At 42.0% G+C, this 57,671-nt stretch carries 56 protein-coding genes and 1 tRNA gene (2 of these 57 running past the window's edge); 28 read left to right on the forward strand and 29 right to left on the reverse strand.

Annotation, left to right across the window (positions count from 1 at the left end):
• On the reverse strand, positions 1-296 hold the 5' portion of the coding sequence (locus ACFQ3Q_RS12160) for a fasciclin domain-containing protein (RefSeq protein WP_380746225.1). The gene continues 277 nt to the left of window position 1, outside the view; the window shows 296 of its 573 coding nt (coding positions 1-296); its start codon is at positions 294-296; its stop codon lies beyond the left edge, outside the window.
• Between the two features lie 6 nt (positions 297-302).
• Complete coding sequence (locus tag ACFQ3Q_RS12165; protein ID WP_380746227.1) at positions 303-800, reverse strand: c-type cytochrome; 498 nt, start codon at positions 798-800, stop codon at positions 303-305.
• A gap of 222 nt (positions 801-1,022) precedes the next feature.
• Between ACFQ3Q_RS12165 and ACFQ3Q_RS12170 the strand changes: the two genes are divergently transcribed.
• The 3 genes from ACFQ3Q_RS12170 to ACFQ3Q_RS12180 all read left to right on the forward strand — a co-directional run bounded on the left by ACFQ3Q_RS12170 (position 1,023) and on the right by ACFQ3Q_RS12180 (position 3,674).
• Positions 1,023-1,274 (forward strand): hypothetical protein, encoded by a 252-nt coding sequence (locus ACFQ3Q_RS12170; RefSeq protein ID WP_380746229.1) that lies wholly within the window; start codon positions 1,023-1,025, stop codon positions 1,272-1,274.
• A gap of 322 nt (positions 1,275-1,596) precedes the next feature.
• The gene (locus ACFQ3Q_RS12175) at positions 1,597-2,967 is read left to right on the forward strand and encodes a short-chain fatty acid transporter (protein WP_380746231.1); all 1,371 of its coding nucleotides are present in this window, start codon (positions 1,597-1,599) and stop codon (positions 2,965-2,967) included.
• A gap of 89 nt (positions 2,968-3,056) precedes the next feature.
• Positions 3,057-3,674 carry an SOS response-associated peptidase gene (locus ACFQ3Q_RS12180; RefSeq protein ID WP_380746233.1) on the forward strand — a complete coding sequence of 206 codons (618 nt, stop codon included), beginning with the start codon at positions 3,057-3,059 and terminating at the stop codon, positions 3,672-3,674.
• A 168-nt stretch (positions 3,675-3,842) separates the two neighbouring features.
• On the opposite strand, the gene ACFQ3Q_RS12185 is transcribed toward ACFQ3Q_RS12180, so the two are convergent.
• Both ACFQ3Q_RS12185 and ACFQ3Q_RS12190 read right to left on the reverse strand, forming a co-directional pair.
• Positions 3,843-4,817: a hypothetical protein gene (locus ACFQ3Q_RS12185; protein ID WP_380746235.1), complete on the reverse strand. Its 975-nt coding sequence runs from the start codon at positions 4,815-4,817 to the stop codon at positions 3,843-3,845.
• A 364-nt stretch (positions 4,818-5,181) separates the two neighbouring features.
• Positions 5,182-5,266 (reverse strand) — tRNA-Ser (locus ACFQ3Q_RS12190).
• A gap of 190 nt (positions 5,267-5,456) precedes the next feature.
• Here ACFQ3Q_RS12190 and ACFQ3Q_RS12195 point away from each other — a divergent pair.
• Entirely contained in the window at positions 5,457-6,161 is a 705-nt protein-coding gene (locus ACFQ3Q_RS12195; RefSeq protein WP_380746237.1) for an SGNH/GDSL hydrolase family protein, read from the forward strand.
• Between the two features lie 60 nt (positions 6,162-6,221).
• Positions 6,222-7,226 carry a M28 family metallopeptidase gene (locus ACFQ3Q_RS12200; RefSeq protein WP_380746239.1) on the forward strand — a complete coding sequence of 335 codons (1,005 nt, stop codon included), beginning with the start codon at positions 6,222-6,224 and terminating at the stop codon, positions 7,224-7,226.
• A 69-nt stretch (positions 7,227-7,295) separates the two neighbouring features.
• On the opposite strand, the gene ACFQ3Q_RS12205 is transcribed toward ACFQ3Q_RS12200, so the two are convergent.
• Positions 7,296-7,937: a protein-L-isoaspartate(D-aspartate) O-methyltransferase gene (locus ACFQ3Q_RS12205; RefSeq protein WP_380746241.1), complete on the reverse strand. Its 642-nt coding sequence runs from the start codon at positions 7,935-7,937 to the stop codon at positions 7,296-7,298.
• A gap of 134 nt (positions 7,938-8,071) precedes the next feature.
• Between ACFQ3Q_RS12205 and ACFQ3Q_RS12210 the strand changes: the two genes are divergently transcribed.
• Genes ACFQ3Q_RS12210 through miaA form a run of 8 tightly spaced genes read left to right on the forward strand, consistent with a single transcriptional unit; the run spans position 8,072 to position 17,080 of the window.
• Positions 8,072-9,037, forward strand: coding sequence for a Gfo/Idh/MocA family protein (locus tag ACFQ3Q_RS12210; protein ID WP_380746243.1), 966 nt, complete (start codon positions 8,072-8,074; stop codon positions 9,035-9,037).
• 16 nt (positions 9,038-9,053) lie between these two features.
• Complete coding sequence (locus ACFQ3Q_RS12215; RefSeq protein WP_380746245.1) at positions 9,054-9,944, forward strand: 3-hydroxyacyl-CoA dehydrogenase family protein; 891 nt, start codon at positions 9,054-9,056, stop codon at positions 9,942-9,944.
• 59 nt (positions 9,945-10,003) lie between these two features.
• A complete protein-coding gene (locus ACFQ3Q_RS12220) occupies positions 10,004-11,239 on the forward strand; it encodes a DUF1015 domain-containing protein (protein WP_380746247.1) in 1,236 nt (411 codons plus the stop codon).
• Between the two features lie 60 nt (positions 11,240-11,299).
• Positions 11,300-11,959 (forward strand): YggS family pyridoxal phosphate-dependent enzyme, encoded by a 660-nt coding sequence (locus ACFQ3Q_RS12225; RefSeq protein ID WP_380746249.1) that lies wholly within the window; start codon positions 11,300-11,302, stop codon positions 11,957-11,959.
• Between the two features lie 14 nt (positions 11,960-11,973).
• A complete protein-coding gene (locus tag ACFQ3Q_RS12230) occupies positions 11,974-13,347 on the forward strand; it encodes an exonuclease domain-containing protein (protein WP_380746251.1) in 1,374 nt (457 codons plus the stop codon).
• Positions 13,340-15,313, forward strand: a complete 1,974-nt coding sequence (locus ACFQ3Q_RS12235) for a hypothetical protein (RefSeq protein ID WP_380746253.1) — start codon at positions 13,340-13,342, stop codon at positions 15,311-15,313. Before ACFQ3Q_RS12230 ends, ACFQ3Q_RS12235 begins: the two co-directional genes overlap by 8 nt.
• 26 nt (positions 15,314-15,339) lie before the next feature.
• On the forward strand, positions 15,340-16,173 hold the full coding sequence (locus tag ACFQ3Q_RS12240; protein ID WP_380746254.1) for an ion transporter: 834 nt from the start codon (positions 15,340-15,342) through the stop codon (positions 16,171-16,173).
• Positions 16,166-17,080, forward strand: coding sequence for a tRNA (adenosine(37)-N6)-dimethylallyltransferase MiaA (gene miaA / locus ACFQ3Q_RS12245; protein ID WP_380746255.1), 915 nt, complete (start codon positions 16,166-16,168; stop codon positions 17,078-17,080). Before ACFQ3Q_RS12240 ends, miaA begins: the two co-directional genes overlap by 8 nt.
• On the opposite strand, the gene ACFQ3Q_RS12250 is transcribed toward miaA, so the two are convergent.
• From ACFQ3Q_RS12250 to ACFQ3Q_RS12315, 14 genes are all read right to left on the reverse strand, one after another.
• Positions 17,070-20,981, reverse strand: a complete 3,912-nt coding sequence (locus ACFQ3Q_RS12250; protein ID WP_380746256.1) for an Ig-like domain-containing protein — start codon at positions 20,979-20,981, stop codon at positions 17,070-17,072. The genes miaA and ACFQ3Q_RS12250 overlap by 11 nt on opposite strands.
• Positions 20,982-21,259: 278 nt before the next feature.
• A complete protein-coding gene (locus tag ACFQ3Q_RS12255) occupies positions 21,260-21,982 on the reverse strand; it encodes a response regulator transcription factor (protein WP_380746257.1) in 723 nt (240 codons plus the stop codon).
• A gap of 3 nt (positions 21,983-21,985) precedes the next feature.
• Positions 21,986-23,557, reverse strand: coding sequence for a sensor histidine kinase (locus ACFQ3Q_RS12260; RefSeq protein WP_380746258.1), 1,572 nt, complete (start codon positions 23,555-23,557; stop codon positions 21,986-21,988).
• 64 nt (positions 23,558-23,621) lie between these two features.
• Entirely contained in the window at positions 23,622-24,212 is a 591-nt protein-coding gene (gene coaE / locus ACFQ3Q_RS12265) for a dephospho-CoA kinase (RefSeq protein ID WP_380746347.1), read from the reverse strand.
• Complete coding sequence (locus ACFQ3Q_RS12270) at positions 24,212-25,171, reverse strand: CdaR family protein (protein WP_380746260.1); 960 nt, start codon at positions 25,169-25,171, stop codon at positions 24,212-24,214. The genes coaE and ACFQ3Q_RS12270 overlap by 1 nt, the downstream gene beginning before the upstream one ends.
• A complete protein-coding gene (locus tag ACFQ3Q_RS12275; RefSeq protein ID WP_380746262.1) occupies positions 25,168-26,172 on the reverse strand; it encodes a glycosyltransferase in 1,005 nt (334 codons plus the stop codon). Before ACFQ3Q_RS12275 ends, ACFQ3Q_RS12270 begins: the two co-directional genes overlap by 4 nt.
• Before the next feature lie 96 nt (positions 26,173-26,268).
• Positions 26,269-27,090: an enoyl-ACP reductase FabI gene (locus ACFQ3Q_RS12280; protein WP_380746264.1), complete on the reverse strand. Its 822-nt coding sequence runs from the start codon at positions 27,088-27,090 to the stop codon at positions 26,269-26,271.
• A 72-nt stretch (positions 27,091-27,162) separates the two neighbouring features.
• Positions 27,163-28,815 (reverse strand): DNA repair protein RecN, encoded by a 1,653-nt coding sequence (gene recN / locus ACFQ3Q_RS12285; protein ID WP_380746266.1) that lies wholly within the window; start codon positions 28,813-28,815, stop codon positions 27,163-27,165.
• Positions 28,816-28,878: 63 nt separating this feature from the next.
• A complete protein-coding gene (porD, locus tag ACFQ3Q_RS12290) occupies positions 28,879-29,766 on the reverse strand; it encodes a type IX secretion system protein PorD (protein ID WP_380746268.1) in 888 nt (295 codons plus the stop codon).
• Positions 29,759-30,970, reverse strand: a complete 1,212-nt coding sequence (coaBC, locus tag ACFQ3Q_RS12295) for a bifunctional phosphopantothenoylcysteine decarboxylase/phosphopantothenate--cysteine ligase CoaBC (RefSeq protein ID WP_380746270.1) — start codon at positions 30,968-30,970, stop codon at positions 29,759-29,761. The genes porD and coaBC overlap by 8 nt, the downstream gene beginning before the upstream one ends.
• Before the next feature lie 11 nt (positions 30,971-30,981).
• Positions 30,982-31,308: a DNA-directed RNA polymerase subunit omega gene (locus tag ACFQ3Q_RS12300; protein WP_380746272.1), complete on the reverse strand. Its 327-nt coding sequence runs from the start codon at positions 31,306-31,308 to the stop codon at positions 30,982-30,984.
• A 16-nt stretch (positions 31,309-31,324) separates the two neighbouring features.
• Positions 31,325-32,149, reverse strand: a complete 825-nt coding sequence (locus tag ACFQ3Q_RS12305; protein ID WP_380746274.1) for an outer membrane protein assembly factor BamD — start codon at positions 32,147-32,149, stop codon at positions 31,325-31,327.
• Positions 32,150-32,314: 165 nt separating this feature from the next.
• Entirely contained in the window at positions 32,315-33,190 is an 876-nt protein-coding gene (gene dapA / locus ACFQ3Q_RS12310; protein ID WP_380746276.1) for a 4-hydroxy-tetrahydrodipicolinate synthase, read from the reverse strand.
• A gap of 218 nt (positions 33,191-33,408) precedes the next feature.
• A complete protein-coding gene (locus ACFQ3Q_RS12315) occupies positions 33,409-34,107 on the reverse strand; it encodes a hypothetical protein (protein WP_380746278.1) in 699 nt (232 codons plus the stop codon).
• 186 nt (positions 34,108-34,293) lie between these two features.
• Here ACFQ3Q_RS12315 and ACFQ3Q_RS12320 point away from each other — a divergent pair, with 186 nt between their 5' ends.
• Positions 34,294-35,061 (forward strand): 5'-nucleotidase C-terminal domain-containing protein, encoded by a 768-nt coding sequence (locus tag ACFQ3Q_RS12320; RefSeq protein WP_380746280.1) that lies wholly within the window; start codon positions 34,294-34,296, stop codon positions 35,059-35,061.
• A 3-nt stretch (positions 35,062-35,064) separates the two neighbouring features.
• A complete protein-coding gene (locus ACFQ3Q_RS12325) occupies positions 35,065-35,973 on the forward strand; it encodes a bifunctional metallophosphatase/5'-nucleotidase (protein ID WP_380746282.1) in 909 nt (302 codons plus the stop codon).
• On the opposite strand, the gene ligA is transcribed toward ACFQ3Q_RS12325, so the two are convergent.
• From ligA to ACFQ3Q_RS12350, 5 genes are read right to left on the reverse strand one after another with little or no spacing between them, the layout of a single operon-like run.
• Positions 35,974-37,968, reverse strand: coding sequence for an NAD-dependent DNA ligase LigA (ligA, locus tag ACFQ3Q_RS12330; protein WP_380746284.1), 1,995 nt, complete (start codon positions 37,966-37,968; stop codon positions 35,974-35,976).
• Between the two features lie 21 nt (positions 37,969-37,989).
• Positions 37,990-38,661, reverse strand: coding sequence for a VOC family protein (locus tag ACFQ3Q_RS12335; RefSeq protein ID WP_380746286.1), 672 nt, complete (start codon positions 38,659-38,661; stop codon positions 37,990-37,992).
• A 19-nt stretch (positions 38,662-38,680) separates the two neighbouring features.
• Positions 38,681-39,262: an LOG family protein gene (locus ACFQ3Q_RS12340; protein WP_380746288.1), complete on the reverse strand. Its 582-nt coding sequence runs from the start codon at positions 39,260-39,262 to the stop codon at positions 38,681-38,683.
• 17 nt (positions 39,263-39,279) lie between these two features.
• A complete protein-coding gene (gene prmC / locus ACFQ3Q_RS12345; protein ID WP_380746290.1) occupies positions 39,280-40,125 on the reverse strand; it encodes a peptide chain release factor N(5)-glutamine methyltransferase in 846 nt (281 codons plus the stop codon).
• 23 nt (positions 40,126-40,148) lie between these two features.
• Positions 40,149-40,634, reverse strand: coding sequence for a GNAT family N-acetyltransferase (locus ACFQ3Q_RS12350; RefSeq protein ID WP_380746292.1), 486 nt, complete (start codon positions 40,632-40,634; stop codon positions 40,149-40,151).
• A 28-nt stretch (positions 40,635-40,662) separates the two neighbouring features.
• On the opposite strand from ACFQ3Q_RS12350, the gene ribD reads away from it, so the two are divergent.
• The 4 genes from ribD to ACFQ3Q_RS12370 are packed head-to-tail and all read left to right on the forward strand — an operon-like array spanning position 40,663 to position 43,808.
• Complete coding sequence (ribD, locus tag ACFQ3Q_RS12355; RefSeq protein WP_380746294.1) at positions 40,663-41,703, forward strand: bifunctional diaminohydroxyphosphoribosylaminopyrimidine deaminase/5-amino-6-(5-phosphoribosylamino)uracil reductase RibD; 1,041 nt, start codon at positions 40,663-40,665, stop codon at positions 41,701-41,703.
• Complete coding sequence (locus ACFQ3Q_RS12360; RefSeq protein ID WP_380746296.1) at positions 41,696-42,304, forward strand: HAD family hydrolase; 609 nt, start codon at positions 41,696-41,698, stop codon at positions 42,302-42,304. Before ribD ends, ACFQ3Q_RS12360 begins: the two co-directional genes overlap by 8 nt.
• Positions 42,301-43,167, forward strand: coding sequence for an EamA family transporter (locus ACFQ3Q_RS12365; protein WP_380746298.1), 867 nt, complete (start codon positions 42,301-42,303; stop codon positions 43,165-43,167). Before ACFQ3Q_RS12360 ends, ACFQ3Q_RS12365 begins: the two co-directional genes overlap by 4 nt.
• 32 nt (positions 43,168-43,199) lie before the next feature.
• A complete protein-coding gene (locus ACFQ3Q_RS12370) occupies positions 43,200-43,808 on the forward strand; it encodes an IMPACT family protein (RefSeq protein ID WP_380746300.1) in 609 nt (202 codons plus the stop codon).
• Here the strand turns inward: ACFQ3Q_RS12370 and ACFQ3Q_RS12375 are convergent.
• Entirely contained in the window at positions 43,805-44,203 is a 399-nt protein-coding gene (locus ACFQ3Q_RS12375; protein ID WP_380746302.1) for an acyl-CoA thioesterase, read from the reverse strand. The two genes, ACFQ3Q_RS12370 and ACFQ3Q_RS12375, sit on opposite strands and share 4 nt — an antisense overlap.
• Before the next feature lie 206 nt (positions 44,204-44,409).
• Between ACFQ3Q_RS12375 and dnaA the strand changes: the two genes are divergently transcribed.
• From dnaA to ACFQ3Q_RS12390, 3 genes are read left to right on the forward strand one after another with little or no spacing between them, the layout of a single operon-like run.
• Entirely contained in the window at positions 44,410-45,837 is a 1,428-nt protein-coding gene (gene dnaA, locus ACFQ3Q_RS12380; RefSeq protein ID WP_380746304.1) for a chromosomal replication initiator protein DnaA, read from the forward strand.
• 10 nt (positions 45,838-45,847) lie between these two features.
• The gene (locus ACFQ3Q_RS12385; RefSeq protein WP_380746306.1) at positions 45,848-46,309 is read left to right on the forward strand and encodes a low molecular weight protein-tyrosine-phosphatase; all 462 of its coding nucleotides are present in this window, start codon (positions 45,848-45,850) and stop codon (positions 46,307-46,309) included.
• A gap of 7 nt (positions 46,310-46,316) precedes the next feature.
• Positions 46,317-47,048, forward strand: a complete 732-nt coding sequence (locus ACFQ3Q_RS12390; protein ID WP_380746308.1) for an SAM-dependent methyltransferase — start codon at positions 46,317-46,319, stop codon at positions 47,046-47,048.
• 1 nt (position 47,049) lies between these two features.
• Here ACFQ3Q_RS12390 and ACFQ3Q_RS12395 read toward each other — a convergent pair whose 3' ends face one another.
• The 4 genes from ACFQ3Q_RS12395 to dapF form a co-directional block, all read right to left on the reverse strand.
• A complete protein-coding gene (locus tag ACFQ3Q_RS12395) occupies positions 47,050-47,700 on the reverse strand; it encodes a peptidoglycan-binding protein LysM (protein ID WP_380746310.1) in 651 nt (216 codons plus the stop codon).
• A 212-nt stretch (positions 47,701-47,912) separates the two neighbouring features.
• A complete protein-coding gene (gene mltG / locus ACFQ3Q_RS12400) occupies positions 47,913-48,956 on the reverse strand; it encodes an endolytic transglycosylase MltG (protein WP_380746312.1) in 1,044 nt (347 codons plus the stop codon).
• Positions 48,946-49,476 (reverse strand): GNAT family N-acetyltransferase, encoded by a 531-nt coding sequence (locus tag ACFQ3Q_RS12405; protein WP_380746314.1) that lies wholly within the window; start codon positions 49,474-49,476, stop codon positions 48,946-48,948. The genes mltG and ACFQ3Q_RS12405 overlap by 11 nt, the downstream gene beginning before the upstream one ends.
• Positions 49,470-50,258 (reverse strand): diaminopimelate epimerase, encoded by a 789-nt coding sequence (gene dapF, locus ACFQ3Q_RS12410; RefSeq protein ID WP_380746317.1) that lies wholly within the window; start codon positions 50,256-50,258, stop codon positions 49,470-49,472. The genes ACFQ3Q_RS12405 and dapF overlap by 7 nt, the downstream gene beginning before the upstream one ends.
• A 134-nt stretch (positions 50,259-50,392) precedes the next feature.
• Here dapF and ACFQ3Q_RS12415 point away from each other — a divergent pair, with 134 nt between their 5' ends.
• The 6 genes from ACFQ3Q_RS12415 to ACFQ3Q_RS12440 all read left to right on the forward strand — a co-directional run.
• Positions 50,393-51,793, forward strand: a complete 1,401-nt coding sequence (locus ACFQ3Q_RS12415; protein WP_380746319.1) for a S1C family serine protease — start codon at positions 50,393-50,395, stop codon at positions 51,791-51,793.
• 127 nt (positions 51,794-51,920) lie between these two features.
• Complete coding sequence (locus ACFQ3Q_RS12420; RefSeq protein ID WP_380746321.1) at positions 51,921-53,369, forward strand: glyceraldehyde-3-phosphate dehydrogenase; 1,449 nt, start codon at positions 51,921-51,923, stop codon at positions 53,367-53,369.
• Between the two features lie 186 nt (positions 53,370-53,555).
• The gene (locus ACFQ3Q_RS12425; RefSeq protein ID WP_380746323.1) at positions 53,556-54,137 is read left to right on the forward strand and encodes a hypothetical protein; all 582 of its coding nucleotides are present in this window, start codon (positions 53,556-53,558) and stop codon (positions 54,135-54,137) included.
• Positions 54,138-54,189: 52 nt separating this feature from the next.
• Positions 54,190-54,876, forward strand: coding sequence for a tRNA (guanosine(37)-N1)-methyltransferase TrmD (gene trmD / locus ACFQ3Q_RS12430; protein WP_380746325.1), 687 nt, complete (start codon positions 54,190-54,192; stop codon positions 54,874-54,876).
• Between the two features lie 109 nt (positions 54,877-54,985).
• The gene (gene rplS, locus ACFQ3Q_RS12435) at positions 54,986-55,336 is read left to right on the forward strand and encodes a 50S ribosomal protein L19 (protein WP_380746327.1); all 351 of its coding nucleotides are present in this window, start codon (positions 54,986-54,988) and stop codon (positions 55,334-55,336) included.
• Between the two features lie 555 nt (positions 55,337-55,891).
• Positions 55,892-57,671 carry the 5' portion of an NADP-dependent isocitrate dehydrogenase gene (locus ACFQ3Q_RS12440; protein WP_380746329.1) on the forward strand. 440 nt of this gene lie beyond the right edge of the window, so 1,780 of the gene's 2,220 nt are visible here — the first part of the coding sequence; its start codon is at positions 55,892-55,894; its stop codon lies beyond the right edge, outside the window.

Consider the following 57,671-nt stretch of genomic DNA (forward strand, 5'->3'; position numbering starts at 1 on the left):
GCCTCGTTTGTAGGTGCAAAGACCATCAGCGGGCCTGCATTCACCAAAGCATTCTCAAGCTCGGCAGCCTGTACTGCAGCTACAAGAGTGGTATGATCTTCCGAGCCAATAGCAATATCGAGAACCGTTGGCCTTGACTCATCATCTTTTATAAAAGCCTGTCCCTGTCTTTCGGTATTAACAGCAGTACCGGTATTTTCTGTAATTGAAGTTTTCTCATTACCCTGGTCTGATTTGCAGGAAGAAAGAACCAGCATAGCGCAAAAAACGAGTAGTAAATAGATTCTTGTTTTCATATTTGGTTAGTTTAAAGTTCTAAAGTATTCGAGCACAGCCCTGGCCTCTTCTTCGGTAAGATTTTGATTGGCCATCACCGCCATATTAGATTCTATTACAAGCTGTTTGGCAATAGGGTCTTTGGCTATCATCTCTTCAGGATTAAGGATCATATTCATAATCCATTCCGGTGAACGTCTCTCGGTTACGCCTTCTATCGCAGGGCCTATAAACTTTTTATCGGTTTTATGACAGGCAGAACACATATTATTGAAAATACTTTTTCCTCTTGCAGCCATATCCTGGTCTACATCATTTGCCAGGTCAATAGATTTAACCGGACCAATCCCTGTATTAGACAGGTCTTTTGTTGCTGCCTTGCTTTCTCCTTCAGCTGCCTTTGATGGTTCTGAAGAATAATCTCCCAGTTTCATTTCTTCTTTCTCTTTCTTCTCAGAGTCACCGCAGGCCACTACGCCCAGAAAAATTACTCCTAAAACAAGGGTCTTTATTAAATTATTCATTGTTTTCAGATTAAAAGTTAGTCAGGATCAAAATTAACCTATCACTTCTTCCCGGTTTATGACCGAAGTCATAAGAATGAAAATTTATGAAGCAGTTTTTCTGCAAAATTGAGGTAAAACTTAACAAACAGGTAAACTTATTGAGGCAGTCTTAATCTCCTATTAACCTGAATACCAAGCCCTGCTCTTAAATTTGCACCCGAATTATAATCTAAAAATGATATGAATTCAGCAGAAAAATTAAAATTGGCGATGGAGACCATAGAGTTTCCTGTGTATTATGACAGTGACGGGCAAAGCGTTCGTGACGCCAATGGAATGATGGTATGTGACATCAGGGGCTGGAGCAAGATCCAGTTTATGACCCAGAGCGAAGACCGCCAGGATGCCATTGGAGCATTGATAGCGAACTTGCTCAACCAATCTGGCCGTAATTTTAACGGAAGTGAGGTATTGAAGTCTATTGCTTCATAAATAAAGGGATCGGGACTTCAAAAAATTCTGTTTCGGTATTTCGGTACAGAATTAACTATTAAAACAAACAACAACTATATTAAAACCGGCCATTGCCGGTTTTTTTTCTTTCCGAAACGCGAACACTGAAATAAAATTATCTGCCGGTTCAAATTCTTGCCGACCCCAAATATGAAAAGCATCATTTTATATTTTTGGTAACCTGAAAGGTCTTTTATATTTAATTCTTTAATATTGTGAAACCTCACCCGCTTCATCTTCAAAGAATCAGGATGATACGGATTGGGGATTCAGGTTTTATAAAAAGAATTATACCGATCATATGAAAGCCTCCCGGTTCATAGAACTTACTTTCAAGAGACTCATCCCCGCCCCTTTTACCCTGGCGGTTTTGCTTACATTTTTAACAATGCTTATCGCCTTTTTCTTTACCGGGGCTTCGGAAGGAAATAAGGCTGTAAACATCCTGAGGTACTGGCAGGAGGGAATGTGGAATCCTGCGCTTCTGGTCTTTGCAGTGCAAATGATGCTTATTCTTGTCCTGGGGCACGTGCTTGTACTAAGCAAACCTATGGCCCGGCTCACCCAGAAACTGACCAACCTGGTAAAGGGAAATGCCAGCGCGGTCATTATGGTTTCGGTTTCCACGATGCTGGTTGCCTTTTTTAACTGGGGCCTGGGGCTCATTTTTGGCGCCATTATGGCCAGAAAAGTAGGGGAAGCAGCACGCGACAGAGGTTTTAGCATTAACTACCCGCTTGTTGGAGCTTCGGGGTATGTGGGCTTAATGGTATGGCACGCAGGAATAAGCGGAAGCGCTCCCCTGAAAGCAGCCGAAAACGGCCATATTCCCGGACTTTTCTCAGAAACCAATAACACAGATCTATTAAACAGACTTCCAAGGTCAATTCCTACGGATACTACCATATTTTCAAGCTGGAATCTCAGCCTTTTCGGGATACTCCTTATCGCAGTTCCTCTGGTTCTGTATTTCGTATCCAAAGCCACGGCAACAGGAAAGGTAGACCTGCCCAAAGAAAAAGAAATGAAGAGAACAGGGCTTATCACCGGTGCCGAAAGGCTGGACCATTCCCGATTACTAAACCTTGTGTTCGGGCTTATCTTACTGTCTGCTTTTTTCGCCAGTTTTTATGACCAGTTACTTATAGGAAATCTGACCCCAAATATGCTCAATTTTTTAATGTTAGGGCTTTGCATCCTGATGCACGGATCCTTCGCTTCATTCCTGAGAGCACTGGATGAAGCTATTGGCGGTGCAGCAGCAATACTTATACAATTTCCGCTCTATTTCGGGATTATGGGGATTATGAAAGAAACAGGTATTGTTGGCGATATTGCGGGATTCTTTTCCAGCATTGCCACAGAGGTAAGCCTTCCGGTTTATACTTTTTTCAGCGCAGGCCTGGTAAACATCTTTGTGCCGAGTGGTGGCGGCCAGTGGGCCATTCAAGGGCCGATAGTACTGGAAAGTGCTACCAAACTTGGTGTTCCGCTAAATAAAGCTATTATGGCCTTCGCCTATGGTGACCAGATCACGAATATGCTTCAGCCCTTCTGGGCGCTGCCTTTACTTGCCATAACAAGATTAAAGGCCAGGGAGATTCTACCGTACACACTCATCCTTATGTTAGTGGGTTCGGTCATTTATATTTCAGGCTTATTGATAATATAGAGGCATCAATTAAAAATTAGGCTAATGGAGCCTCTCCTGCAGAATGAGAATTCAGCAGAAAGCTTTAAATTAATGGAAAATTTTGTCCGATGTGTTATCATACGAAACTCAGTTCCAGGCTGGATGCTATTCAAAGAACATTCAATTCAAAATTTATCGATCCCGGCACTTATAAGCCCAGCGAGGCAATTAACGGCTTCAGCTTTCCCAAAACTCCGGTGATCACCGATGAAAACCGGGGAGAAATAGAAATGTATAACTGGGGGCTGATCCCTTTCTGGGCAAAAGATGATAAGATCAGAAAAATGACCCTGAATGCCAAGATCGAAACCGTAACCGAAAAACCCGCTTACCGGAATTCGGTGAAAAACCGTTGTCTTATTATTGCCGACGGCTACTATGAATGGCAGTGGAAAGATCCTAAAGGAAAGGAAAAACAAAAGTATTTGATAGTTCCTAAAGATCAGGAAATCTTCGCCTTCGCCGGAATTTATTCTTCCTGGACCAACCCGGAAACAGAAGACCTGGTAAACACCTACTCTATTCTTACTACTGAAGCAAACGAATTAATGAGCGAGATCCATAACCATAAAAAACGAATGCCCGTTTTGCTGAAAAAGGCAGACCATTCTAATTGGCTTTCAGGAACCGAAGTTTCAAATTTTGCATTTCCCTATGAAGTGGAGTTGAAAGCGAAGGAGGTTTGAAGTTTGTTTAAAAACTAAAAACCCGCAATTTCATTGCTGTTTTTTGTTAAGCAAAAGGGAAGTTTACAGGCCCATTTATACTTTCTTTACTTATTCATAAAAAGCTGAATAAAGCTCTGTATTTAACGACTAATTCAATTAGCGATTCCTCTTCTAATTGTTTGAATTTTATTTTCCATATTCCCCTTGAGCATAGGAAGCCACTATACTGCTGCTTGGCGACTTTCTGTTATTCGGAAAATCAAAAAAATATATTCCGTTAGGCAAACCGTTTGAAAATGTAATTTTCACCCATCCCCCACTATCGCCACCAAAACCCGAATATCGATAATCTGCTTTTATGGCTAAGGGTCTTCCTTGGTTATCTTCAGATAATATGCTAACTCCATTAATACTTCCCTGCCTGTAGCGATTAAATGCCCAGGTTCTTGCCTGATCAGTCACCAAGTCATCTATTAATCTGTTAAAGTCCTGGGGGCCTGTGGGACCTCCGGACTTCTTCATTGCTGTATATTTACTCTCCCCCGCCATCCGAATCGAGGGCATGTTCAGCGCAAATGCCTTCAGGTTTTCTTCAAATCTTCTCAATCCCGGGCTATCACAAGGGTTTATGCTAAGAATTCGGGACATATCATATAATAATGCTTTAGCCTTATGTAGTTTATCAACCGAATTGCCAATGGCGTTTTGGTCATTCATCGTGGATGATAGTTCTCTTAAAAAATTAACTCCCAAAAAGCTTTCCAACTCCAGCTGGGCCTCATATAAGTCACGACGCGCATATATGTTTGATGGTTCTTTATTCCACTGAACACAGTACCTGTTAATTTCAACTCCATATCCGTTATATTGTACCTTCCACATATCACAAACATCATCCATTATCATTTCCTTGTCAGTTGGCAGGTATTTATCACATCGTTCTCCATAAACCCGAAGGTATTTGGCATAAAGCTGGAAGAATTCCGTGTCATCACGATTCAGTTGAATATTTTCAAAATGCCCTCTGAAGATATTATCTAAAAGCTCCGCATTATAAAGCCCATCGGTATTAAACTCTAAATTTTGTGAATTGATAGTTTTAATCGAGAAAGCTGAAATTACTACTATCCAAATAATTGGTTTAAGTATTAAACGTTTCATCTTTAAAAAATTTTAAAATTCGAATTGGCTTAGGTTTGGAATCGAAAGAGCCTTCTTTTAAGAAGATTTCACATCGATCTTTCTTTACCAGGTATTTTAAAAGGGGATTTAAAGAGGGGATCTTTGCAGGGAATTAGACTATAAATCTAAATAGCAGGGGGCAGAATAAGTAGAAGGGAACACCCTTATTTTTTATAAAACTAAACAGACTCAAGCTACGTTCAATAACTCAATCAAATTAACAGAAAACCTCAATTACGGATTAAACAAGTCTTACCATATCAACTAAAAATATAATGCCTATTGGTAATACTATATATTCAGGAAATAAAAAACCCGCAATAAAAATTGCGGGTTTCTTTTGCGGAGGAAGAGGGATTCGAACCCCCGGAGGTGTGACCCTCAACAGTTTTCAAGACTGCCGCATTCGACCACTCTGCCATTCCTCCAGTAAAGTGCAGATTCCTTAACGCCGTCCCTGCTTAGCGGATGCAAATATAATAAGCTTTTTCAAATACGCACAACTAATTTTAAAAGTTTTTTTCGGCAATTTCCAATTCTTTAAAAATCAGATTCTTTCATTTCTTTTTTATCTTGGCTGTAATTTAATCTGAACACTTATCTTCTTAAATTCTGCTTATGAAAAGTTTCCTTCTGGCCTTCTCCTTCCTTTTTACGATCTTCGGCCTGCGGGCACAAAACAATAAATACAAAGAAATTATGGACCAGGACTGGGCCGAGTTAAAGACCTATCGGGAAGCTAATAAAAAACTTAAAGCTAAAGATATTAAACCGGTTGCGGTATTTATGGGAAACTCCATCACCGAGGGCTGGGTAAATGCAAGCCCCGGTTTCTTCAAAGAAAATAATTATATCGGTCGCGGGATCGGCGGGCAAACGAGTCCGCAGATGCTGCTTCGGTTTATGCAGGATGTAATCGATCTTCAGCCTGAAGTGGTCGTGATCCTGGCCGGCACTAATGATATTGCCGGAAATACCGGCTACGCTTCAGTAGATATGATCACCGACAATATTAAAGCAATGGCCCAGCTGGCCGAAACAAATAACATCGAGGTAGTGCTAAGCTCCATTCTTCCGGTTGCCGACTATCCCTGGAGACCTGGGCTGGAGCCTGTTGAAAAAATTGCGGCTGTTAACACCTGGCTTCGGGAATATGCCCAAATGAATAATTTTATTTACCTGGATTACTTCAGCCATATGAAGAACAGTGAGAATGGAATGAGAGCTGAACTTTCTGAAGACGGCGTACACCCAAATAAAAAAGCCTACAGTTTAATGCAGCCACTGGCTAAGGAGGCCATTGAAAAAGCCCTTAAAAATTAAACCGGTATTGACAGGTGTACTTTAAAACCGCTATCTTGGCAAAACTTAAAAAAGCATAAAATGAAAAAGATATTTATCATCTTTCTCACAGCAGGAATTTTAAGCTGTGGGGCCCATCAGAAAAATCCGGAGAATGCAGATCCTATGGATTATGCCAACAGCATAACTTCTTCCGAATTAAAGGACCACCTTTATATTTTTGCAAGTGACGAATTTGAAGGGCGCGATACAGGAGAACCGGGTCAGAAAAAGGCTGCGGAATATATCGTGAACGAATATCAGAAAACAGGTATTTCTCACCCTGAAGGAATGAGCAATTATTACCAGACCATTCCAAGTGAATATTTCAATGGCAAATTCAATGATACCGAGAATGTACTGGGCTTTATTGAAGGAAGCGAAAAACCTGAGGAAGTGCTTGTAATCTCCTCTCACTATGACCACGTTGGCGTAGATGATGAGGGAAATATTTTTAATGGTGCCGATGACGGCGGCTCAGGTCCCGTAGGGATCCTAGAGATCGCCGAAGCTTTCAAAAAAGCTGTGGAAGATGGTTATACTCCTAAACGCTCCATTCTTTTCCTTCACCTTACAGGAGAAGAAAAAGGACTGCTGGGATCTAAATATTATACCGAAAACCCGGTATTTCCTTTAGCAAATACCGTCGCCAACCTGAATATGGATATGATCGGCAGGATAGACGAAGCTCACGCCGGGAACGATAATTATGTTTACCTGATAGGCAGCGACAAACTAAGTGCTGATCTTCACGAACTTAGCGAAGAAGTGAATGATACCTATATGAAAATGGATCTCGACTACACCTATAACGACCCTGATGATCCTAACCGTTTCTATTACCGAAGCGACCATTACAATTTTGCGAGAAATAACATCCCCGTAATCTTTTACTTTAACGGCGTGCACGATGATTATCACCGTCCGACAGATACTGTTGAAAAGATCAGTTATGAGGCGCTTGCAAAAAGGGCCAAGCTGGTATTCCTTACCGCCTGGGAGATCGTAAACCGTGAGGATAGAATTGTTGTGGACAAAACGCAATAATCATTCAGTCAGAAAAAACAAAAAGCCTGGTGATCACCGGGCTTTTTTAGTTTATAAGTATAGGTTCCCCTAATTTTTATCTTCAAGTAGAGGCACAAACCTGAACTGTCCGAATTCCTTTTTATCAAATTCTTTGGGTGACTTTCTTACAAAAAGGGTCATCGTCTGCACATCCTGTCCCACCGGGATCACCAGCCTTCCTCCTACTTTCAGCTGCCCCAAAAGATCTTTGGGTACCGAAGGTGCTCCGGCAGTCACAATGATCTTATCGAAAGGCGCATATTCCGGAAGGCCTTTATAACCATCACCAAAACTCAGGTATTTTGGCCTGTAGCCTATCTTGGCGAGAAAATTCTTTGTCTTTTTATACAGTTCGCGCTGGCGTTCGATACTGTAGACCTTTGCTCCCAGCTCACAGAGAACTGCGGTCTGGTATCCACTACCCGTCCCGATTTCCAGCACGGTCTCTCCCTTAGCTATCTCTAACAACTCACTTTGAAAAGCCACGGTATAGGGTTGCGAAATAGTCTGATCTGCAGCAATAGGAAATGCCTTATCCTGGTAGGCGTGATCTTCAAAGCTGCTGTCCATAAACAAATGCCGTGGAATCTTACCAATGGCATCCAAAACCTTTCGGTCGGTGATCCCCTTTTTCATCACGGTCTTCACCAGCTGCTGTCTCTTCCCCTTATGTCTGTATGTATCCTTCAACTAGATTGCAATTTTTTCAGGTCATAAAAATAGGGAAAGATGGGTATTGCCCCCAAGTAAAAGCGGCCGGATTATAACAGAAACTTATAAACTATTTACAATCAAAATGCTATTTTTGTGAAAAATGCAAAAATATGCTCAAAGCAGGGGTACTGGGTGCAGGACACTTAGGAAAGATCCATTTAAAACTTTTACAGCAATCTGAAGAATATGAGCTCATAGGTTTCTATGATGCCAATGATGAAAACGCGGAAAAGGTCTCGAAGGAATTCGGGTATAAGAAATATTCGAATCTGGACGAGCTCATTGAAGCCGCCGATGTGATAGATGTGGTAACCCCTACCCTTTCTCACTTTGAAGTTGCCAAAAAGGTGATCACCAAAGGCAAGCATCTCTTTATCGAAAAACCTATCACCAGCACTTTTGAAGAAGCCGAAGAACTTATCGCTCTTGCCGAAAAGCACGAGGTAAAAGGCCAGGTTGGTCACGTAGAACGCTTTAACCCGGCTTTCAGGGCTGTGGTCTCCCGAATAGAAAACCCGATGTTCATCGAAGCCCACCGCCTTGCGGAATTCAATCCGCGGGGAACCGATGTGCCGGTTGTTCTGGACCTGATGATCCACGATATAGACGCGATACTAAGCGTGGTGAAATCTGATGTAAAAAGCATCAACGCCAGCGGCGTTTCAGTTATCAGTGAAACCCCCGACATTGCCAACGCCCGCATAGAATTCGAGAATGGCTGTGTGGCAAACCTTACCGCCAGCAGGATTTCGCTCAAGAATATGAGAAAATCGAGATTCTTCCAGCGGGATGCCTATATTTCGGTAGATTTTCTGGAGAAAAAATGCGAGGTGGTGAAGATGAAAGACGCACCAAAAGAACCGGATGATTTTGCGATGATCCTTCAGAATGCGGAAGGCGTCAAAAAGCAGATCTATTTTGACAATCCCGATGTGACCCTGAACAATGCGATCCTGGACGAACTTGAAACTTTCGCCCAAGCCATAAATAATGACACTACCCCGATAGTAACCCTTGAACAGGGAGCAAAGGCCCTGCAGGTTGCCAATCAGGTAATAGCAAATTTCAGCAACTAATCTAAAAACATAAATGATGAAGAATATAGCAGTAATAGGAGCCGGAACTATGGGGAACGGAATCGCCCATACTTTCGCTCAGTTTGGTCATAAGGTTAACCTTATCGACATTTCAAAAGAAAGCCTTGAAAAAGGAATGGGAACCATCTCCAAGAACCTGGACAGGATGGTTGCCAAGGAGAAGATCTCTGAAGCCGACAAGGAAGCAACCCTGAACAATATTACTACGCATATCGACATCCCTTCAGGTGTAAAAGATGTTGATCTTGTGGTGGAAGCAGCTACCGAAAATGAAGACCTGAAGCTTAAGATCTTCAGGCAACTGGACGAGAACTGTTCAAAAGACACCATTCTTGCCTCCAATACCTCATCTATCAGCATCACCCAGATCGCTTCAGTGGTTTCAAACCCTGAGCGCGTTATCGGGATGCACTTTATGAACCCTGTGCCGGTAATGAAACTGGTAGAGATCATAAGAGGTTACAATACCAGTGATGCGATTACCAAAACCATTATGGAACTTTCCGAAGAACTGAACAAAGTTCCGGTGGAAGTGAACGATTACCCGGGCTTTGTAGCCAACCGTATCCTAATGCCAATGATCAATGAGGCGATCGAAACCCTATATAACGGCGTGGCCGGAGTTTACGAAATAGACACCGTAATGAAACTGGGAATGGCTCATCCAATGGGACCACTTCAACTGGCAGATTTCATTGGTCTTGACGTTTGTCACTCCATCCTTGAAGTGATGTATGACGGCTTTAAGAATCCAAAATACGCCCCTTGCCCGTTACTTACCAATATGGTGCGTGCAGGAAAAATGGGTGTGAAGTCGGGCGAAGGCTTTTATGATTATTCAGAAAGCAGAAAGGCCGAGAAAGTTTCAGAACAATTTAACTCATAAATAGTATCCGGGCTTACGGAGCAGGTCTTCGATAGCCCGGTTTTATCAATTCCTTCAATTTGGCAGAAATCCAAGCTTTTAAAGCGGTACGTCCCGAGCGGGCCAAAGCAGGTCTGGTGGCTTCGCGGTCTTATGAAGATTACAGCGAGGGAGAACTTACCGCGCAACTTGAGTACAACCCGTATTCGTTCTTACACATTATCAACCCCGGTTATAAGTTTCAGCACAGGATAAAGGGCGAGCAGCGCTTCCAGATGGTAAAGAACCGCTACCTGGAGTTCAGGGAAGAGAACATCTTTATCCAGGATGAAAAGCCCTGCTTTTATATCTACCGAATAGAGACCAGGGAGAATTCCTATTGCGGGATCATTGCCGCTGCCAGTGCCGAGGATTATGAAAAGAATGTCATTAAAAGGCACGAAGACACTATCGCGCACCGCGAGATCCTTTTTAAGGATTACCTGAAAGTGGTCGGGTTCAATACCGAACCGGTATTGCTCACCTACAAGGATAATTCGGTGATCAATAATCTGATGGCAGAGGTTCAGGGAGACCGGCCTGAATATGAATTTGCCACCTATAATAAAGAGACCCATAAGCTCTGGAAGATCGAAAACGCTAAAGTGATTGAACAGATAAAGGCAGAATTCGGTAAAATGGACTGCCTTTATATTGCCGACGGACATCACCGTTGTGCTTCCTCCTACTTACTCGCGGAAGAAAGCAAGAAAAATAACCCGGAGCATACCGGAAAGGAGCCCTATAACTTCTTTATGAGCTACCTGATCTCAGAAAGCAACCTGAAGATCTACGAGTTCAGCCGGCTTATCACCGACCTCAACGGGCACAGCAAGGAGGAGTTCCTGATCCTGCTGGATGAATGGTTCAGGATAGAAAATCGCGGGTATGATGCCTATACCCCATCAAAAAAGCATCATTTCAATATGTATCTTGACGGGGAATTCTATTCGCTGTATCTTAGAAAGACCAATTACGAGTTTACCGATTCTTTAAGTAAATTAGATCCTTACATTCTTTACCAGAAGATCCTGAAGCCCGTTTTAGGCATCGAAGACCTGAGAAATGACAAAAGGATCTCTTATGTTCACGGAAAGAATGACCTTATCGAGATCAAGACCAGGATCGACAAAGGAGAATTTGCGGTTGGCTTCGGAATGCTGCCATTAGGCATAGAGGAGATCAAACAGATCGCTGAAGAAAATTTGACGATGCCCCCAAAAAGTACTTATATTGAACCTAAGCTGCGAAGCGGCCTTACGATATATGAATTTTAGAAAATAATACAGAAGCTAAGGCGAACTGAGCAATTCATATAAATTCATAAAAGAAATATTATGAACATTTCAGAGAATATAAAGAAATATAAAGCCGAATTACCTGAAGGCGTCAAACTGGTCGCTATTTCCAAGACCAAGCCCAAAAGCGACATTCTTGAGGCGTATGAAGCCGGCCAGCGCATTTTTGGAGAGAACAAGATCCAGGAGATGACCGATAAATGGGAGGACCTGCCCAAGGACATCGAATGGCATATGGTTGGCCATGTTCAGCGTAACAAGGTGAAATATATGGCTCCCTATGTTGGCCTGATTCATGCAGTGGACAGCCTGAAGTTATTAAAGGAAATAAATAAGCAAGCCAAAAAGAACGAAAGAAGCATCAAATGCCTGCTGCAAATCAAGATCGCAGAAGAGGATTCGAAGTTTGGAATTTCGGCCGATGAAGCCGAAGAGATCCTGAAATCTGAAGCTTATGCTAAAATGGAAAATACCGAGATCATCGGGCTGATGGGAATGGCCACTTTCACCGATGATGAAAAACAGGTGAAATCTGAATTCGATTATCTTAAAAAAGTGTTTGATGGTTTTGCTGAAAAATACCCGGCTATAAAAGAACTGTCGATGGGAATGAGCGGCGATTATAAGATCGCAGTAAAATCGGGCAGTACTATGGTCAGGATTGGCAGCAGTATTTTTGGGGAACGTAATTATAATTAGAAGGAGAAGATTTTTTGTACGCAATAGTTGACATAGAAACCACGGGTGGCAAGTATAATGAAGAAGGAATAACCGAGATCGCCATTTATAAGTATGACGGGCACAAGGTGGTAGACCAGTTTATAAGCCTGGTTAACCCCGAGCAGCCTATCCAGCCGTTTGTAGTTGGGCTTACGGGGATCAATAACGAGATGCTTCGCAATGCCCCGAAATTCTACGAAGTCGCCAAACGCATTGTGGAGATCACCACAGATTGTGTGCTGGTGGCCCACAACGCAAAATTCGATTACAGGATCCTGAGAACGGAATTCAGGCGACTGGGCTTCGATTTTGAAAGGCGCTCCCTCTGCACGGTGGAGCTTTCGAAAAAACTGATTCCGGGCCAGCAATCCTACAGCCTTGGAAAACTTGTACGTGCCCTGGGGATTCCTCTTAGCGACAGGCACCGTGCCAGCGGAGATGCCCAGGCAACGGTAAAGCTTTTTAAAATGCTGATGGATAAAGATGTGGAAAAAGACATCTTAAAAGATATGGTTCGGGCAGAACCCAAAAAAAGCCTGGACACAAAACTGGTCTATATACTGGAAGAACTCCCCAGTATTACCGGGGTCTACTATCTGCACAACGAGAACAGTGATATCATCTATATCGGGAAAAGCAAGAATATCAAGAAAAGGGTGAACCAGCATTTCACCAACGATCACCCAAAGGCAAGGCAAATGCAAAAGGAAGTGGCTTCGGTTTCCTATGAAGCTACCGGGAATGAACTGATCGCCCTGCTGAAGGAAAACCAGGAAATTAAACAGAATAAGCCCAAATATAACCGTGCCTTAAAAAGAGATATTTTCAGCCACGCTTTATATCAGTTTACCGATGAAAAAGGCTATATCAATCTGAAGATAGGAAAAGCGCATCCGCGAAAGAAGAATATCACCACTTTCAATAATTTAAGGTCGGGAAAGAACATCCTGGCAAAATGGGTGGAAGATTACCAGCTTTGCGAGCGACTGGCGGGACTTGACGGCACTTCGGGAAGCTGCTTCAGCTATACTATTAAAAGCTGCCACGGGGCCTGTATAGAGAAGGAGTCGCCTGAAGAATATAATGAAAGAGTTCAGCAGCTCATCGACAGTCATTCTTATGACAACCAGCATATGCTGGTGATTGATCGCGGGAGAGAGATTGACGAGAAAAGTGCCCTGCTCATTGAAGAAGGAGAGTTTAAAGGAGTAGGTTATTTTAATTTAAATCACCAGATAAACCATATAGACATTATCCGCTCTATTATCACCCCTATGGATAACAACCGGGATGCCCAGCATATTATCCAGTCTTATCTGAGAAAAAATAAAAAACTGAAAATAATCCAACTCTCTCTGAATGAATAGATTTTTACTATTTCTGGCTTTAAGCTTTACGGCCGGAACCATTGCCATCGCCCAGGAATATAATACTGAAAGTTCTGAAGTAACCAAAGCCGACCTTAGCCTTAACAGCTTTCCGCAGGATTCCACCGCCAATGCCTTTTATATTTACGAGGAAGGTTACAGCCAGTTTGAAGACGGCGGAGATTATAACCTTCTCACCAATTATGTCGCCAAGATCAAGATCCTGAACAAGGATGGCTACGATCATTCTGTCATCAAAATAAGATTAGGCAAGAATGAAGACCGGAAAGAGAAGATACACGATCTAAAAGCCTATACCTATCACCTGCAAAATGACCAGATCTACAGCCGGAGACTCGAACCCAGTAAGATCTATACTGAGGAAAATGAACACGCCGATTATGTGAGCTTCACTTTTCCCGATGTCAAGCCCAGTTCGGTATTGGTATATTCTTACCAAAAGGAGTCCCCTTTTTATTTTGACCTGGAGACCTGGTGGTTTCAGGAAGACATTCCGAAGCTGCACAGTGAATTCACCACAAAGCTGCCCACCAATTACAATTACAACATCAGGATCATCGGGAATCTCCCTTTGGACAAGAACGAAAGTGAACTTATAGAAAAATGTTCCTTTAAATCTATCCTTGACGAGCCCGGGTATTGCGTGCTTTCTGAATATGAAATGAACGATATCCCGGCATTTATCGAGGAAGAGTATATGACCTCGAAATATAATTACATCTCCCGGCTCGATTTTGAATTAAAGGAGTATGCGAGACTGGACGGCTATGTACAGAAATTCACCAAGGCCTGGGAAGATGTAGATAAGGAGATAAAAGACGATAAGAGCATCGGTAAACAACTGAAGCGCACCAGCCAGGTGGATGATGTGCTCCCGGAAGCTATTAAGGCTAAACCCAACAACCTGGAAAAAGCCAGGGAGATCTACAGGTTTGTGCGCGACAACTATCAATGGAATGGAGATTATGCACTTTTCAGGGATATGAACCTTAAGGATGTTATAAGAGACAAAGCCGGAAACATTTCAGGCATCAACATCCTCTTACACAACCTATTAAAAGAGGAAGGCTTTGATGTTCTGGCTGTTTTAGGTTCCACAAGGAATAACGGGTTTCTCACCAAACTGTACCCCATTTTAAGTGAATTTAATTACCTGATGGTGCAGTTAAAACAGGATGACAAAGAATATCTTTTGGATGCCACCGATAAATTTCTGGATTTCGGTATTATCCCTTTCAAAGCGCTTAACCAGCACGCCCGCTTAATGGATTTCGAGAACGGAAGCAGCTGGATAACCCTAGAACCTTCTACCTACTCCAGTATCTCTTTTATAGACCAACTTACACTGAATCCCGACGGAACGGCCCAGGGCAAGTCAGACCAGGTCTATACCGGGTACCAGGCTGTTGATGCGAGAAAATTCCTGGAGAAGGAAAGGCATAACGGAAGCAATAGTGCTATCGCCATATCTGCCGATTATACTAGTACCCTTTCCACCGCTTATGAAAATGAAGACGAGCCTTCAAAAAAATTCAGGGCGACCAAGGAACTGAAAAATACCTCCCAGAAGATAAACGACCAGATCTACCTTAACCCCTTCAGTTATAAATTCATAGAAGACAACCCCTTTAAACTGGCAGAACGCAATTATCCTATAGATTTCGGCTATAAAAAAGTGTTTAACTACAGAGTGGAAATCGAAATCCCGGAAAATTACAGCATTGTGGAAATACCGAAGCAAAAGATCATCAGCTTACCCGAAAACGGCGGGAGAATTCAGTTTTTAGCAGAACAAACCGCAGACAATAGGGTTAAGGTTCAGTTTAGGGTTGCCTTATTAAAGTCCTTATATATAGCCGGATTTTATCCTTACCTTAAAGAGTTTTATAACACCATTATCGATATTCAAAACCAATCGCTCTTGGTAATCAGAGAAAATAGTTAAATTTGGGATATCCCTAATTCAGGCGCTTGGAAAAAACACCAAAAACACAACCCGACTGGAAATCCAAACTTCATGAGATCATTTATGAAGCAGACACTCCTGCGGGTAAGTTATTCGATATTGTATTGCTCATCATCATCCTTCTGAGCATTGTCCTGGTGATGCTGGAAAGCGTCGCTTCATTATACTCAAAATATCATGATACATTTTATATCGCTGAATGGGTGATCACCATCATATTCAGTATAGAATATATACTGCGTATCATCAGCATTAACAGGCCCAGGCACTATATCTTCAGTTTCTATGGGATCATAGATTTTCTCTCAACCATTCCCAGCTACCTCACTTTCTTTATGGGGGGCTTCAACTTCCTGTTTTCGGTAAGAGCCTTAAGGCTGTTAAGGATTTTCCGTATTCTGAAGATCAGTCGTTATGTGGGAGAGTCCAATAAACTGGTGGGCGCTCTTAAGAACAGCAAGGCTAAGATCTTTGTTTTTCTTTTTGCGGTATTGGTAATTACGGTTATTATGGGAACGGTAATGTATATGATAGAAGGTCCTGAACACGGTTTCACCAGTATCCCGTTGAGTATTTACTGGTGTATCGTTACCCTAACTACCGTTGGTTTTGGAGATATACATCCTGTAACTCCTCTGGGTCAGTTCGTGGCTTCTATTATTATGATCATTGGTTACGGTGTAATTGCCGTTCCTACGGGAATAGTCAGCGCAGAATACTCCAAAAGTATGCAGCCAAAGCCGGCAACAAACACTCAGGTTTGTCCCAATTGCGCTGAAGACAAACATCCAGATAAGGCCCAATACTGTCATAAATGCGGATATAAGCTCAATGACTAAGAAGAAGTACCTCATAAACCTGGTTGGCCCCACTGCCATAGGCAAAACGGCAATGGGTATTAAACTGGCCAATCATTATAATACCGAGATCATTTCAGCAGATTCAAGACAGTTTTTTAAAGAAATGAAGATCGGAACCGCTGTTCCCTCAGATGAAGAACTGGCAGCTGCACCTCATCATTTTATTCAGCATATTTCTGTGGAAGATGATTATTCGGTTGGGGATTTTGAGAAAGAAGCCCTGGCCAAAATAGAGGAGCTGTTTCAAACTAAGGATGTGGTAATTATGCTTGGAGGCAGTGGCCTTTATGTAAAAAGCGTAATCGAAGGCCTGGATTATTTCCCGGAGGTAGACCCGCAAATCAGGAAAGACCTGAATGAAATCCTGGAAAAAGAAGGGTTGGAAAAACTACAGGAAGAGCTTAAAGGTTCCGATCCTGAATATTACGCCAAGGCCGATATTGAAAATCCTCACCGGATCATCCGTGCGCTCGAAATATGCAGAGGCACCGGGAAACCTTACTCCTCTTTCCTGAACAGGGATAAAGAAAGCAGGACTTTTGAAAGCATAAGCATTGGACTCACCGCCGACCGTGAGATCATTTACGACCGAATAAACAGACGGGTCGATCTGATGATGGAAGAAGGCCTGGAAAAGGAAGCTGAAAGACTTTTTGAGAAAAGACACCTAAACGCACTGAACACTGTGGGCTACAAAGAACTCTTCAGTTATATAAATGGACAAATAGGTCTTGAAGAAGCGGTGTCAGAGATCAAAAAAAATACCCGCAGATTTGCCAAGCGACAGCTAACCTGGTTTAGAAAAGACAAAAGCATTAAATGGTTCGATTATAAGACTCCTGCTTCAGAAATAGCAGATTACCTTGACAAAGAGATCAATTATTGATGATAAGCCTCTCAGTCTTTCGCCCTTCACTGGTATACAGCCTAAGAAAATAAACTGCATCTCTCACATTCAGTAATTTCAGGTTGTAGCTGGTTTCCTCTCCCGAAAAAACAACCTCTTTAATGAACCTTCCACGGGCATCGTAGATCATAACCCTGTAAATGGTAAGATCGTCTGGGGCTGCAATAGAAAACTCTCCCTTGGTAGGATTAGGGTACAAAAACACATACTCCACTTCGGTCTCTTCTGCATCACAAACCCCGGGGTTAGGGCTAACAAAAACAGTTGTTGTTGAGAAAGTCGAATTTCCACTTTCATCTGTAACAGTTACCTCAACCTGGTTACTTCCAACATCCTCACAACTAAAATTTGTTTTACTAAAGCTGAAGTTAAGGTTCGTACTACAATTATCGGTACTTCCGGCGTTAACATATGCCGAAGTAAGCCTGGCACTTCCAGATTCATCAAGCTCCAATTGAGCCCCCTTCAGGTTAACAACCGGGTCTATATTGTCTTCTATAATAAGCTTAACCTCACAACTGCCGCCAACATTTGATCCCGAATAAGACAGGGTTACCGTATTCTCCCCGAGGTCTGAACAGTCAAAACTGCTCTTGCTTAGGCTAAATTCCGCATCTCCGGGATTTCCGGTATATAAATCGGAAACATTTAAAACTGCTTCTCCATTTTCATCGAGCTGAAGACTGTAATCCTCAACGCAATTAATTTCAGGATCAGGATCGTAAGCCCTGACGGTTAAAGTAACTGCACAAACTGTAGTTTGCCCGGCCAGATCTGCAACACTAAAGGTAAGTTCATTCTCACCGATATCATCTGTAGTAAATTCTGTTTGGCTCAGCCTTATTTCAGCTATTCCACAATTATCATAGGAGCCGCCATCCAGTTCGCTTGCATTAACACTAAGCTCTCCATTTTCATCTAACCAAACCTCTTTGTCTTGGCATACTGCCACTGGACCCTGGTTATCGACCACAGTGACTGTAAACCTGCATTCCTCCGTATTCGCCTGGCCGTCTCTCGCTTCAAAGACAATTTCTGTTTCCCCGACGGGAAAAAGGCTTCCTGAAGCCGGTCCTGAAGTTTGAATTACTTCTACTTCCCCATTTTCGTCGGTAGCGGTTGGTTTTTCAAAGTTTACGGTAGCCCCGCATTCCCCCGGATCATTATCCATTTCCATATCTACCGGACAGTCCTGAAACTCAGGTCCGGTTTCTTCCGCGGTAACGGTGATCGTCACGGTAGCTCCGTTCGAATCTTCCTGGCCGTCATTGGCCACATAGCTAAATTCATCAGTCCCGCTAAATCCGGAATCTGGAATGTACTCAAAAGAGCCATCAGGATTTAGGGTCAGGGTGCCGTCGGTTACGTCTGCTATAAGCTCAGCAGTGAGATCATCGCCATCCTGATCGGTATCATTGACAAGAACACCTTCCGCCGCGTTTTTAGTCAGGGTTTGGTCCTGGTTGGTCTGATAAGAATCATTCTGTGCTACGGGAGCAGTATTTTCAGGCTCCACGGCATTAACTGTGATCGTCACGGTAGCTACATTCGAATCTTCCTGCCCGTCATTGGCTACATAGGTAAATTCATCAGTTCCCGTAAATCCGGCATCTGGAATGTACTCAAAAGACCCGTCAGGATTTAGGGTCAGGGTGCCGTCGGTTACATCTGCTATAAGCTCAGCAGTGAGATCATCGCCATCCTGATCGGTATCATTCATAAGAACTCCTTCCGCCGCGTTTTTAGTCAGGGTTTGGTCCTGGTTGGTCTGATAAGAATCATCCTGTGCTACGGGAGCAGTATTTTCAGGCTCCACGGCATTAACGGTGATCGTCACGGTAGCTACATTCGAATCTTTCTGCCCGTCCTTGGCTACATAGGTAAATTCATCGGTCCCCGTAAATCCGGAATCTGGAATGTACTCAAAAGACCCGTCAGGATTTAGGGTCAGGGTCCCGTCGGTTACGTCTGCTATAAGCTCAGCAGTGAGATCATCGCCATCCTCATCGGTATCATTGACAAGAACTCCTTCCGCCACAGTTTTAGCCAGTGTTTGGCCCTGGTTGGTCTGATAAGAATCATTCTGTGCTACGGGAGCAGTATTTTCAGGCTCCACGGCATTAACTGTGATCGTCACGGTAGCTACATTCGAATCTTCCTGCCCGTCATTGGCTACATAGGTAAATTCATCAGTTCCCGTAAATCCGGCATCTGGAATGTACTCAAAAGAGCCATCAGGATTTAGGGTCAGGGTCCCGTCGGTTACGTCTGCTATAAGCTCAGCAGTGAGATCATCGCCATCCTGATCGGTATCATTGACAAGAACACCTTCCGCCGCAGTTTTAGTCAGGGTTTGATCCTGGTCGGTTTGATAAGAATCATCCTGTGCTTCTGGAGCTGTATTTTGACTAGCGGCTTCATAAACGATCTCAAAATGATCATTGGCCGGCGGTGCACATTTGAAAAGGTCGGCATCCTGAAGATCCACTTCTATCAGGCCTTCAGATTGAGGCACTAATTCTGCTGAAAAAATATCATTTCGAGTAAAGGTTTTAAGCTGAAAGTTAAAGTTGACATTTACGCTTAAAGGAATGGTACCATATTCCTCCAAGTAAGTAGTTTCTACCCCTTCTCCGCTTAATTCCAGATTATTTACCAAAATATTTCCGCAATAATCCAATTCTAAATCTATTGGGAGATTCAGTCCTCCATTAAATTCAGTCACATATTGAAATCCATTATTAGAATCATATACATTTATGGAATAGGATTTATTAGAAATCTCATCATAAGATTCTATAAAATCCATCGGGTTTTGAAAGATTCCGCTGAAAGAGATATCATCTTCATAGTCTATGACATATATGTATCCAAAATCATCCACCACTATACTTCCGGGTGAACCTATATTGTCATCCTCCCCTTTTATGGAATGAATTAAGGTATAAGAAGAGCCGTTGAATTCATAAACCTGGATTCTGCCTTTACCGTCTTCCCCTGCATCGCTTATATATACCCTTTCCTTTTTATCTACGGCCAGCCTGTATGGAGACCTTAGAGTTTCTGCCAAATTCTTTGGAGGGAATTCATAAGTTATGTTTCCATTAGAATCAAAAACCACTACTCTTTCACTAGTTTGCGAAGAAGATCCTGTATAGGCTATAGTGGTATACAAGTTTCCAACTTCATCAGTCACCACTCCTGTAGGTCCGAAATCTTCACTTGCATCACTATCTAAAGGCTGAAGTGTTCCACTAGATAATAAATTATTGTCATACACCCTTATGACCTGTGCATCTTTATCTGCTATATATGTTTCTTGATTTGCGGTTGGCAAGCTTGCCTCTATATCTAATGGAGACTCCATATTGGAACCATCTATACCCTGAACTTGATTTTTTGAACCATCAGTCAGATCTAAAATTTCTACACCATTATTGAATTTTAAAAAAATTATTTCAGTATCACTTAATTGGGAAATGGATACCACCGCATCACCAAGTTGCTCTTTAAAAAACTCCCCTATTCGATCCTTGTTATCGAGAAAATCAAAAAGGCCTAAACGTAACTCGAAGTATTTTAGATCATAAACATCATCAGATAAAGAATAATTTGGATCTTCCCTTACAAGGTTTTGTAATTCCCCGTTTGTAACCTGAAAATCTGATACATTCAGAACATCTACTCCATCCTCAAACTTTATATTAATAGGAATCGGGTCAGCCGAAGTAGGGTCGGGTTCAGGACTTGTGATTTCTACCCCATTCTGGGCAAGACCTTTTACTGGAAAGAAAAAAAAGAGTACCATCACCAGTAAAAAAACTCCTGCCGGTTTGTTCTTTATAAACATCGGTATGCTCCAGTTATAGCGGTTTCCCATTAAAGATTCAGTTCACAGTATGCGATAAAGATACGTATTAGACCAACAAGTGCTCCCCGCGAATTGTTAAGTTCTATCTAATATAGTCTAAACGGAAGTTATAGAATGATGCCTTAAACTTCCAAAAATGAAAAGTCAATCAATTATTATACAGGCAGATATGAAGAAAATAATTCCTGCAGTATGGATGTGAAGATTTAGTCAGACTTTACCGTTTCAAACCCTGTAGAAAAGATTTGAAACGGAAGTCTCACTAAGAAACTGAAAGTTTGAAGCAGTTAAGCTTCAGTGCTCTCCTGGTTCTTAACAACCAGTCTAAAGCCTTCTCCGTGGATATTCAGGATCTCCACGTTTTCGTCTTTTTTAAGGTATTTACGCAATTTGGCGATATACACGTCCATACTTCTGGAGGTAAAATAGTTATCATCTCTCCAGATCTTGGTCAATGCCAGTTCACGAGGCATAAGATCGTTCTCGTGCAATGCCAGCAGGCGTAATAATTCGTTTTCTTTTGGAGACAGTTTTTGTGGCTCATCATCCTTATAGGTCAGGAATCTAAGTTTAGAGTTCAGGTGGAAATCTCCAATTTCGAACTCAAACTGCTTACTATCAGCAACACTATCGGTAGCCTTGCGCTGCATAATAGCCTTGATTTTCATAAGAAGTACTTCACTGTCAAAAGGCTTGTTCAGATAATCATCTGCCCCCACTTTATAACCTTTCAGTACATCTTCTTTCATCGCCTTGGCGGTTAGAAAGATGATCGGGATTTCTTCATTCTTCTCTCTTATTTCTTTAGCCAGAGTGAACCCATCCTTATAAGGCATCATCACATCCAGGATACAAAGATCGAAATCGTCTTTTTTGAACTTTTCGAATCCTTCCATTCCGTTCTTGGCGTGAGTGACCTCATAGTCATTCATTGCCAGATAATCTTTCAAGACAGTCCCGAAGTTCGGATCGTCTTCTACTAATAGAATTTTCTTGTTTTCAGTTTCCATATATTAAGATATTAGAGGTAATTTAATAGTAAATGTGCTTCCTTTTCCTTTATCGCTTTCTACATAAATCTGGCCGTGATGGTCTTCCACAATACGCTTCACATAAGCCAGGCCAAGGCCGTGACCTTTAACATTATGAATATCACCGGTATGTTCACGATAAAATTTTTCGAATATTTTCTTCTGAACTGTTTTGCTCATTCCCGCTCCCTGATCCCTTATCTTCATCACGATATAATTCTTCACATTCTCCGTATAGATATCGATCTTTGGTGCGTCCTGGGAATATTTGATGGCATTGTCCAGGATATTGACTATAACATTGGTAAAATGATCTCCGTTAGCCAGGATCGCCGATCTTAATGCCCCAAAATGGGTCTGTATATAGCCTTCTCTGTCTTCTACTATCAACTCTACGTGGGCTATGGCTTCGTGTATCAGATCGTGTAACTGAAGTCTTTCCTTCTTGAGGTCCAGTTCGTTTTTCTCCAGTTTAGAAATTCGCAGTACATTCTCTACCTGGGCGTGCATCCTTTTATTCTCGTCTCTGATCATTTTAAGATACCTGGACACCTTATCCTGATCATTAATGATCTTAGGATTTTTAATTGCATCCAGTGCAAGATTAATAGTGGCTATAGGTGTCTTGAATTCGTGCGTCATATTATTGATAAAGTCAGTCTTTATCTGGGAGATTTGGCGTTGTCTTATAAGCTGCGATAGCGCACTGGAATATGCGATCACAATAATTAGTGTAAATATTATTGAAAGGGCGGCCATCAGCGTTACTGAAGACAAAACCACCTGTTTCTTTCCTGTAAAATTCACCAGTAACTGGTAGTTGCTTACTCCTTTCGAATCCAGAAATAACGGCACCCCGTATGTTGCGGGATGATCCAATGAAAAATCATCTGAATGCAGATTGGTAGCGATAGAATTATTGTAAACGGCAAATTCAAAGCCGGTCTGAATGTCTCTGTCGCTAAGCTCTTTTTCCAGTAAGTTCTCTATAGTCTCTTCCGAAACCCTGTCGTGCACAGGCAGTCTTTCAGTGTATTCTGAAATAGCCGAACGCAGGATCTCCTTCTCGACCTCATCCATTCTTACCACCTCCTCTATTCGCTGTTCTGCGGTAAGATCATTCCCGTCAAGATTGTTCTTCTTTATTATATTAGTGACCTTCTTATTGATGAGCTTCGTAAACTGAATACTGTCATCATTGGTCGATTTCAGAAAACCAGAAGATACCTTATAGTCTTCCTCCAAAATAGATTCAGACATGTAGTAAGTCTCGTCTCTGTAGTTATTATGATTAACATAAAAGTATTCTGTTAAGGTACCTCCCTGCAACTGACCCACCGTACTATCTACATCTTTAAACTGGAAATAATAATTCTCGATCTCCCTGTTCTGGATCTGGTCTGAAACCTTTATTAGAACCTGTTTTGCATTTGTAGAAAATTGCTCTTCCTTATCATCTACGGTGCTTTTTATCCAGTATCCTTGAACGAAAATGATTCCAATTAGGGACAAGCTCATCAGGACTACGAGGAGGAAAAAAAGCTTCTTGTTCATGTGCTCAAAAGTAATATTTTAACATTTAGGCTTCAGGTGGTTTAACCAAATGTTAACAAAACTATTAAGAATTTTTGCCTGACTTTAAGATAATCCTATGCAAAGTTCTTACTTGTTCTTTTGTTTGGGTAAGATTCGTATTTTCTATAGTAAAATCGGCGAGTTCCGATTTTTTTTCATCACTCCACTGGTGATTCATCCTGGCTTCAATTTCGTCCCTGGAACTCTGGTCTCTTTTCTGTAACCTCTTAACTCTATCTTCCTTTGGAGCGGTCACCAAAATATTGAAATCACATTTTTTATACCCCCCCTTTTCAAAAAGTATGGCTGCTTCATAGATCACATATGCTGAAGATTGTTTGTTCTTCCATTGCACAAAATCATTTTCAACAGCCGGATGGATTATGGAGTTGAGCTTTTCCAGTTTTTCGGTGTTGTTAAAAACCTTTGAAGCTATAAATTTTCGGTTGGGAAATTTACCATTATAAGCCTCGTCCCCCAGAAGATCAACAATGCCCTGCCTTATCTCTTCTGAAGTCTCCATCAATTCTTTGGCCTGTTTATCTGCTATATAAACCGGGACCCCCAGTTCCTTAAAAAACCCGGCTACAGTGGTCTTCCCACTTCCAATCCCGCCGGTAAGCCCAATCACCATCACCTTTTAATAATAAATTGAATTTTACGCTCGTTAAGCCTAAGATTATTTACATAATCCGGTTTCTTAACAATCTCGGCGATCATAAAGTCATCCCCTCTTTGCAAACTGGCGTAATCACAGATCACTTCAAAGTCTGAAGCATTTACCTTTTCGTAATCTTCAAGATTAACCTGGTAATACACAACAACCTCTTTGGGAAAGATCACGAGATTAATCTCCGGCGGCACATTAAGCACCTCCACATCTATTTTCATCTTACCTTCGGTAAATTTCTCCACCTTTTGGGAATACTTCACCTTGTTCTTATAAAAACTTAGCATTCCCAGGTTGGTAGTATCCAGGGCTATTTCCCCGCTAAGGTCTTTGCTAATATTATTAAGTATAAGCGGAAGTGTTTTTACCCGGCTAATAGTATCAATAACATTTTCAGGGCCGCTTACTTTTATCGAGTCAGGGTCGATGCTAACCCGTTCCCCGGCCGAGTAGCCCACGGCATAGCTAAGTTCGGTTTGGGGGATTACAGCAATCTTTTTTTCCTTTTTAAGCTGAAAATCAATAACGATCTCATCGGTCAGAAACCTGGATTTTTCAAAATCGATACCCAGTTGCTCCGCAATGGTGTCCCTGTGATTTTCCAGCACATATATCAGCTGCCCATTCTTTTCCAATGCAGTGCTCAGGTCTATACTCAGTGAAGGCTTGAAAATCTTAAAGTCCCAGAAGATCACAAATCCGTTATCCTGCAACCTAAGTTCAAGAAACCGGGGTTTGTCTTCAGATATACTTTTATCCAGGGGCGCATTTACATACTTCACCGGTATTTGCACTACTTGTGTATACTCCTTTGAGAACTGCACAAAGACCCAGATCACTGCTGAAAAGATCAGAAAGAAACTAAAAGTCTTCAAGTTCCCTTTTTTAAAGCCGATACTTCTATTTCCCTGTTTTTGACTCATTCTGAAAAGAAAAGATTTGGATATTGTTTTTCTGGGTTCTCTTTCAGAACTGAAATGTGCCAGTACGATTTCAGAAACCCATAACCATAACCTATAAACTGAATTATAGTGGCCAATATGGCCAGTAATCCAATATAAAGATTTTTATGCTTCATAGCAGCATCCAGCCCAATAATCAGGAAATAAAAAAGGTAAGCAGCGGAAAAGATCCAGAAGCCCATTAACGTAAATATCAATGACACCAGAAATCCCAGGACGAACAGGGTTGGGAACCAGTAGGTGATTTTGGCTGATCCCTTGTGCCAGCAGTTCAGGATTGGCCTCACCAACCCGAACTTATATACCTGCTGATAAAATTTTTTCCAGTCAATGCGCCTCTTGTGAAAAACTCTTGCCCCTTCTATAAGACAGGTATGAAAACCTGCCTTCTGGATACGCATAGAAAGATCTGGGTCCTCACCAGGGTGAATCCTGCCAAAACCTTTGGTCTTCTCAAAGGCCTTCCTGGAAATCCCCATATTAAAACTTCGGGGCTGGAATTTATTGATCGATCGTTTTTTTCCTCTTATTCCCCCTGTAGTCAGAAAGGAGGTCATACTAAAGTCTATAGCCTTCTGGATATCACTGAAGCTCTTATGGGCCGCATCCGGACCTCCAAAACAATCGCTGTAATTTACCTTCAGGAAAGAGTCTACCTTTTCAAGATAATCCGGCGGCATGATGACATCGGAATCGAGAATAAGAAAGTAGTTCCCTTTTGCGCGTTCCATCCCGTAATTCCTGGAGCTTCCGGGGCCGGAATTAGGCTTTGAATAGTAACTGATCTGAAGTTTATCCCGGAACTCTTCCACCACCTTATCGGCAGGGACATCAGATCCGTCTTCTACAATCACTATTTCAAAATCCCTGTCAAAGGCTATCTTCTCCATACTTTGCAGGAGCTCCCTTATCTCATCGGGACGGTTATATACGGGAATCACAAAGGAATAATCCAGCTTCATTTTGTAAAGGTAGTGAACAAAAAAGCTGTTTAAAAAAGGGCTTTAAGAATCTTAAGCGTTCTTCTTTAAACAGCTTTGTATAGGTTTGAGTTTAAATTACTCCTGGTCTTTCATAAAAGTCTCCATTACTTCCTGGCTTACTCCCATATTGGAGAAACCACCATCGTTGTATAAGTTCTGAAGAGTAACTCTTTTTGTAAGATCAGAGAACAGGCTCACCGTATAATCGGCACAGTCCTGGGCGGTTGCATTACCCAGCGGCGACATCTTATCGGCATAAGCGATAAACCCGTCAAAGCCTTTCACACCCTGTCCTGCAGTAGTAGGAGTTGGAGATTGTGAAATGGTATTCACACGTACTTTTTTATCTTTTCCGAAGAAATACCCGAAGCTACGGGCAATAGATTCCAGATACGCCTTATTGTCGGCCATATCATTATAATCCGGGAATACACGTTGCGCAGCCATATAGGTAAGGGCCACGATACTTCCCCACTCGTTCATCGCATCCTTTTTGTAAAGGACCTGCATTGTCTTATGGAAAGAAACAGCCGATACATCCCAGCCTTTAGCGGTGTAATCGTAATTCATATCGGTATAGTGGTTTCCTTTACGCACATTTACAGACATCCCGATAGAGTGAAGCACAAAATCAAGTTTTCCTCCAAGCATCTCCTGGGCTTTCTCCACAAGGTTTTCAAGATCTTCAACTTTGGTAGCATCAGCCGGAATGATCTCGGCACCGGTTTTTTCGGCCAGTTTTTTAATGCTTCCCATCCTCATCGCTATAGGCGCATTGGTTAATACAAATTCTCCACCTTCTTCGTGTACACGCTCTGCAGTTTTCCAGGCGATAGAATTCTCATCCAAAGCACCGAAAATGATTCCTTTTTTTCCTTTTAGCAGGTTGTATGACATGTTGTTATATTTTATTGGTTGTTGTTGAGCCCGTAAAGATAGTAAAATAACTTTCAGGCAGTTCCTTATTCTTTAATTGAGAAGGGCCTTGGCGTGCGCCCTTGCCGACTCACTGATATTATTCCCGCCGAGCATCATTGCCAGTTCTTCTACCCTGTCTTCGCTTTCAAGAGTTCTTATTCTGGTTACCGTAGCATCAGCTGAATCTTCCTTGAAGATCTTAAAGTGGCTGCTGCCTTTCCCGGCAATCTGCGGAAGGTGTGTAATGGCGATCACCTGCATCGAATTTCCCATTTTCTGAAGGATCTCTCCCATTTTCTGCGCAATATCCCCGGAAACCCCCGTATCTATTTCGTCAAATATAATTGTTGGCAAATTGCTTTGTGCGGCCAGGATACTTTTAACCGCCAGCATAATTCTGGACAGCTCCCCTCCCGAAGCGGCCTTTTTCATCTCCTTGAAATCTCCACCCTTATTGGCCGAAAGATACCAGGAAAGCTGATCTTTCCCGTTCACGAAGAATTCCTCTTGGCTGTCAAGATCGATCCTTAGCCTCGCATTAGGCATTCCCAGTTCGGCAAGAATCTTCTCGGTTTCTTTTATAAACGGGGCAATGATCTTTTTCCGGTTTTGATGCAGCCTGTCTGCGATCTTATCCAGATCGGTTTTCTTATTTCCTATAGCTTCATTGATCTCAGAAAGTGCAGTTTCGGCATTTTCACTTACAGAAACTTTCTCTCTGAGTTCTTCTGTGATTTCCAGCAGTTCTTCAATGGTGCCGGCATTATGTTTCTTCTGAAGGTTATAAATCAGCTGAAGTTTCTCGTTGGTAGCCTCAAGTTCCTCAGGATTCGCCTCTACCCTGTCCATAGCCGAGGCAACTTCTTCGGTAATATCGTCAAGTTCTATGATGACACTTTGCACCCGCTCGTGCAGCTTTTCATAATTGGATGAAAATGAAGTGATCTTTGCAAGGCTTGCCCGCATCTCCTTAAGGGTAGACAAACTACCAATCTCTTCCTGGCTGGCAAAATTAAAGGCTTCCCCCAATCTTTCGGTAAGCTCTTCAACATTATTCAGTTCTTCGTAACGCTCTTCCAGCTCTTCCAGCATCCCCGGCTGAAGTTTCGCCTCATCCAGTTCATTAAGAAGAAATAGGTTATAGTCATATTCTTTGGTTGCCTGGGCCTGCTCTTCAAGCAGGTTGGAAGCCCTCTTCTGAAGTTTTTTCAATTCCTTCAGATTCTGACGATATTCAAGGATCGCCGCTTCGTTCCCGGCAATGGTGTCTATCACCTGGAACTGATAATCGTTATTTCCTAGGCTTAAGGTTTCGTGCTGGCTGTGAATATCGATAAGATATTCTCCCAGGGCATTCAGTGAACTCAGATTAACAGGTGTGTCATTTACAAAGGCCCTGGATTTTCCGGAAGCAAGGATCTCCCTTCTGATTATGGTATTGGCTTCATAATCCAGGTCTTCGGTTTCAAAGAATTCCTTCAGTTTATAATTGGAAATATTGAAGCTGCCTTCTATAACGCACTTTTTCTGGGAGTCACGTATAGATCCGTAATCGGCACGATTCCCCAGCAATAAACCCAAAGCGCCAAGCATAATGGATTTTCCGGCCCCGGTTTCCCCGGTAATAATGGTAAAACCCTCCTGAAGACTGATATTAATATCCTCTATAAGGGCATAATTTTTTATGGATAAAGCGGTCAGCAATGTCTTTGAAATTTGAGCCTAAATATACGTGAGAAATTATTCCCGGTCAACCGATAAGAATCTTTATTGCAGGTTTCTCCAGTTTTTGGAATATCGGGGCGCCAGGCTATTAAGTGTTTCTTCCAGCCCCGGCTTATTAATGGCCGGTCCGCCACTAAATACCTGTGAGATCTCCTCGGCCTTGGCATCGAAGAATGTCCTTACCAAAAGTGAGTTTGCACGGCGTCTGTTCATAGGCACCATTGCTTCAAGGGCCTCAGCAATACTCGATTTACCCGCTTCAGCATCCTGATACATCACATCCAGGCCAAGACGGTGATATTTGTACATCGCACTGCGATACTCGGCAAAAGTATTCGAAAGAAGATCTGTATTCAGTCGGTATCTTGATCGGTTCCCATCCGAACCCTTCCAGCCTTTAGCATTTCCCTGCTGCGCAGTATTCACTATCCTGTTAGCCTCTTCAAAATAAGGTGTTCCGCCCTCTGGGGCAAACGTATCGGCATCAAGGCCAAGTATGGTATAAACATAAAATGAGATTACCGAAACAAGGTTCGAACTATAAGAATTCTGGCTGTAATTGAGCGGCTGATATTCGCGGTAATTGAAAGTGAATTGCTCGTCATTAAAATTAAAAACGGGCGAGATCATAGTAGAACCATAAACCGGGCGTGAAGACTGCACCTGGATACTGCCAGCAAAAGACTCCCCGTCAAACTGAACGATGGTGATGAACATACTGCAATTAATACGCTCCTCTTCTTCAACCTGCTTCTCGGTCCAGGTGGTCTGGTTCACGAATTCTGAAAGCGATCGCTCCAGGGTTTTAAATACCGAGAGGTTACTTTGCCCTGTTTGCTCGGCATTTATCACGATCTCGCAATTGAGCTCCTGGGCATTTAAGAACCCAAGCCCCAACAGTAAAAAACTTAGTGTTAGAATCTTACGCATGTAACAAATGTACGATTTCATTTAAAATATCGCGTGCAACTTCCGATTTTGGTTTCACCCCAAAGTCCTTTTTATGCCCGTCGGGATAGAGAATGCTTATTTTATTGGTATCTTTCTTAAAACCGGCACCTTCATCCTGCATAGAATTCAGCACGATAAAATCGAGGTTCTTACGCCTCAGTTTGGATTTGGCGTTCTCTACTTCGTTATTGGTTTCAAGTGCAAAGCCTATTAAGCTTTGATGCGTTTTCTTTTCACCCAACGAAGCCAGAATATCCTGGGTTTTGGTTAATTCTATTTGAAGGTTTTCGGCTTCTTTTTTGATCTTTTTATCAGCTACGTTCTTAGGCTTGTAATCGGAAACCGCGGCTGCCGCGATCATCACATCTGCCGAACCAAAATGCTCGTGAACGGCATCGTACATCTCCTGGGTACTGGTTACCCGAATGAGCTTCACATTAACATCTTCCAGCTGAAGATGTGTTGGCCCCGAAACCAGGATCACCCTCGCTCCAAGTGCTGAAGCTGAATGCGCCAGCTCAAAGCCCATTTTTCCGCTGGAATGATTCCCGATAAACCTTACCGGATCTATCGCCTCGTAGGTGGGACCGGCAGTAATGAGAACGGTTTTACCTTTAAGAGGTAACTGTGCCGAAAAATGTTCTTCAATAAAGTTAATGACATCTTCCGGCTCTGCCATTCTGCCTTCTCCGTGCAGGCCACTGGCAAGTTCGCCGGACACCGCCGGGATCATAATGTTCCCAAAGCTTTCCAGTTTTTCAAAATTCTCGTGGGTAGATGGATGCTTGTACATATCAAGATCCATAGCAGGGGCAAAAAACACAGGGCATTTAGCCGAAAGATAGGTAGCCAGCAACAGGTTGTCGCTTTTTCCCGTGGCCATCTTAGAAAGAGTATTGGCCGTAGCAGGGGCTATAACCATAAAATCGGCCCATAGGCCGAGTTCTACGTGATTGTTCCAAACCGAATCTTCATCGCCTTCTTGAGTAAAAGAGGACAAAACCTCATTCTTAGATAAAGTAGATAAGGTGAGAGGAGTTATAAAGTCTTTGGAAGCCGGCGTCATAAGGACTTTCACCTCGGCACCGGCTTTAATGAATAGTCTTACTAAAGAGGCCGTCTTATAGGCGGCAATACCGGCGGTAATGCCCAGAAGAACCTTCTTCCCTTTCAGTACAGACATAATAATATAGTCTACTCTTGAGAATTCTTGGTGTTGCGGTAATAGATCTTGTCATCTAACCACTCCTGAATTGCAAGCGCATGAGGCTTTGGCAGTTTTTCATAAAACTTAGAAACCTCAATCTGCTCTTTATTCTCAAAGATCTCATCAAGACTATCATTATAAGTAGCAAACTCATCAAGCTTCTCCAACAATTCCTTTTTGATCTCAGAATTGATCTGGGTAGCTCTTTTTGCTATTACCGAGATAGCCTCATAAATATTGTTGGTTGGCGCATCTACCAGGTTCTTATCAACCGTAGTAGTGTTTACCGGTGCTTCAGTCTTCTTAATATCCATTGCTCAACTATTATTATTAAAAGTTTTGTAACCTTGTTTGTATATCTGCATCAGAAGCCTCAATCTGCTCCTGGAATTCGCCTTGCGGAAAATATTTCAGGTAATTCTTATAATATTCGTGCGCTGTGTTCAAACGCTCTTCCATTAAAACCCTGTAACTGTTTATTGCCAATTCATAAGCCGAATCGAACTTATAATATAGGGCTTTTTCTCTAAACGGAGACCCCGGGTAATCGGCTATAAAATTATCGAAAGAAACTATGGCCGCTTTATAATCTTCGGTATGATGATATTGTTTGGCGATCTCGTAGGCTTTTTTCTCTAATTTCACCTGAAGCTCACTCACCATTTTGTTTGCCTCTTCAGCAAACTCCCCATCAGGATAGGCATTCAGGTAATTCTGAAGCTCTACGATAGCCTTTTCGGTATCTGCCTGATCAAGAAAGTATCGCGGAGAAAGTTCGTAATAACTTCTTGCCTTTTTGTAAGAAGCTTCTTCAGCTTTCTCACTATCAGGATAGGTTTGCTCGAAACGCTCAAACTGGTAAGAAGCCAGATAATAATCCTCTAACTGATAATAAGTGTCTGCATACAAATAACTCACCTTCTGCCCCTGAGGCTTCCCTCTGAACTGCGGCACTATTTGCTCAAACAGCCTTAAGGCTTTTTTAAATTTGCGGTTACTATCCTCTTCCTTGGCTTCATTATAAAGCTGTTCGGCAGTAGTATATTTTAAACCGGCGTCCTGACTCTTAACCACCTTCTGATACTCACTACAGGAAAGAGTAAGAAAGAAAACGCCTGCTAATAGAATTCCTTTTTTCATCATTTGTAAAAACATCTGGCAAAAATACATTTTTCTGAACTATAAAAAAAACTTTCCGTTCGAACAAGAATAACCCGATAAAGCCTTATTTATTGCCCGGTTTCAGGACATTAAATAAACAGGTAAAATAAAGATCCCGGCGCAAAGGCACCGGGATCGTGTTTGGTGATCGGAATTCATCTAAAAAGCAGCTACAAAATCTCCAATCATTGCATCAAGGCTTTCTGAAGCTTTTACTAACGGAAGTCTCAGGTTGTTATCTATGACTCCTTTTTTAGTCAGCAAAGATTTTATCCCTGCAGGGTTCCCTTCAGCAAAGATCAGGTCTATGGAAGGGGCCACTTTATAATGAATCTTATAGGCTTCTTTAGCCTTCCCCTCAAGCCCAAGATTTACCATTTTGGAGAATTCCGCAGGGAATCCTTGTGCGATCACAGAGATCACGCCTTTCCCTCCGGCAAGTGTCATTGGCAATGTGATCATATCATCTCCGGAGATCACCAGAAAATCTTCCGGCACAAGGCTTATCAGTTTCATTGCCTGTACCATATCTCCGGCTGCTTCCTTGATCCCAATGATATTGGCAAAATCACGTGCTATCCTGTTCACGGTCTCAGGTAGTATATTTGAAGCTGTCCTTCCAGGCACATTATATAGAATCACGGGTTTTGGGGAAGCTTCGGCCACCGCTTTAAAGTGCTGGTAAATCCCTTCCTGGGTGGGCTTATTGTAATACGGAGATACTGAAAGCACTGCATCAAACTTCTCCAAAACTCCCGATCTCAGTTCTTCGGCTACACCAGCGGTGTTGTTCCCTCCTATCCCAAGGACCAAGGGCAGACGCCCGGCATTTGCCGCGATAACCGTTTCTCGCACCAATTTCTTTTCTTCCCTTGTAAGGGTAGCACTTTCTGCGGTTGTCCCAAGCACCACAAGATAATCTATTCCGTTTTCCACCTGGTTCTCCACAAGGGTTTCCAGAGCTTTTACATCTACTGATAAATCGCTTTTAAAGGGTGTTACCAAAGCGACTCCTGTTCCTGTAAATGCTTCCATTCTATATTATATTTAGTTTTCCAAATTATTTGATTCGTCTAAGCCTGTTCTTCAGGCCTTTCTTCAGAATCTGCAAAAATCAGTCTTTCTGAAAGCGCAAATGTAAATAATAATTGCAGAGAATTGAGAAGAGAATAACAGCTATTCCTTGCCCTTATCTTCATATTTAACAAGTTTAATTGTATTGTAAAAAATGAACCGAATATTTAAGTAGCTGCCTATACCATATTAAGAAGGCGAAGCTTCTTTTCTTCGGTCGCAAAAAAGAAAAAGGCCAGGGTGATGGCTGCCAGCCTCAGAAAGTTTTCAAGAACAAGCACTCCCAGCTCTTCAAGATAAAAAGCTGTCATATCCCTAAAAACATCAGCAAAGATCAGGGCCAGTGCGAGCGAGATAAAAAAAACAGATTTTTTTGAATACGAGTTCAGGTAATAGACAAGTCCTACAACTCCCAGTACGAGCAAATTAATATAATAGACGAGATAAAGTCCGTAATTTAAGAACCCGGAAACATAGAATTGAAGCTCCAGAACATGCAAAAGCATAAGATAGGCATTCACGAGAATCACCAGCACAAAATACAGGAGCATATATTTACTGGCAGATGACCTTTCGGTATGCAGCACGGCCTCTCTGCTCAAAAAGATATAGGCTGCCATATAAAGAAGCAAACCAACCATTCCCAGGTACCAATAATCATTAAAATAGGAAACGATTTCGGCGATTATAAAAAAACTAAAAAAAGCACTAAGGTTAAGATTGGAAATTCTAAGGTAAGACATCTTAAACCCTATCAAACCTACGTAAAATAACAAGCGGCTAGCTAAAACCAGCCAGTCCGTACTGGAAACAATCCCGTAAATATTCAACATTAATAGCAGCAGCCCGGTTAAAAGAAGGTACCTGTATAATTTCATCGAATTTTTCTTAATGAGCTCTAATATAAAAAACTCGTAAGTCCTTGACACACACAATAACGTGTACTCTTACAAAAAAACGCAGTATTTGTAGGAATTTTCGATGTAACAGATAATTTACTCGATGAAACTACTCAAACCCACCCCAAAAAAAGTCTGTATATTTGCTGCCGAAAAAATCAAGCAATGAATTTTCTAAAGGTCACAGGCATTTTTCTGGTGTTTACCAGTCTTCTGATTTCCTGTAAAGGCAAGACTCCATTTTCTCCGGCAGAGATAGAAGCTGAAAGAATAGCAATCGATTCTACTACAGAAGGAGATACTTCCATCCAGAATTTTATTGATCCATACCAAGAGCACCTCAACAAGACCCTGGACAGCACCTTAGCCTACAACCCTAAAGACCTGTCGAAAGAGGACGGCCACCTGGAAACAGCCATTGGAAATTTAATGGCAGACATCGTTATACAGCAGGCAAGTTCGGTAGTCAAAAATCGCACGGGAAAACATATAGATATGGTGCTCCTTAACCACGGAGGTATAAGGTCTACCCTGAACAGGGGTGGTTTAAGCACGAGATCCGCCTATGCCCTTATGCCTTTTGAAAATGAAATTGTGGTGGCAGAGCTATCCGGAAAAAAGATGAAAGAAATGCTGAGCTACCTGGAAGAAGCTAAAACCGCGCATCCTGTGAGCGGGATCAGGATTATAATGGATAAAAACTATAAGATCACTGAAGCACTTATCAACAACAAAAAGATCGACACCACTAAAACTTATATGGTGGCCACTTCAGACTTTCTGCAACAAGGAGGAGATAACATGAATTTCTTCAAGGATCCGGTAGGGCTTTACCATACCGACTATAAACTGAGGAATGCGATTATAGATTATTTCGAAAAAACCGATACCATAAAAGCCGAAAAGGACGGACGTTTCATCCAGAAAAAATAAGCTATGAAGAGGAGAAATTTTATTCAGCAAACCACTGCGGCAACTGCATTTCTTGGATTAGGCGGGCTCTCTGCCCTTTCTTTCGAACCAAATTACAAGAAACACATCACCATTCTGCACACTAACGATGTGCACAGCCACATAGAACCCTTCGGAATAGATGACGCCAAATACCCTAATATGGGTGGAGTAGCCAGAAGAGCAACCCTTGTAGAGCAGATAAGAAAAGAAAATCCCAACACCCTGCTACTGGATGCCGGGGACATTTTCCAGGGCACCCCGTATTTCAACTTTTACGGAGGGGAACTCGAATTTAAACTGATGAGCAAGCTAAAGTATGATGCGGCTACCATCGGGAACCACGATTTTGACAATGGGATTGACGGCTTATATGCGCAACTGCCACACGCTAATTTCGACTTCATTTCGTCTAATTACGATTTCAGCAATACCATTATGGACGGCAAGACCAAGCCGTATAATATCTTTATGAAAGACGGGGTGAAAATTGGGATTTTCGGGCTGGGAATTGAACTCGAAGGATTGGTGAGTAAAAAGAACTACAAGGAAACCAAATACCTTGACCCCATTGAAACCGCTCAGGAAATGACGCGCATCCTGAAGAAGGAGAACAATTGCGACCTCATCATCTGCCTCTCTCACCTGGGATATGAATATGATTCAGAAAAGATCTCAGACCTCAAATTAGCCAGAGCTACCCAAGACATAGATCTTATAATTGGCGGACACACTCATACATTCCTGGAAAAGCCAAGCATCGAAACCAATAAGGCCGGCAAAAAGGTATTGGTGAACCAGGTAGGTTGTTACGGGCTTTATTTAGGCCGGATAGACTTCTACCTGGATCACAAGAACAATATTGAAACCGGCGGCGCCAGTATTAGTGTTTAATTAATTCACCATTTCAAGAAACTCGTCTTCACTTAACATCGTCGTGCCAAGTTTTTCAGCTTTGGCAAGCTTGCTTGGCCCCATATTTTCTCCAGCAACCAGGTAATTGGTTTTTGAAGAAATGGAGCTGGAGACCTTACCGCCGTTATCTTCAATAAGTTTTTTCAGCTCATTCCTGGAAACTTTTCCAAAAACCCCGGAGATGACGAACGTATTCCCTGAAAGCTTATCGGTTTGATTTGCCAGTTTTTCTGCTGAAATTTCCAGCTGAACCCCATATTCTTTCAATCGCTCCACGATTTCCCTGTTTTTTTCTGAAGAAAAGAAGTCGATCACACTCCTGGCGATGCTTCCACCAATTTCTTCGATATTCATCAGGTCCTCTTCGGAAGCCTGCTCCAGGGCATCTATGCTTTTGTAATGTTTTGCCAGCTTTTTAGCCACGGTTTCTCCCACGTACCTGATCCCAAGCGCAAAAAGCACACGCTCAAAAGGAATTTCCTTAGACTTTTCGATTCCCCGGATAAGGTTTTCAGCCGATTTTTCAGCCATTCTTTCCAACGGAAGCACGTCTTCCTTTTTAAGGGTATACAGGTCAGCGTAATTATTTATCAATCCGGCGTTAACCAGCAGGGTCACGGTCTCTCCCCCAAGGCCTTCAATATCCATAGCCTTTCGCGAAATATAATGCTGAATACGCCCGACTATTTGTGGCGGACATCCATTATAATTAGGACAGTAATGCTGTGCCTCCCCTTCCTTGCGAACCAGTTCTGTTCCGCACTCCGGGCAATTAGTGGCATATATTGTAGGTTCAGAATCAGGGTCACGCTTGGTAAAATCTACCCCAACGATTTTGGGAATTATCTCCCCTCCCTTTTCCACATAAACGGTATCGCCTTCCCGCACATCAAGTTTCTCAATCTGGTCGGCGTTATGCAAGGAAGCCCGCTTCACAACAGTTCCGGCAAGCTGAACCGGCTTTAGGTTTGCTACCGGGGTGATCGCTCCCGTTCGGCCTACCTGGTAAGTGATCTTCTTAAGAATAGTGCTCTCCTGCTCGGCCTTAAATTTATAAGCGATGGCCCAACGCGGGGATTTTGCTGTATATCCCAATTCTTCCTGCTGCCTGAAATCATTCACCTTCACCACTACCCCGTCGGTTTCGTAAGGCAGGTCATGACGATGCTCATCCCAATAATTTATATAATCCAGCACTTCAGAAATACTGTTTTTCAATTCGGCTTCGGGCGGCACCTTAAAGCCCCACTCCCTCGCTTTCTCAAGGCCTTCGGCCTGGGAGTGCACCGGAAGATTATTCCCTACAAGACTGTAAAGCAAGCAATCCAGCGGCCTTCTGGCAACCTCAGCGCTATCCTGTAACTTCAGGCTTCCGGAAGCGGTATTTCGCGGATTCGCATAAGGCTCCTCCCCGGCTTCCACTCTCTCGGCATTCATTTTGGCAAAGCCCTCATATGGCAGCACGATCTCCCCACGGATATGGAATTTTTCAGGATAATCTCCGTTCAGCTTTAATGGGACCGACCTGATGGTCTTTACATTATTGGTCACATTATCCCCCTGGAATCCGTCACCACGGGTTACAGCAGTCTTCAGTTTTCCGTCTTCGTAGCTAAGGCTGATGGAAGCTCCGTCGTATTTAAGTTCACATACATACTGAAGTTTCCCGTCCACCAGTTTTTTAACCCGCTTTTCCCAGTCTTCCAGCTCTTCTTTAGAGTAAGAATTGGAAAGTGAATACATCCTGAACTCATGTTGCACGGTCTCGAAGCTCTTGGTTACCGCACCACCTACTCTTAGCGTAGGTGAATTAGTATCTTCAAATTCGGGATGCTTTTCTTCGAGTTCCTGAAGTTCTTTCAACTTCATATCAAATTCGTAGTCACTAATCTCAGGCTTATCGAGAACGTAATACAGGTAATTATGATGGTGTAATTCTTCGCGAAGTTGTTTTATCCTTTTTTCGATGTCCATTTAATCTGAAAAGATTTGATATTATTTTGATACAAAACTAAGCTCATCCTTCTCGAATTTTAGATGATGAGTTTTGCCATTATGACTAATTTGAAGGCCGAATTCTGAGGCGGAAGCTTTATCCCCTGTCGGAAACCAGTCCTTTAATTTCTTATTGATCGTTATGATAAGCCCCTCGGGATCACCGATGGCACAAAAGCGCTCGAAACTGCCGTCAAAAACTTCCAGCCCGCAATTCTCACGCAGAAAATTGAATTTTTCCCTGATATTTGTTGTTGCAAGGCCAATTTCACTAATTCCCAAAAGACTTTTCTCCGAAAAAATAGCCGATTCAGGCTTATTGAAATTTCGCCTGGAGATGAACTCCATAATATTCTCCTCCTTATCATAGAAATACATCGATTTGGCCTGCCAGTTGCTGAAGTCTACGATCTCATCGGTATTATTCTTCAATATCGCCACCCTTTCCTTTAGCCACCTAAGCGCTTCCTCTTCCTGCTTGTCGGGAATATGGATCGCGATATGGTAAGGAGTAGATTGCTCTGCGCGTTTAAATTTCAGAACGGAATAGCCGAGCTTCACCTCGAATGAATCTTCTTTGTGATTTTGAATTTCCAGACCAAGAAGATCCCGGTAGAATCTCAATTGTTCCTGACCTTTTGAAGAATATATCTCTAATCTTTCTATTTTCATTCTCCTGAAATCTAAGGTTCTAAGCCTGGTTCTTATTCATCCATTTTGGAACCGGCATCGGTTTAAAATTATGCATTTTCTCCAGAAGCTCCTCAATATCTTCAGCTATTAACAGAATGTCGAAATTATCCTTTTTCAACAGGCCTTTCCGAACCATCTTTTTAAGCATCGCGATAAGGTCATCATAGAAGCCGTTAATATTCAGCAAGCCTATTGGCTTGCTGTGAAGTCCAAGCTGAGCCCAGGTAATGATCTCGAAAAGCTCTTCAAATGTGCCGAATCCACCCGGAAGAGCCACAAACCCGTCGCTTAGTTCCTGCATTTTAAGCTTCCGCTCGTGCATATCGTTGGTGGTGATAAGCTCAGGAAGTTCTTCGTGAACCACTTCTTTGGTTTTCAGAAAATCAGGGATAACACCGGTAACCTTGCCTGAATTCTTCAGGGCTCCTTCGGCCACCTGCCCCATAAGTCCTAACTTGCTACCTCCGTAAACAATACCAATCTTCTTTTCAGCCAGAGTCTCACCCAGTTGATAAGCCTTTTTAATAATTTGAGGGTCATTCCCGTCGCTGCTTGCGCAAAAAACCGCTATACTTCTCATATAAATTTTTTTTTCCTTTACAGACTTCCTTTAAGCATTCTGTAATTCCCGAAAATGTCTTTTCGGAGCTCAGTTTCAAAAGCTTCAGACTTGAGAAGCTTTTCAGTTTCTTCCGACAGATACTGATTGATCTCGAAATAAATCTTTCCTGCCGGCTTTAAAGCCTGTCGTGCTAATTTCGTGATTTTGTTATAGAACAATAAAGGATCGTCGTCTTTTACATAAAGTGCCGATTCTGGTTCAAAATTCAGCACATTGGCGTGCATTTCCTTTTTTTCCAGGTCGCGAACATAAGGCGGATTAGATACGATAATATCGTAGTGCTCTTTTAGTTTTTCCAGCTCCAGAACATCCTGCTGAAAAAATTCAACCTCAACCTCATTAAATTCGGCATTTTTCCGGGCTGTTTCCAGAGCATCTTTTGAAATATCCATAGCAGAAACCTTTGCTTTTGGTAAGTGTTTCGCCAAACTTATAGCGATACATCCTGTACCTGTTCCAATATCGAGCAGCTTCAACTCTTTTTCTTCAGAATTATGATCGTCTAAGATCCATTGAACCAGTTCTTCGGTTTCCGGTCTCGGGATGAGCGTATTTTTATTTACTTCGAATTTCATTCCGAAGAATTCCGTAGCACCTATAATATACTGGACCGGTTCATGCTGTTTAAGCCTGTTCAAGGACTTTCTGAATAGCACAGTTTCAGCTTCAGAAAGCTCCTTTCCCGGTTCAAGCGCAAAATCGAGCCGGTTCAAATTCAGATACTCCTCACTTAAGAGGTAGAAAAATGAATTCACCTCTTCCAAAGGATATTCTCCTTTTAGGTGTTCAACAAATTCGGTTTTAAGATCGGTTAATTTCAAAACTCAGGCTTTGCGGTTTTAAATTATAGATCTTTAATCATCCAAACGGTACAATTATAGTGGCCGGTATCTCCAAGGGGTTCTTCCAGGTTTTCAAAACCTGTACGCTTATATAGCTTCTTTGCTCCCTCCATATAGGGAAGAGTTTCTATATAACATTTTTTGAAGCCATTGGCTTTCCCGAACTCAAGACAGGTATTCATCATTTGTGCCCCAACTCCCCTGTTTCGGGCTTCCGGAAGAAAATACATTTTTTGCAATTCGCAAACCTCATCCTCAAACCCGGGTAAGGGTGCAATTCCGGCGCCACCAATTATCTTTCCTTTATTTTCAACCACAAAATAGCTCATTCTGGGCTTATCATAAGTGGCATACATATCATCCAGGGCTTTATCTTCATAAGCAGTTCCAACTTTGGGCACGCCCAGTTCCACCAACACACTTCGAACCACCCCGGCAACCTGCTGATTGTCTTCCGGTTGAATTTCGCGAATTTTTAAAGTCTCCATTCTTGCTAATTAATCCTATTTTTGTGGCGTGAAGATACACGAAAAATATATAAAACGCTGTATACAATTGGCCCGAAACGGCCTTGGAACCACCTATCCAAATCCTATGGTAGGTAGCGTTATTGTTCATAAAAACAAAATAATTGGCGAGGGCTGGCATTACAAAGCCGGGGAAGCCCACGCCGAGGTGAACGCGATCAATTCGGTAGAAGATGCTTCGCTTTTAAAGGACGCCACCATTTATGTAAGCCTGGAGCCCTGTAGTCATTATGGAAAAACCCCACCCTGCAGTGACCTTATCATTGCCCGCGGTATAAAAAAGGTGGTGATAGGCACGGTAGACCCTTTCGCTGAAGTGGCAGGACGAGGCATTAAGAAACTGATGGACGCCGGATGTAAGATTGCAGTAGGAATTCTGGAAGAAGAATGCCGCGAGCTCAACAAGCGTTTTTTCACCTTTCATCAAAAGAAAAGGCCCTATATTATTCTGAAATGGGCTGAAACCGAAGACGCCTTTATAGCGCCTGAAAAACAGGATAAAAGAGAACCGGTATGGATCACGAATCCATACTCCAAACAGCTGGTCCATAAATGGCGGGCCGAGGAGCAAGCCATACTTGTTGGCACTAATACTGCTGTGGCCGACAACCCTAAACTGAACACGCGGCTATGGGAAGGTCCCAACCCTGTAAGAATAGTCATAGACAGAAACCATAGAATTTTGAAGGATTCGGCTGTATTTGACGGGAGTATAAAAACTATCGTGATCTGTGAAGAACCGGGATTAAATAATTCTGAAAACCTAAAATTTGAAAGGATTGATTTTAGCAAAAACGTTCCTGAACAGATTTGCGAAATCTTATACAAATACGAATTGCAATCTGTAATAATCGAAGGCGGATCCCAAAGCATTCAAGGTTTTATAGATGCCGGGCTCTGGGATGAGGCACGGGTTTTCACAGGTAATATTCAGTTTAAAACCGGAGTGAAGGCTCCCCGGTTGAAAGGAAACCTGATTAAGGAACAAACTATTGAAGACGATAAGTTAAAGATATATACTAATGATTAAGACCATAATATTCGATTTTGGAGATGTATTTGTTAATCTCGACAAGGCCGCAACCAAAAAAGAGATGGAGGCCTTGAAAGTTTCGGAGTTCCCGGAAGTCATCCTGGAGAAGAACCTGGAATACGAAAAAGGCCTTATCAGCTCCGACGAGTTCATCGGTTTTTATCGTGAGGAATTCCCTCATCTGGAAAGCGAACAGATCGTGAATTCGTGGAATGCCATCCTGATCGATTTTCCGGAATATCGCTACCAGTTCATAAAGAAGCTATCTGAAGAAAAGGATTATCACCTAATACTTTTAAGCAATACCAACGAGATACATATCGACTGGATAAAAAAGAATGTTCCGTTCTTTGAAGACTTCAAAAAATGTTTTGACGCCTTTTATCTTTCTCACGAGATCAACTTCAGAAAACCAAATGCCAATATTTATGAGTTCGTCCTGGAGACGCACGAGCTGCAGCCACAGGAATGCCTTTTTATAGATGACACTAAAGAAAATACTGAAGCTGCAGCGCAGCTAGGCCTTCACACCTGGAATATTGAACCTACCCGGGAGGATGTTATAGATCTTTTCACCGCTAAAAAAGAATTATTTTGATCTATATTCTCCTCAGCATACTTTCTTCGAGCATTATTTTTGTGGTCTTCAAACTCTACAGAAAATATGGCGTTAACACCCTGCAGGCCATCATAGTGAATTATTTTGTAGCCTGCACCGTTGGTTTTTTCGGGTATATCGAGAACCTGGATATCACAAGTATCCCTCAGGAATCCTGGTTTCCGGGAACCCTGATTTTAGGAATGCTTTTTATCAGCGTATTTTACCTTGCCGCCCTTACTACACAGCGCAGCGGACTTTCGGTAGTCTCGGTTGCAACAAAAATGTCGGTAGCCATCCCCGTCTTTTGCGGGATCTTCCTGTATAACGAAAGCACCGGAGCCTTTAAGATCATAGGGATTATTTTGGCTTTAGCAGCTGTTTACCTTACCTCTATTAAAAGTGAAGAAGGCATCAGTATTAAAAAAAAGAACCTGGTCTTCCCTCTGCTGGTATTCCTTGGCAGCGGGATCATAGACACCACTATTAACTTTCTGGAGAACTCCTACGTCTCTGAACAGGATGTAGGCCTGTTCTCCTCGACCATATTTGCGATCGCGGGCAGCCTAGGAGTTTGCATTCTCATAATACAAGCCTTTTTAGGAAAATTAAAACTGAACCTAAAGAACATCCTTGGGGGGATAGCCCTGGGAATACCAAATTATTTTTCGATATATTTTCTCGTGATGGCCTTAAGGAGTCCGGGCTTCGAGAGCTCAGTTCTTTTCACCATCAATCACGTAGGGATCGTCCTTGCCTCCACCCTCATAGGGATAACGCTCTTCAGGGAGAGACTAATCAGGAAAAACTGGATAGGGATCGCCCTGGCCGTAATAGGAATTCTGTTGGTGGCGAACTCATAATTCCCTGGGCGGAATAACAGAAAGCACTAATTATGAAAGATACTTATAAAACCATAACCAAGCCTTCTAAAGAAGTTCTGTTCAAAGACCGAAATTCTAAGTTTTTCGGTTATGCCTTTCCGGTGAAAACTGAAGAAGAAGCCAATGCCCACCTGGAAGACCTGAGAAAGAAGCACCATAAAGCAAGGCACTGGTGCTATGCCTGGCAGCTCGGAAAAACCGATCCGCAATATCGCGCCAATGATGACGGGGAACCTTCAAACTCAGCCGGGATGCCTATTTACGGACAGATCCAGAGTTTCGATGTCACCAATGTACTTATAGTAGTGGTGAGATATTTCGGCGGAGTAAAGCTGGGAGTTGGCGGCCTTATTAACGCGTACAAGACGGCTGCGCAAATGGCACTTGAAAACTCCAATATCGTTAAAAGAACCATAGACGAAACCTTTGTGGTAAAATTTGACTATCCAGAGATGAATACGGTAATGCGGATCATCAAAGAAAACGACCTGAATGTAATCGACCAGAAACTTGAACTGGATTGCAAAATTTACTTATCGGTAAGAAAAAAAGAAGCCGATGCGATCTTCGAAAAATTTGACACTACCTATAAAGTAGAGATCAAAAGACTGGAAGATTAAGCCTGCAACTTATCTATTATATACTGAGGACACCTTACAGGACGTTTGGATTTTGCATCCATAAACACCAAAACAGTGGAGGCTGTTGTTAATAAATCACCTTTCTCATTATAGATCAGATACTCAAACTCAATTTTAACATTTGGAGGCTGCTTTAGACGGGTCTCAATCTTCAGATTATCATCGAATACCGCCGGTTTTTTAAACTTAAAACTCATCTCGAATACGGGCAGCATGATCCCCTCTTCCTCCATAGTCTTATAGGAGATACCGAGCTCACTAAGCCAGTCAATACGCGCAATTTCAAGGTATTGCGCATAATTTCCGTGATGCACCACCCCCATCTGGTCGGTTTCGGCGTAACGCACTTTAACAAAAGAAATATGAGAATTCATCGGCAATTTTATCGGATAAGTGAATGAGGTTTTGTACTTTCATAAGCGGAATTAAGTATGCATAAAATTTTCTTAAAATTCAACCCCAAAATGGTTTTTTTTTTACATTTTTTGTTCACATATTTGTTCCACCGAAGTACGAAAAAAACCAATTTCGTACATCAATTGTAACTTTCTACTAATCACTAAATAACGTACAATCTAGCATGTCAGAAACTGCGCAATCAGTTTGGAATAACTGTCTAGCTTTTATAAAAGACAACATCACCCCTCAAGCCTACAAAACTTGGTTTGAACCTATACAAGCAGTAAAACTTACCGATTGTGCATTAAGCATACAGGTACCTTCTAAATTTTTCTATGAATGGCTGGAGGAACACTATGTTAAATTACTAAAGGTATCCCTTACCCGCGAGTTGGGAGAAAAGGCAAAACTGGTATATGTTATTAAAATGGAGAACACCTACGGAAATAAACTTCCGTTCACTGAAAAAATTCCGAGTACCCAGCGTACAAATATGTCTTCTCAGGAGGTAGATGTTCCTATCAAGAATAAGAATCCCGAATTAAAGAACCCTTTCATTATTCCGGGAATCCGAAATGTAAAAATTGAATCTCAGTTAAACCCGAGTTACAACTTTGAGAATTTCCTTGAAGGCGATTCCAACAGGCTTGCCCGCTCTGCAGGTATGGCCGTGGCGAATAAACCAGGAGGCACTTCCTTTAACCCTCTACTGATATTTGGAGGAGTTGGACTGGGTAAAACCCATCTTGCTCACGCAATTGGTGTTGAGATCAAGGATAATTATCCTGAGAAAACGGTCCTTTATATTTCTGCTGAAAAATTCACACAACAATATATAGAGTCTGTTAAGAAGAATAATCGTAACGATTTTATTCATTTCTACCAGATTATAGATGTACTTATAGTTGATGACATTCAGTTGTTATCAGGAAAGGCAGGAACACAGGATGTATTCTTCCATATCTTTAACCACCTTCACCAGAACGGAAAACAGGTGATTCTTACCAGTGATAAGGCACCGGTAGATATGCAGGATATTGAACAGCGTTTGCTTTCAAGATTCAAATGGGGACTTTCAGCTGAATTACAGCACCCTGATTTTGAAACTAGAGTGTCCATAATCAAGAATAAGCTTTACCGCGATGGAGTTGAAATGCCGGAAGACATTATTGAATTCCTTGCCAACAACATCAAAGCGAACATCAGGGAATTGGAAGGAGCAATCATTTCCCTTATCGCACACTCGTCTTTCAACAGAAAAGATGTGACGCTTGAACTGGCTAAAAAGATTGTTGATAACTACGTTAAGAATACAAAGCGGGAAGTTTCCATAGATTATATTCAGAAAGTAGTAAGCGATTACTTCCAGATGGATGTGGAAACCCTGCAGTCTAAGACCCGTAAACGCCATATCGTACAGGCAAGGCAACTTGCGATGTTCTTTTCTAAAAAGTTCACCAAGGCATCCCTGGCGAGTATCGGGACGCAAATTGGCAATCGTGATCACGCTACCGTGCTTCACGCCTGCAAAACGGTAGACAACCTTTCATCTACGGATAAACAATTCAAAAAATTTGTTGAAGACCTCAACAAGAAACTGACGATATAAAAAGACATTTATGAAAACCAGGGTGTTGATGGTGTGTTTAGGCAATATTTGCAGATCGCCTCTTGCCGAAGGAATTCTGAAATCGAAAGTAAACTCTGACGAAATTGAAGTGCAATCGGCTGGAACGGGGGATTATCATATAGATGAAAAACCTGATAAACGCTCTATTGCCATTGCCAGAAAATACAATCTGGATATCACTGACCAGCGCGGAAGGCAATTCAAGGCTTCCGATTTTGATGCATTCGATCATATTTATGTAATGGATAACTCCAATTACAAAGATGTGATCTCGCTTGCTAAAGCTGAAGAAGAAAAGGAAAAAGTAAAACTTATCCTCAATGAGATCTTCCCGGGAGAGAATGTGGATGTTCCCGACCCTTATTTTGGAGGAGATCACGGCTTCGAGAATGTTTACCAGATGCTAGAAGAAGCCTGCGAGATCATCGCAGAGAAACTAAGACAGAAATAAGATTATAATGAGCAGTTCGCCCTACAAATATTCCGGTAAGTTATATCTTATCCCTACAACTCTGGGCGAAACAGAACCACTTGAGGTGTTGCCCGCACCGGTGCAAAAAACCGTAGAACGAATCAGCACTTATATTGTTGAGAACGAAAAGACCGCCAGGAGAAGGATCAAAAAACTGGTCCCTTCCAAAGAGCAGTCTCGGTTGAAATTATATGCTTTGAACAAATTTACAGAGATCAGTGAATTACCATCTTTTCTTGAAGAATGCAGAAAGGGAAATGATATAGGACTCATCAGTGAAGCCGGTTGCCCGGGAGTTGCAGATCCAGGGACCGAAATTGTGAAGCTGGCTCACCAACAGGGAATCCAGGTTGTTCCGCTTGTTGGACCATCTTCCATTCTACTGGCAATGATGGGCAGCGGAATGAACGGTCAAAGTTTTACTTTTCACGGATATTTACCAATAGATAAAAAAGAAAGAAAACAGGAATTGAAATTGCTCGAACGCATTTCGGCCGAAAGAAATCAGGCGCAAATATTCATTGAAACCCCTTACAGAAATGAAAAACTTCTGGAGGATCTCAAACAATACCTTCATCCGGCCACAAGACTTTGTATCGCCTGTGATCTCACATTACCAACTGAATTCATCTTAACCCAGCCAATAGCCGACTGGAAAAAGACAAAAACCGATCTTCATAAAAGACCGGCTATATTTATTATTCAAAAAGAAATTTAGGTCAGGAGTTTAGAGATACTCTTGGTAGTCTTTCAGGCTTCACAAAGGAGGTATCATACCCGCTAAATCGCTTCATATAGGTTTTAATAGTAGTCCCGAACGCATCACTAAAGGCCTGAGCGCCCCAGCTTCTAAGATACTTCTTCACACTACCAGGACCCGCAAGGTGTGCAGCAGCAAGAATTCCGGATTCGGTCACCTCTACCCCGTTTATCACTTTCCCTACAAAACGGTCTATATCTCTTTTTAGGATCCATTTATTTCGAGAAGCATTGGCATAGAATGCTGCTTCCTGTAATTCTGGAGAATTCAGAAACTCCTGAGTGTCGTAAATTCCAATAAGCTCCAGGGTTCCTTTTCCAAACTGGTATTTTCCGAGATAACCATAATCATTGATGGTCTTATAGTCCCCACGGGATTCTTTAAAACCTACAGCTTCTTTAAAACCCAAATAGGATTTTCCGAGACGTGGAGAAACAATAATCTGAGGTTCTTTGATCTCATTTACAATCTCCGGAGAAACAGTATAATCAAGATCCAGGTTTGCTGTAGAAAAAGCCTCCAGTTTTGCCGCTTCCTTAGTTGAAAAACTAAAAAGCATTGAGCCTGCAAAAACAGGCAAGATTGAAAATTTTACAATTTTCTTTCTCATTACATTTAGTTTCTGAAGAGTTAACGGTCTAAGCCTAAAATAAAGGTTTTAAACCCTCTCCAAATTGCGGCAGCAAATGTACAACAATTTTTAATAATTTGATATACAGCCTGTTAAACAAAAACCAAAAGTTACAGCAAGCTTAACGAAACTATAAGAAACAGCTAATGATCAAGTTAGAGCTTTCTTAAAGAAAAGTCCTTGAAAATATTTTATCGTTTGATGCCTTTTTCGTTGATCCAACGCACATATTCCTGCTTATTTCTGTTATGTTGAGCTAGGTTTTTGGCGAATTTATGATAGCCAAAATTCTTCACGTCTGCCACAAAATAGAAGTAATCGTGATCCTCATAATTAAGGACCGCATCAATAGATGAAATATCGGGCATCGCTATGGGTCCGGGAGGCAATTCCTTGTACATATAAGTATTATAGGGAGAATCCAGCTTAAGATCCTTATAGAGCACTCTTTTTATAATGGTATCGAATTTCTTCGTCCTTTCTTTTATAGCATAGATCACGGTAGGATCGGCATCGAGCTTCCACCCGTTCTTGTAACGATTTATATAGACTCCTGCTACCCGCGGCCTTTCGTCCACTTTTGCTGTTTCCTTCTGAACAATGGATGCCAGAGTATACACTTCCTCGGGACTCAAGCCTATGCTCTCGGCCTTCTTCAATCTTGATTCGTTCCAGAATCTGTTGTATTCCTTTTTCATTCTTTCACGGAACTCTTCGGCTGAAGTATTCCAGAAAAATTCATACTTATTCGGGATATACATTGCCATTGCCCGGGCTTCAGAAAGTTTGTTCTCCTTGAGAAATTTCTCTTCTTTCATAGCTTTCAACAAGGAAGCGCTATCGGCTTCTATCTGCACAGCAACCCGCCCCGCCAGATCTTCGAGCCTTTCCTGATTATTAAAGGTTACATCTAAAGGAATGTTCCTGCTCCTAAGAGTATTCACCATTTCGTTGTTGTTCATCCCTTTCTTCAGGATAAATCTCCCCGCCCTTATATTTTGATCATACGCCTTCTTCTGAGCCACGATATTGAAGGACTCAAGATCATCCACCAAGGGTCTTATACTATCTAAGACCATTTGGTAGTCGGCTCCGGTAGGCACCAGCACCACGGCCTGTTCTTCTGAAAAAGCGGTATTTGCTGAAAAGATACTTGTATAGATGTAATAGCTGAAAATTGATAAAGCTATGATCCCAAGCAAAGCCACAGCCACTAAGATTTTTTTAATGTACATTATTTATAAGCTGATATAAAAGTTCATCTTTAAAGGAACCGTTCACCAGGTTCCAGTCTTTTTTTATGCCGGTATTCTCAAAGCCCTGTTTTTCAAAAAGGCGCCTGCTGGCGAGATTATCCTCGCCAATATTAGCATAAACCTGGTGAAGATCAAGGTGATTAAAACAATATTTACAGATAAGGCCAAGGCTTTCGGCTCCATAGCCTTTTTTCCGGTCTGAAGTTTCTGCTATGATGATTCCCAAAGCTGCCCGGCGACTCTTAGGATCGAAATCATAAATATCTATTAAACCCACCTGGGCTCCTTCCAGGTTACAGATAACAAGGCGAAGCTGTTTCATCTCATACACATCACGATGAGAGTTGCGGAGATATTGTCTTATCAGGTGACGGGAATAAGGAGTTTGCGCAGCACTAACCTCCCAAAGATCTTCCTTATTTTCTATACAATGAACAAAATCCAGGTCTTCAGGCTCCAGTGCCCTAAGGTAAATTTTCTCTCCTTTTAAAGTTAGCATTCCATCTCTCCTTTAAATACCATTTCTGCAGGCCCGGTTAACCATACATTTTCGTAAGCACCGGTAGAAGATTTCTCGAAAGAAACCGAGAGTTCACCACCCGGAGCGATAAGCTTAATATTATTCCCATTGGCCCGTCCCGAAGAGTTTGCCGCAATAGCGACAGCCGTCACACCGGTACCGCAGGAAAGCGTTTCATCTTCAACACCACGCTCATAGGTTCTCACTAAAAAGGTATTCTCTTCTTCGGGTTCAGCGAAATTTACGTTGGTGCCCCCGTTTCGGTATTCTTCAGAATACCTGATCGTGGCTCCTTCTACCTTTACATCCAGATCTTTCACATTCTTGGTAAACACGATATGGTGCGGAGAACCCGTATCAAGGAAAGAAGTATTCCCGGTTTGATTAACTTCATCTACGTTTTGCATTTGCAGACTTACCAGGCCATTATTGGTCTTTGCCTTGTGAGGCCCGTCTATAGCCGTAAAAGAAGCTTCCTCCTTAATGATTCCCAGGAATTTGGCAAAAGCCACCAGACATCTTCCTCCATTCCCGCACATACTGCTTTGGTTGCCGTCTGCATTGAAATAGACCATTTTAAAGTCATCTTCAGCTCTCTCCGGATGCTCCAGCAGAATGAGACCGTCAGCACCTATGCCAAATTTACGGTCACACAGGCGACTGATTAATTTGGTATTATTTTTGGAAATAATTTCCTGACGATTATCTATCATCACAAAATCATTTCCGGTGCCCTGATATTTATAAAATGTCAATTTCATCCAATACTTTTTGAGTGGCACAAATATACAATAAACAAGCAGATTTTCGGGGTGTTAAATGGTCGTTAAAGTTCCAAGGAACACATACTAAATTTATAATATATATAGTTGATTAATTAAAAATTCTACTTAAAATGAAGAGATTCGCCAGTTTACTTATCGTTTCAGTTTTAGGAGGAGCCCTTACCCTGGGAAGCTATAAACTTTTTTTCGAAGATCAGAACACAATACCTTCTCTGCCCAAGGATACTTCCGCTCAAAATAATTTTATCCCTGCCGACCTTTCTACCAGGGCTTACGGGACCAATGCCGATTTTACCGAAGTTGCCGAAAAGACCGTACACGCCGTGGTTCACGTAAAAAACGTAGCCGTCTTTAAAGGCCCGAGAAATGCGTGGGAATATTATTTCCGCGGAAATCAGGGCGGTCGGGCACTTCAGGGAGCAGGCTCAGGAGTCATTATTTCTCCTGACGGTTTTATAGTCACCAATAATCACGTGATAAAAGGTGCCAGTGAGATTGAAGTCACCCTTAACAATAATGAAACCTATACCGCTGAAGTCATAGGGACAGATCCAATTTCTGATATTGCTCTAATTAAAATAGATGCCGAAGATCTTCAATATATCCCTTTTGGAGATTCCAATAATGTAAAACTCGGCGAGTGGGTTTTAGCTGTCGGTAACCCATTTAACCTAAAATCTACGGTTACGGCCGGCATTATTAGTGCCACAGCCAGGGACCTGAATACCAGGGATGCAACCCCTCAATCATTTATCCAGACCGATGCCGCGATAAACCCGGGAAACAGTGGCGGTGCACTGGTTAATATTAACGGAGAACTTATAGGAATCAATACCGCAATTACTTCTCAAACCGGAAGCTATATTGGCTATGCCTTTGCCGTTCCTTCTAACAATGCACGCAAGATCGTTGAAGATATTATGGAGTATGGCGATGTACAACAGGGAATCCTGGGTATTCGCGGGGGAAGCATTAATCAGCAGGCGATGGAAGAATTCGACCTTAGTACTTCACAGGGAGTTTATGTTGCAGATGTGACCACCGGCAGCGGAGCTGAAAAAGCAGGCCTGAAACCGGGAGATGTTATCAGGAAAATAGATAATATCGAGATCAAGAAATTTTCAGACCTAACGGGGTATATCAACTCCAAAAGGCCCAATGATGAAGTCCTGGTAAGGATCTTAAGAGATGGCGAAGAAAAAGAAGTGAACGTAAAGCTTACCAAGTATGATTCTTACCAGATTCAGGCGATAGGCCTTGAGGTTGCAAATGCCACAAAAGCCGAATTGGAAAAGGCCAAAGCCGAGCACGGGGTTAAGATTAGCCGAACCCTGGTAAAAAGTCTCCCTGCCGACGAACTGGTAGGAACCATTATTACCGAGATCGATAATCAGCAGGTATCCAGCATCAGGGATGTTCAAAAAATATTTGCAGCAAGAAGCAGTACTGAACCTATTGTGGTAACCTTTATAGACAAGTCTGGGCAAAAACAGCGCCTTGTATGGAGGTAAAACGTTTTTTATCAAAATCGAGTCTGAACTCCCTTATTAAGAGGGAGTTTTTTTATTCAAAAAACTTTTACGAAAACGTTTGAAATATATACTTTTGCGCCAATTCTAAACAAACAACATAACAAAAATGAGCTTTAACAAAGTTTACGAAAAAGAGCTTGCATTTCAGGCCAACAGAAGAAAGGCCACGGTAGAATTCATTAAAATTGTAAGTGATTTGTGGTATGACAAATCCATAGAACTGGTACTTTTCAGAAACCAGCTAATTAACCGAAATGTAAGCGATATTCTTAATTTGCACGAATATGCAGGTGAATTTGTGCAAAAGCCAATTTCGATCTTTGATTCTGTTGAGATCGCTCAAGCCATTAAAGACCTTGACCTGCCTCCTGCAAAACTGGATATCGGAAAACTTACTTACGAGTACCACCTTGAAGATGAACAGCACGGCAATGCAATGGCATTTGTTTCTAACAAGCTTAAGGATGCCAAAAAAACTGAAACGGTTATGCCAAAAGATGTTGTGCTTTATGGTTTCGGAAGAATTGGAAGGCTTGTTGCCAGGGAACTGATGACCAGGACCGGAAAAGGAAACCAGTTAAGACTTCGTGCCGTGGTAACCCGCGGAAAAGTAGACGAAAATGTACTTGAAAAAAGAGCCTCTCTTTTAAGAAGCGATTCTGTTCACGGAGAATTTTCAGGAACTGTTGCCGTAGATGTTGAAAAATCTGCATTGATCATCAACGGAACTACGGTGCACATCATTTCGGCAAATCAGCCGGAAGATATTGACTATACCGAATATGGTATCGAGGATGCTCTAATTATTGATAATACCGGGGCTTTCCGTGATGAGGAAGCTCTTAAACGACACCTTTCAGCAAAAGGCGCAGCAAAAGTTTTACTTACAGCCCCAGGAAAAGGAATCCCTAATATAGTACACGGCGTAAATCATACGGAATACAATCCTGATGAGATCTCCATTTTTTCAGCGGCTTCCTGTACCACCAATGCCATCACTCCTGTTCTTAAAGCGGTTGAAGATTCACTTGGAGTAGTACACGGACATCTTGAAACCATTCACGCATATACCAACGACCAGAACCTGGTAGACAATATGCACAGCAAATATCGCCGTGGTCGTGCCGCAGGATTAAATATGGTCATCACTGAAACCGGAGCAGGAAAAGCGGTAGCTAAGGCCCTACCGGTCTTTGAAGGCAAACTTACCTCGAATGCGATCAGAGTTCCCGTACCCAACGGCTCTCTTGCGATCCTGAACCTTGAGGTGCAAAGCGAAACTTCAGTGGATGGAGTGAATTCTATTCTGAAAAAATATGCTTTGGAAGGCGATCTTGTAGAGCAAATAAAATATTCTATAGATAACGAACTGGTATCATCAGACATTATCGGTTCTTCAGCTCCGGCTATTTATGACAGTAAGTCCACCATTGTTTCAAACGATGGCAAGAATATTATTCTTTACATCTGGTATGACAATGAATATGGTTATAGCCACCAGGTGATAAGACTTGCAAAGTATATTGCAAAAGTAAGGAGATTCACCTATTACTAGAAAGGAATAAACTTCTGAAATTTTAACCCGTCTTTTAGGCGGGTTTTTTATTTTATTCTCTTAATTTTGCACACCTAAAAATCTAATTACAAACCGGTTATTTGAACCGGACGCAATAAAGAATCCGAATTAACAATATGTCTGTTGCCGCGACGTTGTGTGTATTAATTTGAAAACCCCTAAAAAATGAACAAAACTATTTTTACACTTCTATTTGTTTTTGTGGCAGGACTGAATGTAAATGCTCAGGACTCCCTGAGTACTTCCAACCCTATTCAACAGGAGTTCAATGAACTAATCGAGACTTCAAACAACTACCAGGGCTATAAAGTTGTAGACTATGAAGAACTGGTAAGCCTGAAGAATCGTACCAATCAGTACATCCAGCAATTAAAGGATGAGATAACAGTTCAAAAGAACACCGAAGATCAGCAGGCGGAACAAATTGAAAAACTTAATGAAAAACTGGAGTCTACCGAAGCAGAACTTGAAAAGGTAAATGCCGAAAAAGATGCTATAGAGTTCCTCGGAATGCCTTTCAGCAAAGGAAGTTATATGGCTCTAATGTGGGGGATCGTTGGCCTGCTTGTAGCTGCCCTTCTTATTTTTATATACAAATTCAAAAACTCCAATGCTACCACGAAAGAAGCTAACAAAAGGCTAAAGGAGACCGAAGCTGAATTTGATGCTTACCGTGCCAAATCTCTTGAAAAAGAGCAAAAGCTTGGAAGAATGCTGCAGGATGAGAAAAACAAAAACAACAGTTAGATTTATCATCTGTCTTAAATCCTCATCTTTGCGAGCCTAAAAGAACAACAAAATGCGCATTGATATAATAACCGTAGTTCCAGACCTGCTTAAGAGTCCGTTTGAAGCTTCCATTTTAAAAAGAGCAATCAAAAAAGGGCTTGTGGAGATCCATTTTCACAACTTAAGGGATTACGTAACCGACAATTATAAGCAAATTGATGATTATCAGTTTGGCGGCGGTGCAGGAATGGTTATGATGGTAGAGCCTATAGACAAATGCATTACCAACCTTAAGAGTCAGCGCAATTATGACGAGGTGATCTATATGACACCCGACGGAGAACGGTTTGAGCAAAAAACTGCCAACAAGCTCTCTCTTGCCGAGAATATCATTATCCTATGCGGCCACTATAAGGGTGTAGACCAGCGCGTAAGGGATCACTTCATCACAAAGGAGATCTCGATTGGCGACTATGTGCTTTCCGGAGGAGAACTTGGAGCTGCGGTAGTCTGCGATGCGGTTATACGGCTTATACCGGGCGTACTTGGCAATGAAACCTCTGCCCTAACCGATTCCTTCCAGGACAACCTGTTAGCACCGCCTGTGTACACCAGACCTGCAGAATATAAAGGATGGAGGGTTCCCGAGGTGCTTACTTCAGGTAATTTTCCAAAGATCGAAGCCTGGAGAGAAGAACAGTCTTATGAGCGCACTAAAAGGCTGAGGCCAGACCTGTTAGACGAGGAAGAAAAATAAATAAACTGCTTGTAATTAAAATTAAAATTCTTAATTTTGCAGCCATTCTGAAACAACCTCTGGCGAAAACCGTGAATGTTGTTCCGGGTTATATTTTAAACAAACAATTATGGAATCGTTAATTAAATACGTACAAGACGAATTCGTTGCTAAGAAGGATATTCCTCAGTTTTCGGCTGGAGATACCATCACCGTTTATTACGAAATTAAAGAGGGTCAGAAAACCCGTACCCAGTTCTTTAGAGGGGTAGTAATTCAAAAGAGAGGTTCTGGAGCTTCTCAAACCTTTACCATCAGAAAAATGAGTGGTACAGTTGGTGTAGAGCGTATCTTCCCTCTAAACTTACCTGCAATCCAAAAGATTGAAGTTAATAAAAGAGGTAAAGTTAGAAGAGCACGTATTTATTACTTCAGAGGTCTTACCGGTAAAAAGGCCCGTATTAAAGAAGCTAAAAGATAATTCGATCTTTTATAACTATCATAAAAAGCCACCTGAAAAAGGTGGCTTTTTTGTTGATAAATATCATCTAATTAAATAGTTAAAAAGCTTTCACCAAAAAGTAAAATTGCTTAAATTGAAGTATCAAATTTCGACTCTCTCAGAGAGTTGCATAATTTTGATGTAGAGTTAAGTTCTTTACATATGGTTTTCAGCCTCTATATAACGCTCATTTTTTGCCAGGTCAAAAATAGTTTGAAGGATGAAAACCACTTTTGGAACGAATTAGAATCTTTCTAAGGTTTTAAAACGTTTCAAGTGAAATAACACACACTGGGATAAAATCCCTTTAGGATGTATATTGTCTAGCGGTAACGTGTTATTTCAGTAGAAGCCATTTCATTTTAGATGCTAAGATGAAATGGCTTTTTTTATTGCTTTCTTAGCAATTATTAACAAGCTTTAACCACCCTGTAACTATGATAAACGCCTGAAAAATCTTATATTGCGCAGGACTTTTTCGCCCTGGTCTTGCCGGGGCTTTATTGGCTCTAATTACAATCAAAAAATTAAAAAATGACACAGAAATCAAAGATTATCTATACCAAAACCGACGAGGCCCCTGCCCTAGCGACATATTCCTTCTTACCGATTGTCCAGGCCTACACCAAAGCAGCCAGCGTCGAACTTGAAACCAAAGACATTTCCCTTGCCGGAAGAATACTTTCCCAGTTTCCGGAGCAATTAAAAGACGATCAAAAAGTACCTGATGCGCTAGCAGAACTTGGAGAACTTGCAAAGAAACCGGAAGCCAATATTATCAAACTTCCTAACATCAGTGCTTCCATTCCGCAGCTTAAAGCAGCGATCAAGGAATTACAAGGAAAAGGATATAATCTTCCTGATTATCCGGACGAGCCAAAGACCGAAGAAGAAAAAGAATTCAAGGCAAAATACGATAAAGTAAAAGGTAGTGCCGTAAACCCCGTGCTTAGGGAAGGAAACTCTGACAGAAGAGCTCCGAAAGCGGTTAAGAACTTCGCCAAAAAACATCCGCATAAAATGGGAGAATGGAGCAAAGACTCTAAATCTCACGTAGCTACAATGGATCACGGCGATTTCAGGTCTAACGAAAAATCGCTTACACTTTCTGAAGAAGGTGATGTTAGCATTGAATTCACTTCAGATTCAGGCGATAAAAAAACATTAAAAGAAAAAGTACATCTTCTAGAGGGAGAGATCATAGATGCTACTGTAATGAACAAGAAAGCTTTAGTAGCTTTCCTTCAGGAGCAAATTAAAGACGCCAAAGATAAAGGCGTGCTTTTCTCTCTTCATATGAAGGCTACCATGATGAAGGTTTCAGACCCCATCATTTTTGGTCACGCGGTGAAGGTATTCTTTAAAGATGTATTTGAAAAATACGGAACTGAACTTAAAGAAGCAGGGGCTGATCCAAACAGCGGACTTGGAGACGTACTTAGTGCCATAGAAAAACTTCCTGCCGATAAAAAGGAAAAGATTGAGGCTGATATCAAAGCTGATCTTGAAAATGGTCCGGATATCGCTATGGTGAATTCTCATAAAGGAATCACCAATCTGCACGTACCTAGTGACGTGATCATTGATGCTTCTATGCCTGCAATGATCAGGACTTCAGGACAGATGTGGAATAAAAATGATGAAACTCAGGACACCAAGGCTGTAATTCCTGATAGCAGTTACGCCGGAGTTTACCAGGAGACCATTGAAGACTGTAAAAAACACGGAGCCTTTGATCCTACCACAATGGGAACTGTTCCTAATGTCGGTCTTATGGCCCAAAAAGCCGAAGAATACGGGTCTCACGATAAAACCTTTGAGATTCCTGCAAATGGAGTTGTACGTGTGGTAAACTCTAAAGGACAAACCCTGATTGAACATAAAGTAGAAGAAGGAGATATCTGGAGAATGTGCCAGGTAAAAGACGCTCCTGTTCAGGATTGGGTGAAGTTAGCCGTGAATCGCGCAAAGGCCACAGGAATGCCAACAGTTTTCTGGCTTGATAAAGACAGAGCTCACGATGCAGAGATCATCAAAAAAGTGAACCAGTATCTTCCGCAGCACGATACCGAAGGCCTTGATATAAGAATTATGTCTCCGGTAGAAGCTACAAAATTCACTCTTGAAAGAGTGAGAGAAGGAAAAGATACGATCTCGGTAACCGGTAACGTACTAAGAGACTACCTTACCGACCTTTTCCCTATTCTGGAGCTTGGTACAAGTGCAAAGATGCTTTCCATTGTTCCTTTAATGAACGGGGGAGGATTGTTTGAGACCGGTGCCGGAGGTTCTGCTCCTAAGCACGTTCAGCAGT

The organism is Salegentibacter chungangensis, from assembly GCF_042678405.1.
Lineage (GTDB): Bacteria > Bacteroidota > Bacteroidia > Flavobacteriales > Flavobacteriaceae > Salegentibacter_A > Salegentibacter_A chungangensis.

What these genes read in the sequence shown, in the direction of transcription:
- ACFQ3Q_RS12165 (WP_380746227.1), bottom strand. Translation starts at nt 800, where the DNA reads ATGAATAATTTAATAAAGACCCTTGTTTTAGGAGTAATTTTTCTGGGC.
- ACFQ3Q_RS12170 (WP_380746229.1), top strand. Translation starts at nt 1,023, where the DNA reads ATGAATTCAGCAGAAAAATTAAAATTGGCGATGGAGACCATAGAGTTT.
- ACFQ3Q_RS12175 (WP_380746231.1), top strand. Translation starts at nt 1,597, where the DNA reads ATGAAAGCCTCCCGGTTCATAGAACTTACTTTCAAGAGACTCATCCCC.
- ACFQ3Q_RS12180 (WP_380746233.1), top strand. Translation starts at nt 3,057, where the DNA reads ATGTGTTATCATACGAAACTCAGTTCCAGGCTGGATGCTATTCAAAGA.
- ACFQ3Q_RS12185 (WP_380746235.1), bottom strand. Translation starts at nt 4,817, where the DNA reads ATGAAACGTTTAATACTTAAACCAATTATTTGGATAGTAGTAATTTCA.
- ACFQ3Q_RS12195 (WP_380746237.1), top strand. Translation starts at nt 5,457, where the DNA reads ATGAAAAGTTTCCTTCTGGCCTTCTCCTTCCTTTTTACGATCTTCGGC.
- ACFQ3Q_RS12200 (WP_380746239.1), top strand. Translation starts at nt 6,222, where the DNA reads ATGAAAAAGATATTTATCATCTTTCTCACAGCAGGAATTTTAAGCTGT.
- ACFQ3Q_RS12210 (WP_380746243.1), top strand. Translation starts at nt 8,072, where the DNA reads ATGCTCAAAGCAGGGGTACTGGGTGCAGGACACTTAGGAAAGATCCAT.
- ACFQ3Q_RS12215 (WP_380746245.1), top strand. Translation starts at nt 9,054, where the DNA reads ATGAAGAATATAGCAGTAATAGGAGCCGGAACTATGGGGAACGGAATC.
- ACFQ3Q_RS12225 (WP_380746249.1), top strand. Translation starts at nt 11,300, where the DNA reads ATGAACATTTCAGAGAATATAAAGAAATATAAAGCCGAATTACCTGAA.
- ACFQ3Q_RS12235 (WP_380746253.1), top strand. Translation starts at nt 13,340, where the DNA reads ATGAATAGATTTTTACTATTTCTGGCTTTAAGCTTTACGGCCGGAACC.
- miaA (WP_380746255.1), top strand. Translation starts at nt 16,166, where the DNA reads ATGACTAAGAAGAAGTACCTCATAAACCTGGTTGGCCCCACTGCCATA.
- ACFQ3Q_RS12250 (WP_380746256.1), bottom strand. Translation starts at nt 20,981, where the DNA reads ATGGGAAACCGCTATAACTGGAGCATACCGATGTTTATAAAGAACAAA.
- ACFQ3Q_RS12255 (WP_380746257.1), bottom strand. Translation starts at nt 21,982, where the DNA reads ATGGAAACTGAAAACAAGAAAATTCTATTAGTAGAAGACGATCCGAAC.
- ACFQ3Q_RS12260 (WP_380746258.1), bottom strand. Translation starts at nt 23,557, where the DNA reads ATGAACAAGAAGCTTTTTTTCCTCCTCGTAGTCCTGATGAGCTTGTCC.
- coaE (WP_380746347.1), bottom strand. Translation starts at nt 24,212, where the DNA reads ATGGTGATTGGGCTTACCGGCGGGATTGGAAGTGGGAAGACCACTGTA.
- ACFQ3Q_RS12270 (WP_380746260.1), bottom strand. Translation starts at nt 25,171, where the DNA reads ATGAGTCAAAAACAGGGAAATAGAAGTATCGGCTTTAAAAAAGGGAAC.
- ACFQ3Q_RS12275 (WP_380746262.1), bottom strand. Translation starts at nt 26,172, where the DNA reads ATGAAGCTGGATTATTCCTTTGTGATTCCCGTATATAACCGTCCCGAT.
- ACFQ3Q_RS12280 (WP_380746264.1), bottom strand. Translation starts at nt 27,090, where the DNA reads ATGTCATACAACCTGCTAAAAGGAAAAAAAGGAATCATTTTCGGTGCT.
- porD (WP_380746268.1), bottom strand. Translation starts at nt 29,766, where the DNA reads ATGCGTAAGATTCTAACACTAAGTTTTTTACTGTTGGGGCTTGGGTTC.
- coaBC (WP_380746270.1), bottom strand. Translation starts at nt 30,970, where the DNA reads ATGTCTGTACTGAAAGGGAAGAAGGTTCTTCTGGGCATTACCGCCGGT.
- ACFQ3Q_RS12300 (WP_380746272.1), bottom strand. Translation starts at nt 31,308, where the DNA reads ATGGATATTAAGAAGACTGAAGCACCGGTAAACACTACTACGGTTGAT.
- ACFQ3Q_RS12305 (WP_380746274.1), bottom strand. Translation starts at nt 32,149, where the DNA reads ATGTTTTTACAAATGATGAAAAAAGGAATTCTATTAGCAGGCGTTTTC.
- dapA (WP_380746276.1), bottom strand. Translation starts at nt 33,190, where the DNA reads ATGGAAGCATTTACAGGAACAGGAGTCGCTTTGGTAACACCCTTTAAA.
- ACFQ3Q_RS12315 (WP_380746278.1), bottom strand. Translation starts at nt 34,107, where the DNA reads ATGAAATTATACAGGTACCTTCTTTTAACCGGGCTGCTGCTATTAATG.
- ACFQ3Q_RS12320 (WP_380746280.1), top strand. Translation starts at nt 34,294, where the DNA reads ATGAATTTTCTAAAGGTCACAGGCATTTTTCTGGTGTTTACCAGTCTT.
- ACFQ3Q_RS12325 (WP_380746282.1), top strand. Translation starts at nt 35,065, where the DNA reads ATGAAGAGGAGAAATTTTATTCAGCAAACCACTGCGGCAACTGCATTT.
- ligA (WP_380746284.1), bottom strand. Translation starts at nt 37,968, where the DNA reads ATGGACATCGAAAAAAGGATAAAACAACTTCGCGAAGAATTACACCAT.
- ACFQ3Q_RS12335 (WP_380746286.1), bottom strand. Translation starts at nt 38,661, where the DNA reads ATGAAAATAGAAAGATTAGAGATATATTCTTCAAAAGGTCAGGAACAA.
- ACFQ3Q_RS12340 (WP_380746288.1), bottom strand. Translation starts at nt 39,262, where the DNA reads ATGAGAAGTATAGCGGTTTTTTGCGCAAGCAGCGACGGGAATGACCCT.
- ACFQ3Q_RS12350 (WP_380746292.1), bottom strand. Translation starts at nt 40,634, where the DNA reads ATGGAGACTTTAAAAATTCGCGAAATTCAACCGGAAGACAATCAGCAG.
- ACFQ3Q_RS12360 (WP_380746296.1), top strand. Translation starts at nt 41,696, where the DNA reads ATGATTAAGACCATAATATTCGATTTTGGAGATGTATTTGTTAATCTC.
- ACFQ3Q_RS12370 (WP_380746300.1), top strand. Translation starts at nt 43,200, where the DNA reads ATGAAAGATACTTATAAAACCATAACCAAGCCTTCTAAAGAAGTTCTG.
- ACFQ3Q_RS12375 (WP_380746302.1), bottom strand. Translation starts at nt 44,203, where the DNA reads ATGAATTCTCATATTTCTTTTGTTAAAGTGCGTTACGCCGAAACCGAC.
- dnaA (WP_380746304.1), top strand. Translation starts at nt 44,410, where the DNA reads ATGTCAGAAACTGCGCAATCAGTTTGGAATAACTGTCTAGCTTTTATA.
- ACFQ3Q_RS12385 (WP_380746306.1), top strand. Translation starts at nt 45,848, where the DNA reads ATGAAAACCAGGGTGTTGATGGTGTGTTTAGGCAATATTTGCAGATCG.
- ACFQ3Q_RS12390 (WP_380746308.1), top strand. Translation starts at nt 46,317, where the DNA reads ATGAGCAGTTCGCCCTACAAATATTCCGGTAAGTTATATCTTATCCCT.
- ACFQ3Q_RS12395 (WP_380746310.1), bottom strand. Translation starts at nt 47,700, where the DNA reads ATGAGAAAGAAAATTGTAAAATTTTCAATCTTGCCTGTTTTTGCAGGC.
- mltG (WP_380746312.1), bottom strand. Translation starts at nt 48,956, where the DNA reads ATGTACATTAAAAAAATCTTAGTGGCTGTGGCTTTGCTTGGGATCATA.
- ACFQ3Q_RS12405 (WP_380746314.1), bottom strand. Translation starts at nt 49,476, where the DNA reads ATGCTAACTTTAAAAGGAGAGAAAATTTACCTTAGGGCACTGGAGCCT.
- dapF (WP_380746317.1), bottom strand. Translation starts at nt 50,258, where the DNA reads ATGAAATTGACATTTTATAAATATCAGGGCACCGGAAATGATTTTGTG.
- ACFQ3Q_RS12415 (WP_380746319.1), top strand. Translation starts at nt 50,393, where the DNA reads ATGAAGAGATTCGCCAGTTTACTTATCGTTTCAGTTTTAGGAGGAGCC.
- ACFQ3Q_RS12420 (WP_380746321.1), top strand. Translation starts at nt 51,921, where the DNA reads ATGAGCTTTAACAAAGTTTACGAAAAAGAGCTTGCATTTCAGGCCAAC.
- ACFQ3Q_RS12425 (WP_380746323.1), top strand. Translation starts at nt 53,556, where the DNA reads ATGAACAAAACTATTTTTACACTTCTATTTGTTTTTGTGGCAGGACTG.
- trmD (WP_380746325.1), top strand. Translation starts at nt 54,190, where the DNA reads ATGCGCATTGATATAATAACCGTAGTTCCAGACCTGCTTAAGAGTCCG.
- rplS (WP_380746327.1), top strand. Translation starts at nt 54,986, where the DNA reads ATGGAATCGTTAATTAAATACGTACAAGACGAATTCGTTGCTAAGAAG.